This window comes from Pseudomonas sp. FH4 (genome assembly GCF_000510915.2).
GTDB lineage: Bacteria > Pseudomonadota > Gammaproteobacteria > Pseudomonadales > Pseudomonadaceae > Aquipseudomonas > Aquipseudomonas brenneri.
Genome location: NZ_AOHN01000007.1, coordinates 282,626 through 340,296, shown reverse-complemented (window position 1 = coordinate 340,296; position 57,671 = coordinate 282,626). Strand labels below are relative to the sequence as shown.

Sequence of the window (57,671 nt, the reverse complement as noted above, 5' to 3'; positions counted from 1 at the left end):
AAGATGCCAAGTTCAAGACCTACGGCTGCGGTTCGGCCATCGCCTCCAGTTCCCTGGCGACCGAGTGGATGAAAGGCAAGACTCTGGATGAAGCAGAGACCATCAAGAACACTCAACTGGCCGAAGAACTGGCCCTGCCGCCAGTGAAAATTCACTGCTCGGTACTCGCAGAAGACGCCATCAAGGCGGCTGTTCGCGACTACAAGCAGAAGAAAGGCTTGATCTAAGCATTTGGCGACGAGTAAGGAGTCAACGATGGCTATCAGCATGACAGAAGCGGCTGCGCAGCACATTCGCCGTTCCCTGAATGGGCGCGGTAAAGGTGAGGGGATTCGTCTGGGTGTTCGCACCACGGGCTGTTCCGGCCTTGCCTACGTGCTGGAGTTCGTCGACGAGGTGGTTGCGGAAGACCAGGTGTTCGAAAGTCACGGCGAAAAAGTGATCATCGACCCGAAAAGCCTGACCTACCTGGACGGCACCGAGCTCGATTTCGTCAAGGAAGGGTTGAACGAAGGCTTCAAGTTCAACAACCCCAACGTACGCGGTGAATGTGGCTGCGGCGAAAGCTTCAACATCTGAGGCTATCTGTGGGTACTCCTTGTCATTTCGCTTTATTCGAGCTGCAGCCGAGCTTTCGGCTGGACCTTGAGCAGCTTGCCATGCGCTACCGAGAGTTGGCGCGTGGGGTGCATCCGGACCGCTTCGCTGACGCTTCCGAGCGTGAGCAACGCCTGGCGCTGGAGCAGTCGGCCAGCCTCAACGAAGCCTATCAGACGCTGAAAAATCCGCCGAAACGCGCGCGCTATTTGCTCGCGATGAACGGTGGCGAGTTGCCGCTGGAAGTTACGGTCCATGACCCTGATTTCCTGATGCAGCAGATGCAATGGCGTGAAGAACTTGAAGACTTGCAGGACGAGGCCGATCTGGCTGGCGTCGCGGTCTTCAAGCGTCGTCTGAAAGTGGCCCAGGATGAGCTCAACGAAAGCTTCGCAGCTTGTTGGGATGATGCAGCGCAGCGTGAGCAGGCCGAACGCCTGATGCGGCGCATGCAGTTCCTCGACAAGCTCACTTACGAAGTGCGCCAGTTAGAAGAGCGCCTCGACGATTAACCCAGTGCTGCACAGATTGCACGCCTGATAGACAGATAAGACCTGATTACCATGGCTCTACTGCAGATCGCCGAACCCGGCCAAAGTCCTCAACCGCACCAGCGTCGCCTGGCGGTTGGCATCGACTTGGGTACTACCAATTCACTGGTCGCCGCACTGCGCAGCGGTCTTTCCGAGCCGTTGCCCGATGCTGATGGCCAGGTGATCCTGCCGTCCGCCGTGCGCTATCACGCTGATCGCACCGAAGTGGGTGAGTCAGCCAGGCTCGCGGCCTCTACCGATCCGCTGAACACGGTGCTGTCGGTCAAGCGCTTGATGGGTCGTGGGTTGTCCGACGTCAAGCAATTGGGCGATCAACTGCCGTACCGCTTTGTCGGTGGTGAATCCCATATGCCGTTTATCGACACCATCCAGGGCCCGAAAAGCCCGGTGGAAGTGTCGGCCGATATCCTCAAAGTCTTGCGCCAGCGTGCCGAGACGACCTTGGGTGGCGAGCTGGTAGGGGCGGTGATCACGGTTCCGGCGTATTTCGACGACGCCCAGCGCCAAGCCACCAAGGATGCGGCGAAACTCGCCGGCCTTAATGTCTTGCGCCTGCTCAACGAGCCGACCGCTGCTGCCGTGGCTTATGGCCTGGACCAGCATGCCGAAGGCCTGGTCGCGATTTACGATCTGGGTGGCGGTACTTTTGATATTTCGATCCTGCGCCTGACCGGTGGTGTCTTCGAAGTCCTGGCCACCGGTGGCGACAGCGCGCTGGGCGGCGATGACTTCGATCACGCCATCGCCGGCTGGATCATCACCAGCGCCGGATTGTCCGCCGACCTCGATCCGGGCACCCAGCGCAACCTGCTGCAAACGGCCTGCGCGGCCAAGGAAGCCCTGACCGACGCTGCATCTGTTGAAGTTTCCTACGGCTCATGGTCGGCGCAACTGACCCGTGAAGCCTTCGATGCGCTGATCGAGCCGATGGTTGCTCGTAGCCTGAAAGCCTGCCGTCGCGCCGTGCGTGACTCCGGCATCGAGCTGGAAGAAGTCGGCGCGGTGGTCATGGTCGGCGGTTCGACCCGTGTGCCGCGGGTTCGCGAAGCCGTGGCCGAAGCCTTTGGTCGCCAGCCGCTGACTGAAATCGATCCGGATCAAGTGGTAGCCATTGGGGCTGCGATCCAGGCCGATACCCTGGCTGGCAACAAGCGGGATGGTGGCGAACTGCTGCTGCTCGACGTGATTCCGTTGTCCCTGGGGTTGGAAACCATGGGCGGCCTGATGGAGAAGGTGATTCCACGCAACACCACCATTCCCGTCGCCCGTGCCCAGGACTTCACCACGTATAAAGATGGCCAGACGGCCATGATGATTCATGTGCTGCAAGGCGAGCGCGAGCTGATCAGCGACTGCCGCTCCCTGGCGCGCTTTGAATTGCGCGGTATCCCGGCGATGGTCGCGGGTGCGGCGAAGATTCGCGTGACCTTCCAGGTCGACGCCGACGGCCTGCTCAGTGTGGCCGCGCGTGAGTTGGGTTCGGGCGTTGAAGCCAGTATCCAGGTCAAACCGTCCTACGGCCTGACCGACGGCGAAATCGCCAAGATGCTCAAGGATTCGTTCCAGTATGCCGGTGACGACAAGGTCGCTCGTGTCCTGCGTGAGCAGCAAGTCGATGCCCAGCGCCTGCTTGAAGCGGTGCAGGGCGCCCTTGAGGCCGATGGCGAGCGCCTTCTGGATGCTGAAGAGCGCCTGGTCATCGACCTGCAGATGCAGGAACTGGCCGAATTGATGAAAGGCACCGATGGTTATGCCATCGAACAACAGACCAAGCGCCTTTCACAAGTAACCGATGCCTTTGCCGCCCGTCGTATGAACCAGACGGTGAAAGCCGCCCTGGCGGGACGCAACCTGAATGAAATTGAGGAATAACTGATGCCGCAGGTCATTTTTCTGCCACACACCGAGCATTGCCCGGACGGTATGGTCGTGGAGGCTGAGACCGGCAAGTCCCTTCTCGAAGTTGCCCACGACAACCACATCGAGATCGAGAGTGCTTGTGGTGGCGTTAATGCCTGTACCACCTGTCACTGCATTATCCGCGAAGGTTTCAATAGCCTCGAAGAGGCCGATGAGCTGGAAGAGGACTATCTTGATAGGGCGTGGGGCCTGGAGCCGACGTCGCGCCTGAGTTGTCAGGCAAAGGTGGGGACTGAAGACCTCACCGTTGAAATTCCGAAGTATTCGCTCAACCATGCGGCCGAAGCGCCGCATTGATTCAAGGAAGTGTCATGAGTCTTAAATGGGTTGATGTGCAAGAGATCGCTATTCTGCTGGCCGACGGCTATCCGGATATGGATCCCTATTCGGTGAACTTTGTAGCTTTGCGTGACATGGTCATGGCCTTGCCAGGGTTCGAAGACGAGCGGGATCGCGGCGGTGAAAAGGTTCTTGAAGCGATCCAGACTGCCTGGAAAGAAGAACAGGACTGAAGCCTCCCTCACGCAGTTAGGCAATACCCAAGAACCCGCGTATAATTCGCGGGTTTAATTTTTCGCAAATTACCGTTTCTGGAGTTACACCATGGCTGTTCAACGTACTTTCTCCATCATCAAGCCTGACGCTGTTGCAAAAAACGTCATCGGCGAGATCACCACTCGTTTCGAAAAAGCCGGCCTGAAGGTTGTAGCTTCGAAACTCAAGCAACTGTCCAAGGCTGAAGCTGAAGGCTTCTACGCTGAGCACAGCGCTCGTGGTTTCTTCGGCGACCTGGTTGCCTTCATGATCTCCGGTCCTGTTGTTGTACAGGTTCTGGAAGGCGAAAACGCTATCGCTCTGAACCGTGAGCTGATGGGCGCTACCAACCCTAAAGAAGCGGCTGCCGGCACCATCCGTGCTGATTTCGCTGACTCCATCGACGCCAACGCTGTACACGGTTCGGACTCCGAAGCCGCTGCTGCTCGCGAAATTTCGTACTTCTTCGCAGCTACCGAAGTAACCACTCGCTAAGCATTGGCTTAAGAGTGAAGGTGAATCCATGACTACATCGACTGTAAAAACCAACCTGCTGGGTCTGACTCAACAGGAAATGGAAAAATTCTTCGACTCAATCGGGGAGAAGCGTTTCCGTGCCGGTCAGGTAATGAAGTGGATTCACCACTTTGGCGTCGACGATTTCGACGCCATGACGAACGTCAGCAAGGCCCTGCGCGACAAGCTCAAGGCGATTGCCGAGGTCCGTGGTCCCGAAGTGGTCAGCGAGGACATCTCCAGCGACGGCACCCGTAAGTGGGTGGTACGCGTGGCGTCCGGCAGTTGCGTCGAGACCGTCTACATTCCCCAGGGCAAGCGCGGCACTTTGTGCGTTTCGTCCCAGGCAGGCTGTGCCCTGGACTGCAGTTTCTGCTCCACCGGCAAGCAAGGCTTCAATAGCAACCTCACCGCCGCCGAAGTGATCGGCCAGGTGTGGATTGCCAACAAATCCTTTGGCAGCGTCCCGGCGACCGTCGACCGTGCCATCACCAACGTGGTGATGATGGGCATGGGTGAGCCGCTGCTGAACTTCGACAACGTGATTGCGGCCATGCATTTGATGATGGACGACCTGGGCTACGGCATCTCCAAGCGCCGTGTGACCCTGTCGACCTCCGGCGTGGTACCGATGATCGATGAGCTGGCCAAGCACATCGACGTCTCCCTGGCGTTGTCGCTGCACGCACCCAATGACGCATTGCGTAACCAATTGGTGCCGATCAACAAGAAGTATCCGCTTAAGATGCTGCTCGAATCTTGCCAGCGTTATATGGCGACCTTGGGTGAGAAGCGCGTACTGACCATTGAGTACACCATGCTCAAGGACATCAACGACAAGGTCGAACACGCCGTCGAGATGATCGAGTTGCTCAAGAACACGCCGTGCAAGATCAACCTGATCCCGTTCAACCCGTTTCCCCATTCTGGCTACGAGCGGCCGAGCAACAACGCCATCCGCCGTTTCCAGGATCAACTGCACCAGGCCGGCTACAACGTCACCGTACGCACCACCCGTGGTGAAGACATCGACGCCGCCTGTGGCCAATTGGTCGGACAGGTGCTGGACCGCACCCGTCGCAGCGAGCGTTATATCGCCGTGCGTGAACTGAACGCCGCCGACGATTTGCCGCAGATTGCTGTGAATCGAATCTGAGAGAGGATCTCTATGCCCTTGCGCCTTGCGCTGCTTTTGCTTGTTGCCAGCCTCTCGGTTGGCTGTGTTTCATCGGGCTCTGACAGCCCGCTGCAAACCGGCAAGGGCCGTGACGAAGCGCGTGCTGCCTATGTGCAGTTGGGGTTGGGTTACCTGCGCCAGGGGTTGAGCGAACAGGCCAAGGTGCCGCTGCAAAAGGCCCTGGCCCTCGACAACCAGGATGCCGACGCCAATGCGGCGCTGGCCCTGGTGTTCCAGGCCCAGGCCGAGCCTGAGCTGGCCGATCAGTATTTCCAGAAAGCCCTGGCCGTTCGCCCCCATGATCCGCGTCTGCTCAATAACTACGGCAGTTTCCTGTACCAGCAGGAACGTTATGAGCAAGCGGCCGGTTATTTCCAGCAGGCAGCCACTGATACCCTATATCCTGAACGTTCGCGGGTTTTCGAGAACCTGGGGGTGACGTCCGTGCGCCTTGGCCAGCGTGAAAGCGCCCGCCGGCAACTGGAAAAGGCCCTGCACCTGAACCAGCGCCAGCCACGGGCCTTGCTCGAAATGGCCCAGTTGTCGTTTGAAGACAGGCATTATGTGCCGGCACGTGACTATTACGAGCGTTTTAGCCTGCTCAGCGGGCAAAATGCACGTAGTCTATTGCTTGGTGTGCGCCTGGCCACGGTTCATGAAGAACGCGACAAGGCCACACGTTTTAGCCAGCAATTAGAACGACTCTATCCCGGTACGCCGGAATATCAGCAATACCTGTCGGAGCAATGATGAAAGCCGCGCACCCGGAAGTTGTAGCCGCTAATCGCGTAAACCCAGGCGAGACCTTGCGTCAGGCCCGCGAAAGCAATGGTTGGTCGCTGGAAGAAGTGGCCCTCAAGCTCAATTTGACCACCTCTTCCCTGGGCAACCTGGAAAACGGCGCGTTCGACAAACTGCCCGGGCATACCTTCGCCCGCGGTTATATCCGTGCCTACGCCAAGCTGCTGGGCACCGACCAGGCCATTCTGGTCCAGCAATTCGACCAGTTCACCGGTACCGACTCCCAGGGTAGCAATGTCCACGGTCTCGGTCGCATCGAAGAGCCGGTGCGGGTTTCCCACACTATTCTGCGAATTGTCAGCCTGTTGCTGCTGATTGCCGTGATCGGTGGTGGTTTTATCTGGTGGCAGGACCAGACGACCCTGCGCAGCAAGGACCTGATCAGCAACGCCTTGGAGCACGTCGAAGTCGAGAGCGCCGACGGCACCACTCAGATTCATCCTCTGGACGAGCCTGAAGACCAGGCAGTAGTCCAGGGCCAGACCGCGCCCGAAACCAGTCTTGACCTGCAAGCAGGCCAGCCGCCTGCCGAAGGCGTCAGTGAAGCGGCCCCAGCTGCCGTTGTACCGACTCCTGCCTTACCTGCAACCCCGGCCACCGTGGCCCAGGTGCCTGTAGTACCGGCGCCGATCGCACCTGTTGCGCCAACGGCTGCCGCACCTGCTTCCCTGGCGCCAGTCAGCGTGGCGGGCGATGGCCGTCTCCAGATTACCTACGTCGCTGACTGCTGGACACAAGTCACCGATGGCAATGGCAAAGTCCTGTTCAGTGCTTTGAAGCGTAAGGGAGATACGCTTGATCAGGTCGGCAAGCCTCCTTTGACGCTGCGTCTGGGCTTTGCCCGTGGCGCGCAAGTGGCCTACAACGGCCAGCCTGTGGACGTGGCGCCGTTCACCAGTGGCGAGACCGCTCGCCTGAAGTTGGGACAATAGTCATGCACGGCGAATCTCCAATCAAACGTCGCGTATCGCGCAAGATCTGGGTCGGCTCGGTGCCGGTGGGTGGCGATGCCCCCATCGCCGTACAGAGCATGACCAACAGCGACACCAATGATGTGGCTGCCACCGTGGCCCAGATCAACCGCCTGGAAGCTGCGGGCGTCGATATCGTGCGGGTTTCCGTGCCGGATATGGACGCCGCCGAAGCCTTCGGCCGCATCAAGCAACTGGTCAAGGTGCCGTTGGTCGCCGACATTCACTTCGACTACAAGATCGCTCTGCGCGTGGCCGAACTGGGCGTCGACTGCCTGCGGATCAACCCGGGCAACATCGGTCGCGAAGACCGGGTGCGTGCCGTGGTCGATGCTGCCCGTGATCGCGGGATCCCGATTCGTATCGGCGTCAACGCCGGCTCCCTGGAAAAAGACCTGCAAAAGAAATATGGCGAGCCTACTCCGGCGGCCCTGGTTGAGTCGGCACTGCGCCACGTCGAGCACCTCGAACGCCTGAATTTCCAGGACTTCAAGGTCAGCGTAAAGGCTTCCGATGTGTTCATGGCGGTAGAAGCCTACCGCCTGCTGGCCAAGGAAATCGTGCAGCCGTTGCACCTGGGCATCACCGAAGCCGGTGGTTTGCGTTCAGGCACAGTGAAATCTGCGGTAGGTCTCGGTATGCTGCTGGCCGACGGGATTGGCGATACCATTCGCATCTCCCTGGCGGCGGACCCGGTAGAGGAAGTGAAAGTCGGCTACGACATTCTCAAATCCCTGCATCTACGCTCCCGTGGCATCAATTTTATTGCCTGCCCGAGCTGCTCGCGGCAGAACTTCGACGTGGTGAAAACCATGAACGAGTTGGAAGTACGCCTGGAAGACCTGCTGGTGCCGCTGGATGTCGCAGTCATCGGTTGCGTGGTCAACGGGCCAGGTGAGGCCAAAGAGGCACATGTGGGCCTGACCGGCGGTACCCCGAACCTGATTTACATCGACGGCAAGCCGTCGCAGAAGCTGACAAATGACAATCTGGTGGATCAGCTGGAAAAGCTGATCCGCGACAAAGCGGCCGAGAAGGTCGCCGCAGACGCAGCGCTGATCGCTCGCGGCTGATTGAACGAATTTAAGGATTTGATGTGAGCAAGTCTCTGCAAGCCATCCGTGGCATGAACGACATCCTGCCCGAACAGACGCCCCTGTGGCGCTATTTCGAGAGCACGGTCGCGCGCCTGCTGGATAACTACGGTTACAAGCAGATCCGCATGCCGATTGTCGAATTCACCGAGCTGTTCAAGCGTTCCATCGGTGAAGTGACCGACATCGTCGAAAAAGAGATGTACACCTTCGAAGACCGCAACGGCGACTCCCTGACCCTGCGTCCGGAAGGTACCGCCGCGTGCGTGCGCGCCGTGCTTGAGCATGGCATCACCGGTGGTGGCCAGACTCAGAAGCTGTGGTACATCGGCCCGATGTTCCGCCACGAACGCCCGCAGAAAGGCCGTTATCGCCAGTTTCACCAGATCGGTTGCGAAGTGTTCAACCTCGATGGTCCGGACATCGACGCCGAACTGATCGTGCTGACCTGGCGCCTGTGGGGCCAGTTGGGTATCCGCGACGCGGTCAAGCTTGAACTCAACAGCCTGGGCACCAGCGAATCCCGTGGCCGCTACCGCGAAGCCCTGGTCGAGTTCCTGTCCGCGCACCTGGACAAGCTCGACGAAGACAGCCAGCGCCGCCTGAAGACCAACCCGTTGCGCGTCCTGGATACCAAGAACGCCGACACCCAGGCCATCCTGGTCGACGCGCCGAAAATGGCCGACTACCTGGACGATGAATCCCGCACGCATTTCGAGGGCCTCAAGGCTCGCCTGGATGCGGCCGGTATTCCCTACGTCATCAACCCCAAGTTGGTGCGTGGCCTCGATTACTACAGCAAGACCGTATTCGAATGGGTCACCGACAAGCTCGGCGCCCAGGGCACCGTGTGTGCCGGTGGTCGCTATGACGGCCTGGTCGAGCAGATGGGCGGCAAGCCGACCACGGGCGTGGGCTTTGCCATGGGCATCGAGCGCCTGATCCTGCTGCTGGAAACCCTGGAGCAGATCCCCGAAGAAATTTCCCGTCAGGTGGACGTGTACCTGTGCGCCTTTGGCGAGGCGGCCGAACTGGCTGGCCTGGCCTTGAGCGAGCAATTACGCGACCAACTGCCGAGCCTGCGCCTGCAGGTCAATGCCGGCGCCGGCAGCTTCAAGAGCCAATTCAAGAAAGCCGACAAGAGCGGTGCGTTGTACGCGCTGATCCTGGGTGATGATGAACTGGCCCAGCAAGTGGTAAGTGTCAAACCCCTGCGTGGCCAGGGCGAACAACAAAGCATTGCCTTTGATGCGCTAGCAGCGCACTTGGCCACCTGCATCGTGCAGGGTTGAAGCTGTCAAACAGCCGAATTTAGCGATTAAGGAGTATTGGGGTGTCGAGTACTGAAGATGAGCATCTGGCCGAGTTCAAAGACTGGTGGCAGCGTAACGGCAAACCCCTGGTCACTGGCGGCCTGCTGGCGCTGGTAGTGGTGTTTGGCTGGCAGGCGTTCCAGAAATATCAGGGCAATCAGTCGCAAGGCGCCTCGATGCTCTATCAGCAACTGCTGGAAACCACGCTGACGCCCACTGGCAAGCCTGACCCTGCCCAAGTGGCGGACCTGGCCGGCAAGCTGAAAAAAGAATTTGGCGGTAGCACCTACGCCCAATACGGCAGCCTGTTCGTCGCGAAAGTTGCGGTCGATACCGGCAAGCTGGATGACGCAGCTTCCGAGCTCAAAGCCGTCGCCGACAAGCCGAACAACCCGACCCTGGGTGAAATCGCACGTCAGCGCCTGGCCCAGGTCCTGGCTGCACAGAACAAGGCCGACGAAGCACTGAAACTGCTCGACGGCGATGCTGACAAGGCATTTGTAGCCACTCGCGAAGAGCTCAAGGGCGACCTGCTGGTCCAATTGGGTCGTACCGACGAAGCCAATGCTGCGTACCAAAAAGCCAAGGCTGCGCTGTCTGATGAAGCAGCGGTCGGTGGCTTACAAATCAAGCTGGACGACCTGGCCAAAGGGGATGCGTGACGTGATCCGTTGGAAACATGCAGCATTGCTGGCTCTGGCCGTTTTGGCCGCGGGTTGCAGCAGCAACAGCAAAAAAGAACTGCCTCCGGCCGAGCTGACCAGCTTCAAGGAAGAAGTGGTCCTGCAAAAGCAGTGGAGCCGCTCCATCGGTGACGGTCAGGGCGACACCTACAACATGTTGGTACCGGCAATTGACGGTGACAACATTGTGGCCGCTGACGTGACGGGTGTTGTGATCTCCATGGATCGCATGAACGGCGACGTCAAGTGGAAGAAGGATCTCGAACTGCCTGTTTCCGGCGCCGTCGGCGTGGGTTACGGCATGGTGATGATCGGCACGCTCAAGGGCGAAGTCGTGGCCCTGGATTCGAGCAACGGTGAAGAGAAATGGCGCGCTCGCGTGACCAGTGAAGTCCTCGCACCGCCTGCCACCAACGGCGATATCGTCGTGGTGCAGACCCAGGATGACCGTGTTATCGGCCTTGATGCCAACACCGGTGAGCAGCGCTGGCTGTACGACAGCACCCCTGCGGTGTTGACGTTGCGCGGTACCAGTGGTCCGGTTGTGACCAATAACCTGGCGCTGGCTGGCCTTTCGACCGGTAAAGTGGTCGCCCTGGATACCCAGAACGGCGTGCCGGCCTGGGAATCGCGGGTCGCCATTCCGCAAGGTCGTTCCGAGTTGGACCGTGTCGTGGACATCGACGGCGGCTTGCTGCTGTCGGGTGAAACCCTGTACGTCGCCACTTACCAGGGCCGTGTTGCGGCGCTGGACCTGCAAAGCGGCCGCGTCCTCTGGCAGCGTGATGCTTCCAGCTACGCCGGTGTCGCCCAAGGGTTTGGCAGCGTCTACGTGAGCCTGGCATCCGGTACCGTTGAAAGCGTCGATGAGCGTTCCACCACAGCCCTGTGGAGCAACGACTCGCTGGCTCGTCGTCAACTGTCGGCTCCGGAAGTGTTCTCCAGCTATGTAGCGGTAGGCGACCTGGAAGGTTACCTGCACTTGCTGAGCCAGGTGGATGGTCGCTTTGTCGGCCGTGAACGTATCGACAGCGACGGCCTGCGTGCGCGTCCGCTGGTAGTAGGCAACATGCTTTATGTGTTTGGTAACAGCGGCAAGCTGGAAGCCCTGACCATCAAGTAAGAACTATGCTTGGGGTAACCCCCAGGCGGCCCTGCTACAACGCTTTTTGCTTTTTGTAGGAGCGAGCTTGCTCGCGAAGGACCTGAGGAGCACGCGTTTAATCAGGTTAAACGCGTTATCGTTAACGTTCTTCGCGAGCAAGCTCGCTCCTACAGTGATCAGTGTTGTGCAGGGCATGTGGCATTTCAAATGCCGCCCCGAGCACCAGCCGCTGCCTTGCAGCGGCTTTTGTATTTTCTGAAATAACGCAGTGGAGAGCCGCATGGTTCCCGTAATCGCCCTGGTGGGCCGACCTAACGTCGGCAAGTCCACCTTGTTCAACCGCCTGACCAGGACTCGCGACGCCATCGTCGGCGACTTGTCCGGTCTGACCCGTGATCGCCAATACGGTGAGGCAAAGTGGCAAGGGCGCTCCTACATTATTGTCGACACCGGTGGTATCTCCGGTGACGAGCATGGCATGGACGAAAAAATGGCCGAGCAGTCGCTGCTGGCCATCGAAGAAGCCGATGTCGTGTTGTTCCTGGTGGATGCCCGCGCGGGCTACACCGCTGCCGACCAGATGATTGGCGAGCACCTGCGCAAGCGCAACAAGCGTTCCTATCTGATCGCCAACAAGATCGACAACATCGATCCTGAGGCGGCCCGAGCCGAATTCAGCCCGATGGGCCTGGGCGACGCGATCCCGGTCGCCGGTGCCCACGGTCGCGGCATCACCCAGATGCTGGAAATCGCCCTGCGCGACTTCCCCAAGGATGACGACGAAGAAGTTGAAGGCGAAGAAGAAGTCGTTGCCGAAGGTGAGGAAGCCAAGCGCATTCCTGGCCCAAGCGAAAAAGACGGCATCAAGATCGCTATCATTGGCCGTCCGAACGTCGGCAAGTCGACCCTGGTCAACCGCATGCTCGGTGAAGACCGGGTCATCGTCTATGACCAGCCAGGCACGACCCGTGACAGCATCTACATCCCGTTCGAGCGTAACGACGAGAAGTACACGCTGATCGACACCGCCGGTGTGCGCAAGCGCGGCAAGATCCACGAGGAAGTCGAAAAGTTCTCGGTGGTCAAAACCCTGCAGGCGATCAAAGACGCCAACGTGGTGATCTTCGTCATGGACGCCCGCGAAGGCGTGGTCGACCACGACCTCAACCTGCTGGGCTTTGCCCTGGAGGCCGGTCGGGCATTGGTGATCGCGATCAACAAATGGGACGGCATGACCCCGAGCGAGCGTGACTTCGTCAAAGTCGAGTTGCAGCGCCGGTTGTTCTTCGTCGACTTCGCCGATATCCACTTCATCTCGGCGCTGCACGGCACCGGTGTGGGCAACCTCTACGCGTCGGTACAGAACTCGTTCAAGTCCGCGGTTACCCGCTGGCCAACCAACCGCCTGACCCAGATCCTTGAGGATGCAGTTGGCGAGCACGCGCCGCCGATGGTCAACAACCGCCGGATCAAACTGCGTTATGCCCACTTGGGTGGTGCCAACCCGCCGATTATCGTGATCCACGGTAACCAGATCGAGAAGGTGCCAAAGTCCTACGTGCGTTACCTGGAAAACACCTACCGCCGTGTCTTGAAGCTGGTCGGTACGCCGATCCGCATCGAGTTCAAAGGTGGCGATAACCCGTACGAAGGCAACAAGAACAGCCTGACTGATCGCCAAGTGAACAAGAAACGTCGCTTGATGAGCCACAACAAGAAGGCTGACAAAAAGCGTAAAGACCGCCGCTGATCCCTGTAGGAGTCGGCTTGCCAGCTTCTACATAAGATAGGCGTTACCCAAGAAGGGGCTCTGAATGAGCCCTTTTTTGTGCCTCACGATTGACCCCTCGGCGCTTGCAGCTTACAACTTGTAACTCACCGTCAGGGGCCCACCGAATGATCACCAGCAAGCTGCCGAACGTCGGCACCACCATCTTCACCACCATGTCGCAACTCGCTGCGCAAACCGGTGCGCTGAATCTGTCCCAGGGCTTCCCCGATTTCAACGGCCCCCAGGCCTTGCTCGATGCGGTGGGCAAGCACGTTGCCAGTGGCCACAACCAATACGCGCCGATGACCGGCTTGCCGGCCCTGCGCCAGCAAGTGGCGGCCAAGATCGCCCGCAGCTATGGCGTGCAGGTCGATCCCGACAGCGAAGTGACCATCACCCCCGGCGCCACCCAGGCGATCTTCTGTGCGATCCAGGCGGTGATCCGCAGTGGTGATGAAGTCATCGTCTTCGATCCGTGCTACGACAGCTACGAGCCAGCGGTGGAGTTGGCCGGTGGGCGTTGCGTACATGTGCAATTGGGGCAGGAGGACTTCAGCCTGGACTTCGAGCAGATCAAGGCTGTGCTGTCACCGCGCACACGCATGATCATCCTCAATACCCCGCACAACCCCAGCGGCGCCCTGATCAGCCGTGCGGAGCTGGACCAACTGGCCGAGCTGATTCGCGACCGCGATATCTATCTGGTCAGCGATGAGGTCTACGAACACCTGGTATTTGATGGCGTGCCCCACGTCAGCGTTCTGGCCCACGAAGAGTTGTATCAGCGAGCGTTCGTGGTCAGCTCCTTCGGCAAGACCTATCACGTCACTGGCTGGAAGACCGGCTATGTCGTCGCACCAGCAGCTTTGAGCGCGGAGTTGCGCAAGGTGCATCAATACGTCAGCTTCTGCGGGGTGACGCCGTTGCAGTACGCCCTGGCCGATTTTATGGCCGAGCACCCGGAGCACGTCGAAGAACTACCGGCCTTTTACCAGGCCAAGCGCGACCTGTTCTGTGATTTGTTGGCGCCCTCGCGTTTCAGTTTCACGCGGGTGACCGGTACTTACTTTCAACTGGTGGATTACTCACAGATTCGCCCGGACCTGGACGACGTGGCCATGTCGCTATGGATGACCCGCGAGCATGGCGTGGCGACGATTCCGGTCTCGGTGTTCTACCAGAACCCACCCCAGGGCCAGCGCCTGGTGCGCCTGTGCTTTGCCAAACGCGAGGAGACGCTGCGCCAAGCAGCCGAGAAACTATGCGTGATCTGAGTGCGTTACCCGACCTGAACATCGCCCTGGTACAGACCACCCTTGCCTGGCATGACCGCCAGGCCAACCTGGAGCATTTCGAGTTGCTGCTGGAGCAGGCCAGGGGCGCCGACTTGATCGTGCTGCCGGAAATGTTCACCACTGGTTTTTCCATGGAGTCCCAATTGCTGGCCGAAGCCGAAAACGGCCCGACCCATGAGTGGCTCAAGGCCCAGGCGCAGAAGTACAACGCGGTGATCACCGGCAGTGTGATTATCCAGGCCGCTGATGGCAGCCACCGTAATCGCTTGTTGTGGGCGCGGCCCGATGGTGAGGTGCTGCACTACGACAAGCGCCACCTGTTTCGCATGGCGGGCGAGCACAATCACTACACCCCTGGCGAGCGTCAGGTGCAGTTCGAACTCAAGGGCTGGCGAGTTCGCCCGCTGATCTGCTACGACCTGCGCTTCCCGGTGTGGAGCCGTGATGCCCAGGACACCGACCTGCTGCTGTACACCGCGAACTGGCCGGGCGCCCGGCGCCAGCACTGGAACCGCCTGTTACCGGCCCGGGCTATCGAGAATCTGTGCTATGTGGCGGCGGTGAACCGGGTAGGCACCGACGGCAAGGGTTTTGCCTACACGGGCGACAGCCAGGTCCTGGACTTTCAGGGTGAAAGCCTGTTGAGCGCAGGGGAGGCGGACGGGGTGTTTCAGGTGTGCCTGGAGGCGGCGCAGTTAGCGGAGTATCGCCAGAAGTTTCCGGCGAATCTGGATGCCGATGCCTTTCAGTTTGTCTGATAAATCTTTGGTGTATGGGAGATAGCTATCGCGGGCAAGCCCGCTCCCACATTTGGAATGCATTCCCCTGTAGGAGCGGGCTTGCCCGCGATGAGGCCATCAGCATCACCACCACTCCAAAGTAAAAGGCCCCTGGGTTCTCACCCAGGGGCCTTTTGCATTGCGGCAGGCTGTTACGCCGCTTTCGCTTCCAACTGGCTCAACGAGCGGTTCAGCGCGCTGAACACCGCCTTGAAGCTGGCCGTGGTGATGTTTTCATCGATCCCCACGCCATGCACCGGACGCTCGCCATTCACGCGCAGCTCGATGTAGGCCGCGGCCTTGGCGTTAGTCCCCGCGCCGATTGCATGTTCGTTATAGTCCATGATCTCGACACCAATCGGCAGGCCGGCTACCAGCGCTTCCAGCGCGCCGTTGCCCTTGCCGTGCCAGCGCAGGTTGGTTTCGCCCTGGCCCTTGCCGGAGACTTCAACTTCTACCGAGCTGTTGCCGTTTTCTTCCTGCAAGCGGTGGCTGACCAGCGCGTACGGGGTATTGGCTTGCAGGTATTCACGCTGCAACAGCGCGTGGATCTGCGAGGCAGTCATCTCCAGGCCTACGCGGTCGGTTTCGGCCTGTACCACCTGGCTGAACTCGATCTGCATGCGGCGTGGCAAGCTGATGCCATATTCCTGTTCCAGCAGGTAAGCGATACCGCCCTTGCCCGACTGGCTATTGACGCGGATCACCGCCTCGTAGCTGCGGCCAATGTCGGCCGGGTCGATTGGCAGGTACGGCACTTCCCACAAGGTATCCGGTTTCTGCTGGGCGAAGCCCTTGCGGATCGCGTCCTGGTGGGAGCCGGAGAATGCGGTGTGGACCAGGTCGCCAACATACGGGTGACGTGGGTGTACCGGGATCTGGTTGCACTCCTCGACCACTTTGCGCACGCCGTCGATGTCGGAGAAGTCCAGCTCAGGGTTTACGCCCTGGGTGTAGAGGTTCAGCGCCACGGTGACGAGATCGACGTTACCCGTACGCTCGCCGTTGCCGAACAGGCAGCCTTCGACACGATCGGCACCCGCCATCAGGCCCAGCTCGGTGGCGGCGACGCCAGTGCCACGGTCGTTGTGGGTGTGCAGGCTGATGATCACGCTGTCACGACGGTTGATATGGCGACCGAACCATTCGATCTGGTCGGCATAGATGTTCGGCGTGGCGCATTCCACGGTGGCCGGCAGGTTGAGGATCATCTTGTGCTCGGGCGTCGGGTTCCACACCTCGATCACCGCGTCACACACTTCCTTGGCGAACTCAAGCTCAGTGGCGCTGAAGGTCTCTGGCGAGTACTCGAAGGTCCACTGGGTTTCCGGCTGCTGGGCGGCGTACTTGACGAACAGCTTGGCGGCGTCAACCGCGATGGCCTTGATCCCGTCCTTGTCCTGGTTGAACACGATACGACGGAAGGACGGCGAGGTGGCGTTGTACAAATGCACGATGGCCTTTTTGGCACCGCGCAGGGATTCGAACGTACGCGCGATCAAGTCTTCACGGCCCTGGGTCAGCACCTGGATGGTGGTGTCCTCGGGGATGTGGTTGTCTTCGATCAGGGTGCGCACGAAGTCGAAGTCGGTTTGCGATGCGGCTGGGAACGAGGCTTCGATTTCCTTCACACCGACGGCGACCAGGGTTTTCCAGAAGCGCAGTTTCTTCACCGCATCCATGGGCTCGATCAGCGACTGGTTGCCATCACGCAAGTCGGAGCTGCACCAGATTGGCGCGCTGGTGATGGTCTTCGACGGCCAGGTGCGGTCCGGGATATCAATGGTCGGGAATGCGCGGTATTTCGAAGACGGGTCTTTGAGCATGCTCATCAGAAGAATCCTTGTTGTAGGGCCGAAAAGAGGCGGCCTGCCAGAAAGCGTTTATTAGGGATGCAAATCGGGGACGAGGCAGATCGATTCAGCCTGGCAGTCGTGCGCTGACAAGGCACAGGCTGCGGTGCTGACGAAGCTGAATGAGGGTATGAGAGGTTTTCATGGGTTTAACCCTAACCGCGGGAAGGGAGGATGGCAAGCAGCTGGGAAAAATTGAGATAAACTCCATCGTTTATGAAATAAGCGAGATTTTATTGTGTGAATATTTTGCTTTGTTTGTTTTTATTGCTTTGTATTTCTAAGGTGCGCAATCGGTTTGGCGGCAGACCATGAGATTTTCAAACCCCATGGTCGTTGCCAATACGACGGTCTTCGGCTAGAGCGTCAGTTTGTCGATGTTGTAGTCGATATGAATATCTCCCACAGGCTCCGGCATGCTGGTGCCTCGTATGATCTTCAGTGGCGGCGGCGGGGTATGGGGCGGGTGGCTGACTGTGCTCGTCGTACCTTTGATGGACGGGGAGAGAGAAATTCCCACGCCTCCCGTCAACTCAGAGACACCCGGAATATTGTCATAAGTGTTGATATGCGCTTTACCGAGCAGTGCCACGAACTTTTCTCCAGTCGGGGTCTGCTTGATGATTTGCGTGGCGGCATAGTTGAACTCTGCCAGACGGTCATCGGTGAAACGTACATTGTTTATCCTGGATTTGAGGTTGTCTGTATGCATGGTCAACTCACGATGTTCAAGGCCGATGACCTTGATATCGTGGGCCTCGGCGGCCTTGATGACATCTGCGAACGTTGGGCTGTTCGGTGTATAGGCCTGCTCATAAGATCGCGGCCAGGCGTACACGGCATCAGCGGGGGTATAGGCTCCGGAGCCAAAACCGGGAGCGCCTTGCAGAAATGGCGCATTTTCCAGATAAATGACAGTGACGCCGTTATTTTTGAAGTGCTGCATCTGATCGATCAGGAACTGAAAACCGACCGGTTCGTCATGGACTTCGCCGAACACCAGCCCCCTGACGCCAGGTTGTGACAGCGTGCTCTGGATGACGCTCTTGGGTGTGTCACTGGCGCCCAGTGGTTGAAGCAGAGGGCGTACAGGCATCTGGCCCGAGGCCTGGCTGGCGTAAAACTCATCCATGTCTCGCCTGAACCAGCGCCGCAGTTGTCCGGTAACAGCGGGGTTTCCATTAAAGTCACCGGCTGCAACGCCCTTGATCACGCGGTCCATATACTCATCAAGTGGTGGTGCATGTTTTCGCCTGTTTCCTCCCGGCAATTGACTCAACCGCCATTCCCCGCTCTCTGTCGATTGCATGAACGCCACATTTCTGATGGTTTTCGGCGCATCCAGCGGTGCATTGGGGTCAACAATATTCACCTGGCCATATCTGGCCTTGAACGCTGAATCAATTTGATAAGGCTTGTTGATTCCAGTGCTGTCGGTGAAGCGGATGTACCAGTTTTCGCCGGCCTGATAAATGCCGTCGGCTCTGGGTTGGATGTCCTTGAGGACTTCTTCGGGGACGCTGTAGGCGCTGAGGTCTCGCATGGGGATAGCGGTGGGAGCGTCGGGCAGAACCTGGGAAAACCGGATGCCCACGCTCGTTGAAGGGACGACGGGAGGGATAGGTGGCTTGGGCGCAAACTCTCCTGGTATCGATAGCGATCTGGTCGACGGTGCCCGTACAGTTGGCGCTGAGACCGTGCTGAAGACTGGGCGCAAGGGGGCGCTCGGTGCGTGGGGAAGGCCTGAGGCGTGGGTGGTAAAGTCCGCGTAAAGTTGGGCCCGGACACCTTTGTTCAATAGTCCGCCGGGCAATTGCCAGGCATGGGTCCGTATGGTTTTCAGCGCGGCCTTGACTAACCGATTGCCGAACTTGACCACGGTAGAAACGCCGCGGCCGATAACCGGGAGCAAGTCCAGGAAAATCGTAGCTACTTCGATGCCAAACATAATTTTGTTACGTGTCGATTGGGTGGCCACTTCTGCGCTGCTGGTTGATTGAAAGTCGGCTTTGTCGATCAGCAAGCGTGACAGTTGGCTGTACATCTCATCGTGGATATTCGTAGGTATCGGCGTAAGGGTGGCGAGGCCAGCGTGACGCTTGCCAATATTGCCGGTCGCATGGGCTAGTTCGACGAAATCGGAACCAAGACTCTGGGAGAACTTTTTTATCGACTCCGTGGTTTTTTCGAAGTCGTTTTTTTCTATCGGTGATTTCCTGCTGGCGGTGTAGGCCTTCCATTCTTTCTTATCCAACAGCGTCGTCAAAGCCTCCAGGTTGGGCAACTCACGGAACGACAACCCATCAGGAGCCCCCGGTGTGTAGAGCACCAGGGATGAATCGGTGTTGTTGCCGATGACCATCGTGCCACGCACAGGCTGGCCAAGTTGGGCCAGGGTATTGGCGACAATGTTTTGCCCGTCCACCTGAGGGCGATTGGTCGGGGCTGGATAATCAAGGATCGTTTGAATCCACTGCATACCCCGCTTCGAGGTGGTATCCGTGGTGGCTTTAGCCTGGAACCCATCAGGGTTGAGTTGCGCCAGGAAGGCTTCTTTCTCCATCAACTCCGAGTGGTTGGCTTTCCAGGCATTGCGCAAGTCTGCGGCGGGGCCGGACTCTGCATCGGTCGCCATGCGCCCCTCAAGTAGCTTGGTGTATTCGCCGCCTACATCTGCGTCGTTGAGCAGGGTCTTGAGTTGTTGCATATCGAGAATGACCGGTAGCCCCTGACTATCCAGGATGGGGGAGCCCTGGGTGTCCAGCAGCGGAAGAGTCATGGTGGTTTTGGTGTGCTTGTTGCTCTCGCCTGTTTCCCAGTGGGTTGGGTTCTTCAGGGCCAGGTCGCTCAATGACAGGTAGGTCGTCGTGGTTGAGGGTTGCTGTGGAATACCTGAACGACCGAGGTGGAAACGTGTTTGGGTGACCACCTTTACCTTCAATTGGTCGGCATCCATATTTGTCAGAGGGTAGGCGTCTTTGATGGCGCCATTCATTTTTGTTCTGGAGAAGCTCGACAGGCTTGGAATCTTTTCCATGAGAGAGGCAAGTTTGGCGGTACTCTTTTCTTCTTTGCTTTCCAAGTGATTAAAGATTGTTTCTTGCGCGGGGCTGAGGTTCCTCAACCAGTCCGGCTGTTTTTTTTCGGCGAGCTTTTCGTTCCGCACGAGCATCGCGTTGGTGCCGTCGACTTGGGCTGACCAGTCTGCGGCTTCATCCAAGGCATCCATCAACTTCGGATCCTGTAACGGGTTGGTGGCCGGTGGGTTGTCAGACGTAAAGGTCTTGGTCAGGACAGTGTCGACTTCAGCCGCCTGGCGCTTGAGCAGCAAAGGTATCCCTTCGGCCAGCACATCCCCCGCCAGGGGGGTGGCCCCGAGCATCAGATCATCTCCCGTCGGCGGTGAGGCGCGGTTTTGCACCGGCAGCGGCAGGCTTTGCCTCAGCAGTTCGGCGCCGGGGCCGCCACTGTCAAGTCGTTGCACCAAGGCTTGGCGTAGCAGTGCTGGCGTTGCGAACTCCTCGAAACCTTCGCTGGGCGTATAGAGCACCACGGGACCGTTCTGCTCGTTGAGCGTGATTGCCCGGTTGCTCCCCGGTGATGTCAGAGTGTCAGCCGATGACCCATCGTTGCTGGTGATCATGAATGCACCGGCGAAGGCCGCTCCGTGTTCGCTGCCATCATCAATGGTGATGGGGTACACGCCGGGTCTTGTTCCGGTGGGCAGGTTGCTTTCCCGTTCTTCGAGTGTGGGGTAGCGCAATGCGCTGTCGACCAACTGTTTACTCGCCGGGCTCAGTGTACCGTCCATCACACGCAGGGCTGCCAGGGTCGACAGTTGTTGCTTGTGCATCCACAGCAGTTGTTCCAGGGGCGAGTGTGGGCTTTTGGGCGGGCCGGGTGTTGTCCAGTATTCCAGGAGTGCCCGTGGAAAGTCATTGGCAATAGCTCGGGCGAGGGTGTGCAGTGAGTCTGAGGCCTGGAGGGTATCGGTGGCGGTGGGCTGGGTCGTGAATTGGACCCTGACGTCCGGCTCTTCGATAAACCGTTCGGCCGGATTGGCATGAATCTCCCTGATTGCCCTGCCGAGGGCCTTCATGAGGGGCTCTGAAGATAGCAACGTATTGCCACGGTATCGGTTGAAGGAAATTTTGTCCGGGTCGACAGGGGCCAGTTTGGGAAACGCTTGCGCTATCCGTGCCTGCAGGAAATGTGCGAAGCCGGGTTGTTGATCTTGCAGTGCGGCCATGTTGTTCGCGAGTGTGGCGTACTGTTCGCTCAGTAACTGTTGGTCGCCGACCTTGAAGTGGTCCGAGAGTGGGCTACGCAGGGCGGTAGCGGGTCTTATGCCCGATGACTTGACTGACAGATTGTCCAGACCCCTAACGGAGGAGCGGCTCTTGGTAACTGCGGATGGGATGCCCGGATCGCTGGCCTGGTGAGCCGGCGGTGATTCTTCAGAGGGGGTCGGGGCAAGAAACGGTTGGGGCGCGATGGATTGAGGTGCAGAGATAGTCATCAAAGGAACTCCAAAAGGCTTGCTTTAGGTGTCCTTGCGCGCAGGTTGTCTTCCCTGGAATTCGAGGAGTGGGTGATGAGTCAACCCCTGGGGGTTCCTTAAAAAATGTAAGAGCATGGCCGAGCACTGCACCGAATTCGGAGCAGTCATCGTTGAGAGGGGGGCAGGTTGCTGCGTAGAGGTCTGCCGCTTAATGCAAGCGGCATGTTTTGCAGTATGTGAGGTCAGGTGTTTAAGGCTGGAAGGCCCCGATAAAAATCGCTGGGTCGACCCGAGCGTCATTGAGGCTGACATTCCAATGCATATGCGGCCCGGTTGCTCGGCCCGTCGAACCGACTTTGCCGACCACGGCCCCACGTACCAATGGCTGGCCCACCTTCACATCAATCGTCGACATATGGCAGAACATGCTGATAAAGCCCTGGCCATGGTCGACAAACACGGTATTGCCGTTAAAGAAGTAGTTGCCGATCAGGATCACCTTGCCGTTGGCCGGGGTCTTGATCGGCGTGCCTGCGGGCACCGCAAAGTCCAGGCCGGAATGCGGGTTGCGCTCCTCGCCATTGAAGAACCGGCGTACCCCGAACTTGCTCGACAGCGGCCCGTTCACCGGCTTGTCCAGCACCAGGTTGCTCGGGATATTCGGGCTGAAGGTGCGGTAGGCCTTGATCTGCACAGCCAATTCGCTTTCGATGCGCTTGAGTTGTGCGGGCGCTGGGTTTACCTGGCTTTTGTTCTTCAGGGTGATGCGTTGCTCCGGGTATTTCTTGAAGCCGACGATGAACGGCAGGTTGCGCCCGCCGCTGCTGATCTGGTGGTTGCCCGGCTTGATGGTCAGCGGGATGCCGACGATGGCCAGCCAATTGTCCTGTTCCTTGACCACCAGCACCGGTTTGCCCTGATAGGTCGCTTTCGGTGGTGTGGCCGCAGCGCCCAGTTCGACCACTGCCACGCCACCCGGCACCGGTTTGTTCAGCACGCGGGTGATGTAGCTGTCGGCATGGGCGGTGAAGGTCAGGCACAGCAGCATCAGCAAACTTGAAATACGCAGCATGAATCAATCCAGTAAAGAGAGGGTGACAGGGGTGAGGTGGTTGTCTTCCACCCGCACCTGCAACTGGCCTTCGCCGAGGCGCGCAGTAAGGCGCTGACCGGTATGGGTTTGCGCAGCATCGCGAATGGCTTGGCCGCGCTCATCCAGCAAAATGCTGTAGCCGCGCCCCAGGGTCGCCAGCGGGCTGACGACGTGCAGGGTTTGCACCTGGCTTTGCAGTTGCAGGCGCCGGGCCTTGAGGCCTTCGCGCATGGCCCGCGGCAGGCGTTCGGCGAGACTGTCCAGGCGCTGGCGCAGCAGCGCCAGTTGCCGCCCCGGATGCTGGCCGGCCAGGCGGGTTTCCAGGCGGATCAGGCGTTCGCGCCGGGTGTTGAGATTGCGCTCGAAAGCCCGACGCAGGCGCATATCCAGGTCGTCCAGGCGCTGTGCCTGCTGGCGCAAACGCTCGCCGGGATGGCGCAGGCGCCGGGCCATGCCTTCCAGGCGCAGGCGGTCATGGACCAGGCGATTGCGCATCAGCATCACCAGGCGCCGGTGCAGGCTATCGACCTGGCGCACCAGGTTGCTGGAGTCCGGCGCCAGCAATTCGGCGGCGGCGGAGGGCGTTGGTGCGCGCACGTCGGCCACGAAGTCACTGATGGACACATCGGTCTCATGGCCGACCGCACTGACGATGGGCGTTACGCAAGCATCAATGGCACGTGCCACGGCTTCTTCGTTGAAACACCAGAGGTCTTCCAGTGAGCCGCCACCACGGGCCAGGATCAGCGCATCAAAACCACGGGCATCCGCCAGTTTGAGGGCGCGGACAATCTGCGCGACGGCTTCACGGCCTTGCACGGCGGTGGGGATCAGGGTCAGTTGTACGTTCGGTGCACGGCGCTGGAACACGCTGATGATGTCGCGAATAACCGCGCCGGTCGGTGAGCTGATAATGCCGATCCGTCGCGGATGGGCCGGCAGCGGCACCTTGCGCTCGGCACTGAACAGGCCTTCGGCGCTGAGCTTTTCCTTCAGCGCATCGAAGGCCAGGCGCAGCGCACCGTCGCCGGCCGGCTCCACGGTGTCGAGGATCAATTGGTAGTCGCCACGGCCCTCGAACAGCGAGACCTTGCCGCGCACCTTGACCGCCAGGCCATCCTTGAGCGCCTGGCGTACCCGCGCGGCGTTATTGCGAAACAGCGCGCAACGCACCTGCGCGCCGCTGTCCTTGAGGGTGAAGTACACATGACCGGAGGCCGGGCGGGCGAGGTTGGAGATCTCGCCTTCGACCCAGATATTGGTGAACACGTCTTCGAGCAACACCCGCGCACGGCCGTTGAGCTGGCTGACAGTCAGGACTTCGCGGTCCAGGCCCAGGCGGGCAAACGGGTCTTTAATCATGGGAGGAGATCTTTAGTCATGGGCGGCAGTTTATAGGCATTCGCCCAGTGTTTGACAGAACTGCGCAACCAACGCGCTCGGCGCCTGCGCGCAGGCCAGGGCCACGGTGCTGTGGCAATCGGGGTCGGCCAGGGGTAGGAAGTGAATGCTGGCTGGAGCTATGTCGCGCATCGACTCGGGCAGCAGGGCAATGCCAAACCCGGCCTGAATCAATTGCAACTGGGTGGTTTTGCGCGACATCACCCGCGCGGCCTTGGGGAAAAATCCGGCACGCATGCACAACTCTGCTGACAGATAGCTCAGGCCACCGCGTTGCGGATGCGGGATCGAGATAAAGGCCTCGTCCTTCAATTGCGCCAGTTCAATGGCCGATGAGTGTCGGGTCAAAGGATGAGCGGGCGGGACTGCCAGCAACAGCGGCTCCTTATATAAAGGCATGATGTGTACCCCTTCGCGCTGGCGCAGCACCGGCAAGCGCAGCAGGCCAACCTCCAGCCGCCCATCGGCAATGTCTTCCAGCTGCGCCTCAGAGGACAGCTTGACGATATCCATCGACACACCGGGGCACTGTTCCAGCCAGGCGCTGATCCCACGCAGCACGCGCCCGCTCATCGGCACGGTGCTGGAGTGGCTCAGGCGCAGGGTGCCAAGCTGGCCGTGGCCCACTTGGGTCGCCAGCTCGCTGGCCTTGTGCAACTCGCCCAGCAGGTTGCGTGCTCGTGGATAAAACGCTTCGCCTGCGGCTGTCAGCCTCGGTTGGCGGGCGGTGCGCTCGAACAGCGGGGTTTGCAGGAGGTTTTCCAGCTCCTTGATCTGTCGGCTGAGGGCCGATTGCGCGACAAACAGGCGCTCGGCGGCGGCGCTGAAGCTGCCGCTTTCAGCGATTTCAACGAAATAACGCAGTTGCCGGGTGGAAATCACGAGTCATGCCTTTTCGAGATAGGTGGAGGGCTTTGAAGATATTAGTCGCAACCCAGCGCTTTGGCTAAAGTGATGGCCATCTCGAACAAGGAATACGTCATGAGCCTGGTTGAACTGATGAGTCAGTGGTCTTTTAGCAGTGTTGACTGGCTGGTGATCGGCCTGGGGATTGCCCTGGCCTATATCGTGTTTGGCATCGCCGGCTTCGGCACGGCGCTGGTGGCCGGGCCGATCCTGATTGTGTTCATGCCGCTGTCGAAGATCATCCCGTTGCTGGTGTTGCTGGATTTTGTCGCGGCCTTCGGCAACCTTCTGCAATCGCGGCGGGAGGTGGTCAAGCCGGAGCTGTTGCGGTTGCTACCGTGCATGGCGATTGGCTGCACCCTCGGCGTGATCTTTTTGCTCAACCTGCATTCGGACCTGTTGTTGCTGTTGATGGGCGTGTTTATCAGCACCTACGCCATCTACAGCCTGGCGATAAAGGCCAAGCCCACCGCCCTGGCTGCCGGCTGGGCGGTGCCGATGGGGGTGGTGGGTGGATTGTTTGGGGCCTTGTTTGGTAGCGGTGGCTTTTTATATGCGATCTACCTCAACAGCCGTTTGCCCAAGGACCCGGCCCGGGCGACCCAAAGTGCATTGATCAGCGCCAGCACCGTGGTGCGCCTGAGTTTGTTTTTGATCGCCGGGGTGTATGCCGAATTGCCGTTGCTGATGTTGGCGGTGTGTTTGCTGCCAGCGATGGCCTTGGGGCTGTGGCTTGGGCGCCGGTTGACCCTGCGCATGTCCCGCGAGGCGTTTGTGCGGCTGGTGACGTGGTTGGTGCTGGCCAGTGGCATAGCTTTGATTGGGCGGTACTTGAGTACTTGACCTGTGTGGGGCAGGGATTAAGCTGCCAGCCTTCAGGGCCTCTTCGCGAGCAAGCCCGCTCCCACATTCCTGTAGGAATGCAGTCGAATGTGGGAGCGGGCTTGCTCGCGAAGGCGCCAGACGCCACACCGCAGGACTCCCATGAATTCCCAAAGCATCCTTGTCCCGAAAATCTCCACCTTGCCCGTCCACGAACCCCGCGCCCGGGCCATCGTGCGCTGGCTGGTGCGCAAGAACATCATCAAGGAAGAGTTGAGCACCTGTGGCCGTACCGGTAACCGCATGGGTTATGCCTTGGCCGACGGTGCGCGTGCCGTGGTGCTGCACCCCGAGGCGCTGCCGTTCAACGAGCCGGTCAACGGGCTGGAAATCATCTACAAACGCTGCATCTATACCCCGGCCAAGGGTTTTCTCGAAGAAGCCGGCTGCCCGGAGTGCCGCAAGGAAGTTGGCGAGGCACTGTTCGAAAGCCTGGAAGACTGGATGCCCGGCCATACCGATAACTTCACCTGCCCGTTGTGTGGGCATGAGGACGACATCAACGGTTTCCTGTTCCTGCAGGAGTGTGGTTTCTCCAACCTGGGCTTCATCTTCAACAACTGGGCGGAGGCGGGGTTCAAGCAGAGCTTTATCGACGAGTTTGCCGACTGGCTCGACCAGAAAATCAGCTGGGTCAAAGTCGAACTGTAGGAGCGAGCTTGCTCGCGAAAATCGTCAACGATAATGCGGGCGGTCTGTTTGTAACGCGGCGCCCTGGCGTTCTTCGCGAGCAAGCTCGCTCCTACAGAAAAGCCGCGTGGTTTATCCATCTATCAGTATTACCAAGTTTGTCAGAGTTTTACATTGAGCCTGGCAGGGTGCATGTATATAATGGCGCGCTTCCATTTTCCCGCTCGGGAGCCCCCGCGATGCTGCGTATCAGCCAAGAAGCTCTGACATTCGACGACATTCTCCTAGTGCCCGGTTATTCCGAGGTGCTTCCTAACGAAGTCAGTCTCAAGACCCGCCTAACCCGTGGCATCGAGCTGAATATTCCCCTGGTTTCCGCTGCCATGGACACCGTCACCGAAGCCCGTTTGGCAATCGCCATGGCTCAGGAAGGCGGCATCGGCATCATCCACAAGAACATGACCATCGAGCAGCAAGCTGCCGAAGTGCGCAAGGTCAAGCGTTACGAAGCCGGTGTGGTGAAAGATCCGATCACCATCGAAGCCGACGCCACCGTGCGTGACTTGTTCGACCTGACCCGCCTGCACAACATCTCCGGTGTTCCTGTGCTGCACGATGGCGACCTGGTTGGCATCGTCACTTCCCGTGACGTGCGTTTCGAAAACCGTCTTGAAGTCACCGTCCGCGAAGTGATGACGCCCAAAGAGCGCCTGGTCACGGTCAAGGAAGGCGCCGACAAGAACGATGTGCGTGAACTGCTGCACAAGCACCGCATCGAGCGCGTGCTGATCGTCGACGACAAATTCGCCCTCAAGGGCATGATGACCGTCAACGACATCGAAAAAGCCAAGGCCTACCCGCTGGCCAGCAAGGACGATCAAGGTCGTCTGCGCGTGGGCGCTGCCGTTGGTACCGGTAAAGACACCGGCGACCGCGTTGCGGCCCTGGTCGCTGCCGGTGTTGACGTGGTGGTGGTCGACACTGCCCACGGTCACTCCAAAGGCGTGATCGACCGCGTACGCTGGGTCAAGCAGAACTTCCCTGACGTGCAGGTGATCGGCGGCAACATCGCCACCGGCGCTGCCGCCAAGGCCCTGGCCGAAGCCGGCGCTGACGCAGTCAAGGTCGGTATCGGCCCTGGCTCGATCTGCACCACGCGTATCGTCGCAGGTGTAGGCGTGCCGCAAATCAGCGCCATCGCCAATGTCGCCGCTGCCCTTGAAGGCACTGGCGTACCGTTGATCGCCGACGGCGGCATCCGTTTCTCCGGTGACCTGTCCAAGGCCATCGTTGCCGGTGCTTCCTGCGTGATGATGGGTTCGATGTTCGCCGGTACCGAAGAAGCGCCGGGCGAGATCGAACTGTTCCAGGGCCGTTCGTACAAGGCTTACCGCGGCATGGGTTCGCTGGGCGCCATGTCCCAGGCCCAAGGCTCGTCCGACCGTTACTTCCAGGATTCCTCGGCAGGCGCCGAGAAGCTCGTACCGGAAGGCATCGAAGGCCGTGTGCCGTACAAGGGCACCCTGAGCGCCATCATCCATCAACTGATGGGCGGCTTGCGTTCCTCGATGGGCTACACCGGCAGCGCCGACATCGAAGAAATGCGCACCAAGCCCGAGTTCGTACGGATCACCGGCGCCGGCATGGCTGAATCCCATGTCCACGACGTGCAGATCACCAAGGAAGCGCCGAACTACCGCGTAGGTTGAGGCTTCCAGCAAAACGTTAAGTAACCGGGGCTGTTCTTTCAGCCCCGAGTTGTTTCTGATTCATTAGACGAGACTGACTTCATGGCCCTCGACATTCACGCCCACCGCATCCTGATCCTCGACTTCGGCTCCCAGTACACCCAACTGATCGCGCGCCGCGTGCGTGAAATCGGCGTGTACTGCGAACTGCATCCGTTCGACATGGACGACGAAGCGATTCGCGAATTCGCCCCAAAAGGCGTCATCCTCGCCGGTGGCCCCGAGTCCGTGCACGAAGCCAACAGCCCACGCTGCCCACAAGCCGTATTTGACCTGGGCGTACCGGTCTTCGGCATCTGCTACGGCATGCAGACCATGGCCGAGCAACTGGGCGGCAAGGTCGAAGGCTCCGAACTGCGTGAATTCGGCTATGCCCGTGTGGACGTGGTCGGCAAGAGCCGCCTGCTGGACGGTATCGAAGACCACGTTGACACTGACGGCCTGTTCGGCCTCGACGTGTGGATGAGCCACGGTGACAAAGTCACCAAGATGCCGGAAGACTTCCACATCCTGGCCAGCACCCCGAGCTGCCCGATTGCCGGCATGTTCAACGACGAGCGCGGCTACTACGGCGTGCAGTTCCACCCGGAAGTGACCCACACCAAGCAAGGCGGGCGCATCCTGTCGCGCTTTATCCTCGACATCTGCGGTTGTGAAGCCCTGTGGACCCCGTCGAAAATCGCTGAAGACGCCATCGCCAACGTGCGCGCCCAGGTTGGTACCGATAACGTGCTGCTCGGCCTGTCCGGCGGCGTTGACTCCTCGGTGGTTGCTGCGCTGCTGCACAAAGCCATCGGCGACCAACTGACCTGCGTATTCGTCGACAACGGCCTGCTGCGCCTGCACGAAGGCGAGCAAGTGATGGCCATGTTTGCTGAGAACATGGGCGTCAAAGTGATCCGCGCCAACGCCGAGGACCAGTTCCTCAACAACCTGGCCGGCGAATCCGACCCAGAGAAGAAGCGCAAGATCATTGGCCGTACCTTCATCGACGTTTTCGATGCCCAGGCCACCAGCCTGGACAACATCAAGTACCTCGCCCAGGGCACCATCTACCCAGACGTGATCGAGTCGGCTGGCGCCAAGAGCGGCAAGGCCCACGTGATCAAGTCCCACCACAACGTGGGTGGCCTGCCTGAGGAAATGAACCTCAAGCTGGTAGAACCGCTGCGCGAACTGTTCAAGGACGAAGTCCGCCGTCTGGGCCTGGAACTGGGCCTGCCGTATGACATGGTCTACCGCCACCCATTCCCGGGCCCGGGCCTGGGCGTGCGCATCCTCGGTGAAGTGAAGAAGGAATACGCCGACCTGCTGCGTCGTGCCGACCACATCTTCATCGAAGAACTGCGCAAGGCCGACTGGTACCACAAGGTCAGCCAGGCCTTCGTGGTATTCCAACCGGTGAAATCGGTTGGCGTGGTCGGTGATGGCCGTCGTTACGCCTGGGTCGTGGCACTGCGTGCGGTAGAAACCATCGACTTCATGACCGCCCGTTGGGCACACCTGCCGTACGAACTGCTGGAGACTGTCAGCGGCCGTATCATCAATGAGATCGAAGGTATTTCGCGCGTTACTTATGACGTGTCGAGCAAGCCGCCGGCGACCATTGAGTGGGAATGACCCCCTTAACCTCAGCGTCTATTGCCACTGTGTAGAACAGGTTGGCGATGACGCTGGCACCGATCGGGAGGGCTAATCGTGGCCTTCCTGTTCTCTGTCAAATCTTGATCCTGCAACATTCCCCCTCCCTCCTGCGTTTCCCCATTCTGATCCCTCGGTGATTGTGCTGTAGGGCATATCGTCATGGCCTTTGCGCCAAAAACACCGCCTGCCTGACCTGGAGCGTATTTCGATCGACGCCACGGGTATGTCTTTGATCGCAATAAATGTATTGATCACTAAAAAATAATTGACGAATGCATCGTAATGGATATTACATAGTGATCACTATATTAATGGTGTGAACGTTCTCCAGGAGTTGCTTCATCATGTCTAAAAAGCTCTACAGCCCATTGCCGGTTGGCCCGGTTTTATTGCCCAATCGCCTGGTCATGGCACCGATGACTCGTTCTCGTGCGGCACAACCTGGTGACATACCAGTGGAAATCAACGCGACTTACTACGCACAACGTGCCAGTGCCGGTTTGATTATCAGTGAGGGGACTCAGGTCTCACGGCAGGGCCAGGGCTATGCCTATACCCCTGGGATTTTCAGCCCTGAACAGTTGGCGGGCTGGAGAACGGTTACCGATGCGGTCCACGCGGCGGGAGGTCGAATTGCTGCCCAGCTTTGGCATGTGGGGCGGATGTCCCATGGGTCGATGCAGTTGGAAGGTGAAAAGCCATTGGCGCCTTCGGCGATAACTGCCAAGGCCCAGGTTTTCGTGAGTGATATGAAGGGGGGCGGCACCATGGCGCCTGCCGCCGAACCGCGTGAAATGACCGTGCAAGACTTCAAGCAAGTCCGCCAGGAGTTTGTCCAGGCTGCTCGCGCGGCGCTGAGTGCCGGGTTTGACCTGGTGGAAATGCATGGCGCCAATGGCTATCTGTTCGACCAGTTTCTGGCCACGGGCAGCAACCGACGAACAGACGACTATGGCGGGAGCGTGGAAAACCGTGCGCGATTTCTGCTCGAAACCCTCGATGCCATGATTGCGGTCGTGGGCGCCGAACGTATCGGGTTGCGGTTGTCGCCGTGGGGGTCGATCAATGATATTCAAGATGATGAGCCTGAGGCGATGACCTTGTATCTGGCCGGTCAACTGCAACAGCGCGGCCTGGCGTATTTGCATATTGCCGAGTGGGAGTGGGCGGGCGGTGCCCCTTATCCGCAAGGTTTTCGCGAGCGCCTGCGTGCCGCTTTCAATGGGCCACTGATTGTTTGCGGTAACTATGACGGCGCGCGTGCCGAGGCGATCCTCCAGGCAGGCCTGGCCGATGCGGTGGCTATTGGGCGGCCATTTATTGCAAACCCTGATCTGGTGCAGCGGATCCACGAGGGGGCATCACTGAGCGTTGCAGATCAATCCACGTTCTACGGTGGCGGTGCGGCTGGCTACATCGACTATCCGACGCTCTCCTAGCAGCCTGACACTCTCCTTCTAGCTGAATTCCCCCATTCGACGGCCGCCAGCAGGGCGCTATTGATGGTGTTCGCCGATCTTTTGACCTGGACCTACAAAATCATGAAAAAAGTCTTATCAGCAGTCCTTTTATCTTCCTTGCTGGCCGGCCCATCCTTGTCGTGGGCGGGATACGATCCGGCGATGAAGTCAATCGACACACCACCCAGTGTGTCTCGCCAGCAGTTTGATACGGTCAAGAATAATCATCTGGGCCAGTATCAATATGGTGCCGGGCTGTCGAGCAAGTTTATCGATGTCGACGGCACGCGTATTCACTATGTCGAAGGCGGCAGCGGTGGGACCCCGGTGGTCTTTCTCCACGGCTTTGGTTCCACCTGGAAGATGTGGGAGCCGGTGATGCAGGCCTTTGCCAGGAACCGTACGGTGATTGCCGTTGATCTGCCCGGCCTTGGGCAGTCGGGTCCGATCAAGGGCGACGACTATTCGGCTGAGAATGTCTCCAGGATCCTGTTGGGCGCGGTGAAAAAGATCACCCCGGCGCAGTCCATCGACTTCGTCAGCCATGATCTGGGCAACTCCGCCTCATACCCGTTCGTGGCCCGCAACCAGGGTAGCTTCATCAAGAAGGTGGTGTTCATGGATTCGCCGATTCCCGATCGGGATATGTTCACCTACCCAGGCTATACCCCGTCAGGCCCGGGGCTCGGTTGGCACTTTGGCTACTTCAGCTTCGGTGATATTGCCGAGAAGCAAATTGCTGCCGATCCAAGCCTGTTTTTCTCGTACTTCATCAAAACCTACGCGGGCAAAAAAGAGGTGTTCACCCCTGAGTTGCTCAGTGAGCTGATCGAGCCTTATTCGACCCGCGAGCGGCTGCACGCTGCGTTTGGTTACTACAAGTCTCATGCAGACTCGATTGCACAGAACGAGAAGTTGCTGGCTGACGGCAAGTTGCTGAAGATCCCGTCGATGGCGCTCACCGGTCAGCAAGGGGTCAACGATGTGCTGACCAAGGAAATGGCCGCTCGTTTTGTCAGTGATCCTTCGCAACACACGGGCAAAATCCTGCCGGGCTGCGGTCATTGGATGGTCGAGGAGTGTGCGCCGCAAGTCACTGCCGAGTTGAGCCGCTTTCTTGGTAAACCTTGATCACTGAGTGATGCCGCGATGTGCAGGTCGCCCATGGCCACCTGTGCATCGCTTGTACTTGACGGGATCCGGCTCTATCGCCGCGCAATATCTGAAAAGTAAAACTTATCCAACGTATGCCGCGACTCGGTGTACTCGAACTGCCGCCCATCCTGCAAAAACGTCTGGTTACTCACCACGATCACATGGCTTTGCCCGTCGAGGTCCAGGTGCGCCTGGTCGTCCTTGCTGCGGGGCAGGGCCTCGATGGTGCGTTGGGCGTAGCTGATCTGCAACTGCAACGTCTGCTCGATAAACGCATAGATCGACTGCTCGGCAATCGTCTGGTCCAGGCCCGGGATCAGATCGGCGACGAAGTGGTTGATGTCGAGGATCACCCGTTTGCCGCCGATGCGCCGTACCCGCTTGATGCGGGTGATCAGGGTGCCGGGCTCGGCCTCGATATGTTGCAGCAGCGAGCCTTCCAGAGGCAATTGAGTGAATTCGACTACTTCGGTGCGTACGTCATCGCCCAGGTCGGCGTGGGTTTCGTGGAAGCTGACGATGCCGCCCAGTTGAAACTCAATCGGGTTTGGCGACAGCACGAACGTCCCCTTGCCGTGAATCTTTTGCGCGAATCCACGTTCCTGCAACTGCTCGATGGCCCGGCGCACGGTGCCGCGGCTGGCCTGGTAGGTATCCATCAACTCCGTTTCGGAGGGCAGGCGGGTGCCGCGTTGCAGGCGTTCGGTGGTGATGCTGGCAAGCAGATCAGTGTAGATCTGGTTGTATTTACTCATGGGAATGGCTCTGTGCCGCGATTGCATTCAAGGCAGGAACCTTAGAGGCAGAGGTGGGGTTTGTCCATCAGCCCCTCGGATATCGCAAATCCCTGTAGGCGCGAGCTTGCTCGCGAAAATCGTTAACGATAACGCGAAAAAACTGACACCCCGTGTTGCCCTCAGGTTCTTCGCGAGCAAGCTCGCTCCTACAGAAAAGCGCTCATTCGATATTTTTGTAACTCGTCTGTACGAGTTATTGCTTTAACTCGTACAGACGAGTACTTTTGCCCTCGGCATGCTGCCAATAACAAGAATCTAAAGTGGAAGAACAAGCATGAGCCACGATTACCCCAACATCGCCCGCGAGATTCTGCAGAACCTCGGTGGCAGCGACAACCTTGAGCAAGCGGCCCACTGCGTGACGCGCCTGCGCCTGGCCCTCAAGGACCCGAGCCTGGTCAACGCCAGTGCGCTGAACCAGGTCGATCTGGTCAAGGGCTCGTTCTTTACCGGCGGCCTGTTCCAGATTGTCATCGGCCCTGGCGAGGTGGAAAAGGTCTACGCCGCCCTGCGCGAACAGACCGGCCTCGGCGTCTCGACCATCGCCGACGTGAAGAAAGCCGGTGGCGACAAGACCAACCCCATGCAACGCCTGGTGCGGGTGTTCTCCGATGTGTTCATGCCGATCCTGCCGGCGCTGATCATTGCCGGCCTGTTGATGGGTGTGAACAACCTGATGGGCGCCAAGGGCATGTTCATCGAGGGCCAGACGCTGCTGGAGGCCTATCCGAACCTGGATGGTCTGTGGAGCCTGATCAACCTGATGGCCAACACGTCGTTTGTGTTCTTGCCGGCGTTGGTGGGCTGGTCGGCGGCCAAGCGCTTTGGTGGCAGTGAAATCCTCGGCATCGTGCTCGGCCTGATGCTGGTGCACCCAGACTTGCTCAACGCCTGGAACTACGGCAAGGCCGTGGCCGGGCTCGACGGCCAGAGCCTGCCGTATTTCGATATTCTGGGCTGGTTCCAGATCGAGAAGGTTGGCTACCAGGGCCAGATCCTGCCGATCCTGATGGCCGCCTACGTCATGAGCGTGATTGAAAAATGGCTGCGGGCGCGGGTGCCGAACGCCATCCAATTGCTGGTCGTGCCGATCACCACCATCGTCGTCACCGGGGTGCTGGCGCTGGCGATCATCGGCCCGGTGACCCGTCACCTCGGCATCCTGATCACCGAAGGCGTGGTCACGCTGTTTGACCTGGCGCCGATGGTTGGCGGGGCGATTTTCGGCCTGTTGTATGCACCGCTGGTGATCACCGGCATGCACCACATGTTCCTCGCCGTGGACCTGCAACTGATCTCCACCCAGGGCGGTACGTTTATCTGGCCGATGATCGTCATGTCCAACCTGGCGCAGGGCAGCGCGGCCCTCGGTGTGTTCTACATGAGCCGCAATGCGCGGGATAAAAGCATGGCCTCGACCTCGGCGGTTTCCGCCTATTTCGGCATCACTGAGCCGGCCATGTTTGGGGTGAACCTGCGCTTCAAGTTTCCGTTCTATGCCGCGTTGCTGGGCTCGGCCCTGGGCAGCATTTTCCTCTCGCTGAACAAGGTCCAGGCCTCGGCCATCGGTGTGGGTGGCTTGCCTGGGTTTATCTCGATCATCCCGCAGTACATCCCGATGTTTGTGATCGGCATGGCGGTGGCGATTGTGGTGCCGTTTGTCTTGACCTGTGGGTTGAGCATGAAGATTGTCCGGCCGGGTTATCGCGTCGCCTGATCGATCGCTTTCGCGAGCAAGTCCGCTCCCACATTTGATCGCATTCCAAGTTGAAGGAGTCCCCATGCAAGACTGGCAACACTCGGTGATCTACCAGATCTACCCCAAAAGCTTCCACAGCCACGTGGGTAACGCCACCGGTGACCTGCTGGGTATCGTGGACAAACTCGACTACCTCCAGTGGCTGGGCGTCGACTGCCTGTGGATCACCCCGTTCCTGCGCTCGCCCCAGCGTGACAACGGCTACGACATCAGTGACTACTACGCCATCGATCCCAGCTACGGGACCATGGCCGACTGCGACCTGCTGATCCGCGAAGCGGCCAAGCGCGGCATCAAGCTGATGCTGGACATTGTGGTCAACCACACCTCCATCGAGCACGAATGGTTCCAGCAGGCGCGCAGCAGCCTCGATAACCCGTACCGCGACTTCTACATCTGGCGCGACCAGCCGAACAACTGGGAATCCAAGTTCGGCGGTTCGGCCTGGGAATACGAGGCACAGACCGGCCAGTACTTCCTGCACCTGTTCGACCACACCCAGGCCGATCTCAATTGGGACAACCCCAAGGTGCGTGCCGAGGTCTACAAACTCATGCGCTTTTGGCGTGACAAAGGCGTCGGCGGTTTCCGCCTGGACGTGATCAACCTGATCTCCAAGCCGGCGGATTTCCCCGAAGACCGCAGTGACGGTCGCCGTTTCTACACCGACGGCCCCAACGTGCATGAGTACTTGCAGGAAATGCACCGCGAGGTGTTCGAAGGCCACGACCTGATTAACGTCGGCGAGATGTCGTCCACCAGCCTGGAACACTGCATTCGCTACTCTCGCCCGGAGTCGAAAGAGCTGTCGATGACCTTCAACTTTCATCACCTGAAGGTCGATTACCCGAACCTGCAAAAGTGGGTGCGCGCCGACTTTGACTTTCAGCAACTCAAGCAAATTCTCTCTGACTGGCAGTTGGGCATGCAGGCCGGCGGCGGCTGGAATGCGCTGTTCTGGTGTAACCACGATCAGCCACGGGTGGTCTCGCGGTTTGGCGATGACGGCGAGCACCGCGTGGTCTCGGCCAAGATGCTCGCCACCGCGTTGCACTTTCTCCAGGGCACGCCGTTTGTGTACCAGGGCGAAGAGCTGGGGATGACCAATCCAGGCTTCGACACCATCGAGCAGTACCGCGATGTGGAGACCTTGAACATCTATCGCCTCAAGCGCGATGCCGGTGAGTCCGAGGCGTCGAGCATGGCCGCGATCATGCAGAAATCCCGCGACAACGGCCGCACGCCGATGCAGTGGAACAGCCAGGCCAATGCCGGTTTCAGCAGCGCTGAGCCGTGGATCGGCATCCCTGCCAATGCGGCGCAGATCAATGTCCAGAGCCAGCTGGATGACCCGGATTCGGTGTTGCATCACTACCGTGCGCTGATCGCCTTGCGGCGCCTTGAACCGCTGATCCAAGAGGGCGTTTACCGCCAGTTGCTGCAGGATCACCACAAGGTCTGGGTGTATCTGCGCGAAGGCCATGGCGAGCGCCTGCTGGTGCTGAACAACTTCTATGGCCAGCCCTGCGAAATCCTGCTGCCTAGAAACGTGATCAGTGCGGCGAGCGCGCAACGCCAGTTGATCAGCAACTATCCCGACTGCCCGGTGCGCACAGACACGCTCACGCTGCGCCCTTACGAATCGGTTGTGCTGCACCTGACCGACTGACATTCCCCTTTTTGTAGGAGCGAGCTTGCTCGCGAAAAATTTCAAAGCGCCGCGTGCATCCGGAATGCCCACGTCATCGTTGACGATTTTCGCGAGCAAGCTCGCTCCTACAGAATCGCGTTACAAACAATAAGAAAAAAGGAGCGCTTCATGAAAACAACAATAAAGCTGGGTCTCGTTGCATCTTGTCTAAGCGTACCGTTTGCCGCACACGCCCTGGAGTTCGCGGGCTATCTGCGCAGCGGCGCCGGCACCTCGACCGGCAGTGGCCCGCAGCAATGTTTCCAATTGCCGGGAGCCCAATCCAAATACCGCCTGGGCAACGAGTGCGAACAATACGCCGAGCTGGAGTTGCGCCAGGACCTGTTCACCCTCGACGACGGTTCGGTGCTCAGCGTCGATGCCATGGCTTCGTTGTACAACAAGTACGACCGCGAGCTGAAGTTCCAGGGCGAGAACAACGGTTCGGCGCGCATGCCGCAGATGTATGCCCAGTGGTCGAACATGCCCAGCCTCAATGGCGGCTCGTTGTGGGCCGGGCGGCGCTACTACAAACGTAATGACATTCATATTTCCGACTTCTACTACTGGAACCAGAGCGCCACCGGCGGCGGTATCGAGGACGTGTTGATTGGCGACCTGAAATACAGCTACGCCTTGTCGCGCAAGGACAACCTGTACCAGAAGGAATACGCCACTCGGCATGACTTCAATGTGGCGGGCTTCAAGACCAACCCCGGCGGCGAGCTGGAACTGGGCCTGAGTTACATCGAACAGGCCGGTGGCCGCGACACCCACAGCGGCTGGGCGCTGACCGCCCAGCATGTACAAAAACCGTTCCTTGGCGGCAAGAACAAGTTCGCCCTGCAGTACGGTGAAGGGCCGGGTACCGGCCTGGGTTACACCGGCAATACGGCGCTGGAACGCAGCAGCAAAAGCTACCGCGCAGTGGAGTTTTTCGACTGGCAAGTGACGCCGCGTTTTGGTGGCCAGGTCGAGGCGGTGTACCAAAAAGACGTGCGTCCCGGCAGCCAGGATCAGACCTGGATGTCCATCGGTGTGCGCCCGGCGTATGCCCTCAGCGAACAGTTCAAGCTGGTCACCGAACTGGGCCACGATCAGGTGGATGCCAGCGGCGGCACGCGCAAACTCAGCAAGTTCACCTTCGCTCCGACCTGGTCGCCCAAAGGCCCGGATTTCTGGGCGCGGCCGGAAGTGCGGTTGTACTACACCTATGCCACCTGGAACGAAGCGGCCAAGCGTGCGGCCAATGAATTGGCGGCGGGCTCGGCGCTGTCCGACAGCGGCTCCTATGGCACTGCGCGGCATGGCTCCAACTTCGGTGTGCAGGTCGAATACTGGTGGAAGTAATCCCTCGGTCGTACGCGGATTGAATGTGGGAGGCGTGCTCCCACATTTGGATATTCGTCACCCCGGAATTTGCATTCGCCCCATGATTTTTACAGAACCAAACAGCAGGTGATGTCATGACCACAACTCAACCCCTGGAACTGCTGGCGCCCCTGGCCGGCGTTCTGTTGCCCCTGGACCAGGTGCCGGATCCGGTGTTCTCCAGCCGCCTGATTGGCGACGGCGTGTGTATCGATCCCACTTCGCAGACCCTCTGCGCGCCGCTGGCCGGGGTGATCAGCAATGTCCAGGACAGTGGTCATGCGGTCAGTATCACGGACGACAACGGTGTGCAGGTGCTGATGCATATCGGCCTGGATACCGTGAACCTGGCGGGCAAGGGCTTCACCCGTCTGGTCGAGGAAGGCCAGCGGGTTGAGGCAGGCCAGCCATTGATTGAATTCGATGCCGATTTCATCGCGCTCAATGCCCGCAGTTTGTTGACCTTGATGCTGGTGGTCAGCGGCGAGCCCTTTGTGCTGCTGGCGGAGGACCGCGGACTGGTTGAGGCCGGGCAACCATTGCTGCGTGTGACGCCGGTCACACGCGCTGCTGATGACGATGATGAAGAGGGCGACGCCCTGTTCTCCAAGCCCTTGACGCTGCCCAATGCCAACGGCTTGCATGCCCGCCCGGCGGCGGTACTGGCGCAGGCGGCCAAGGGGTTCAAGGCGAGCATCTGCCTGCACAAGCAAACCCAGAGCGCCAACGCCAAGTCCCTGGTGGCGATCATGGCGTTGCAGACGGTGCAGGGCGATACCCTGCAAGTCAGCGCGGCGGGGCAGGATGCGGCGGCGGCGATCCAGGCATTGGTTGCGCTGTTGCTGGAGGGGTGTGGTGAAACCGTTATGGTGGTGACCGAGGTGGCCGCGCCGCTCGCGCCGTCATCGTCGGCGACCGTGTTGCGCGGCGTGTGTGCGTCGCCCGGTTCGGCGTTTGGCCTGGTGGTGCAAGTGGCTGAGCCGCAGCTGAGTATCCCCGAATTCGGTGGCGCAGAGCAGGTCGAGCGCGCCCTGCTGGAGCGTGGCCTGCGCGCTGCAACCGAGGCGCTGCAAACCCTGCAAGCCAAGGCCGATGGCAGTGCCCAGGCCGAGATTTTCCGGGCCCATCAGGAGTTGCTCGAAGACCCGACACTGCTCGAACAAGCCCACGACCTGCTCGCCACAGGCAAGAGCGCCGCCTTTGCCTGGAACAGCGCCACGGTGGCCACTGCCGAACTGTTCCAGGGCCTGGGCAATGCTTTGCTCGCCGAGCGCGCGGCGGACCTGGCCGATGTCGGCCAGCGCGTATTGAAACTGATCCTGGGCGTCCAGGACACTACATGGGACCTGCCTGAACGCGCGATCCTGATTGCCGAACAACTGACACCTTCGCAAACCGCCAGCCTGGATACGCGCAAGGTCCTGGGGTTTGTCACCGTCGGTGGCGGTGCCACCAGCCACGTGGCGATCCTTGCCCGTGCCCTGGGCCTGCCGGCCGTCTGTGGGGCGCCGGCACAGGTATTGACGCTGGCCAACGGCAAGCAGGTACTGCTCGATGCCGACAAAGGCGAGCTGCACCTGGCGCCGAACTTGGCCGAGATCGAACAACTGGAAGCCGCGCGCAAACAGCACGTGCTGCGCCGTCAGCGTGACGTGGCGCAGGCTGCCTTGCCGGCGACCACCCGCGACGGTCATCACGTCGAAGTCACCGCTAACGTTGCCTCGTTGCAGGAAGTGGAGCAGTCCCTGACCCTCGGCGGTGAAGGCGTCGGCCTGCTGCGTTCAGAGTTTCTCTACCTGGAGCGCAACCGCGCGCCCAGTCCCGAGGAGCAGGCTGGCACCTACAGCGCCATTGCCCGCGCCCTGGGCCCTGAACGTAATCTGGTGGTGCGCACCCTCGATGTGGGGGGCGACAAGCCGCTGGCTTATGTACCGATGGACGCCGAGACCAATCCGTTTCTCGGCCTGCGCGGGATTCGCCTGTGCCTGGAGCGCCCGCAATTGCTGCGTGAACAGTTGCGGGCGATCCTCGCCAGTGCCGGTTTGGCGCGGCTGCATATCATGTTGCCGATGGTCAGCCTGCTGTCGGAACTGCGCCAGGCCCGCAGGATCCTGGAAGAGGAGGCGGCGACCCTGGGGCTTGCCGAGCTGCCGAAGCTGGGCATCATGATCGAGGTGCCGTCAGCGGCGTTGATGGCGGATGTGTTCGCGCCCCATGTGGATTTTTTCTCCATCGGCACCAATGACCTGACCCAATACACCCTGGCCATGGACCGCGACCACCCGCGCCTGGCCAGCCAGGCCGACAGCTTTCACCCGGCGGTGCTGCGCCTGATCGCCACCACGGTCAAGGCCGCCCATGCCCATGGCAAGTGGGTGGGCGTATGCGGCGCGCTGGCGTCTGAAACCCTGGCGGTGCCGATGTTGATCGGGCTCGGAGTCGACGAGTTGTCTGTCAGCGTGCCGCTGATCCCGAGTATCAAGGCCACGGTGCGTGACCTGGACCTGGCCGACTGCCAACTGATCGCCCATCAGGTGTTGAACCTGGAAGAGGCCGCCCAAGTACGCGAGGCCCTGAGCCAGTACCACGCAGCGACCGTCGAAACCTCATTGGTTGTGGAGAACTGAACATGTTCGAGAAATTGCAGCGGGCGTTCTGGAAAGCCCTGACCCCGGATCTGGTCGCCGAAACGGTGCTTGCCGAGCCGGCGGCTGATGCGTTGTTGGCGCCGGCGGTGCTGAGTGCACTGGGTGGGGCGAATAATCTCAAGTCACAACAGCGGGTGGCATTGACGCGGATCCGCGTGCAGTTACAGGACCCGGCACGGGTGGATGAGGCGGCGCTGAAGGCGGCAGGGGTTGCGGCGGTGATGATATTGACGGGCGGTGTGGTGCATCTGATCACTGGCCAATAAGACACCGCTGATCAAAAGTGTGGGAGCGGGCTTGCTCGCGATAGCGGTGGGTCAGTTGATGAATGTTTTACTGGCACACCGCTATCGCGAGCAAGCCCGCTCCCACATTGGGTTTTGTGGTGTTTGGAGGGTTGAGGTTACAACTGCGGGCTATCTTCGGCAGGCTTGGTCTTGTCCACACCCGGCACATGCAGGTTGCCTTCCACCACCTGGTTGCCCTCCAGCTGCGGCTGGGTCACCCAGGTCAGGATGTCGTAGTAGCGCCGGATGTTGGCCACGAAGTGCACCGGCTCGCCGCCCCGGGCGTAGCCGTAGCGGGTCTTGCTGTACCACTGCTTCTGCGACAGGCGCGGCAGCATTTTCTTCACGTCCAGCCATTTGTTCGGGTTCAGGCCTTCCTTTTGCGCCAGCTTGCGCGCGTCATCCAGGTGCCCTCCGCCGACGTTGTAGGCCGCCAGGGCAAACCAGGTGCGATCAGGTTCAAGGATCTTGTCGTCCAGTTCGCTTTTGATCATCGCCAGGTACTTGGCGCCGCCCTTGATGCTCTGCCGGGCGTCCAGGCGGTTGGACACGCCCATCGCCTGGGCGGTGTTCTGGGTCAGCATCATCAGGCCGCGCACGCCGGTCTTGGAAGTGACCGTCGGTTGCCACAACGACTCCTGATAACCAATGGCTGCCAATAGCCGCCAATCGACTTTCTCTTCCTTGGCCGAGGTCTTGAAGAACTTCTCGTACTTGGGCAGGCGCTGCTGCAAGTGCTGGGCAAAGGTGTAGGCGCCGACGTAGCCCAGTACATCGACATGCCCGTAGTAACGATCCTTGAGGCGTTGCAGGGTGCCGTTCTTCTCGACCTTGTCGAGGTAGCTGTTGACCTCGTTGAGCAGGCTGTTGTCCTCACCCGCAGCCACGGCCCAGCTCTGGTTGCTGGCGTCGCCCAGGTCGAAGGCGACCCGTACGTTGGGGAAGTACACCTGGTTCATCGCCACTTCATTGGAGTCGACCAGGGTCAGGTCGATTTGCCCCTCGTCGACCATGCGCAGCAGGTCGACTACTTCAACGGCGTCGGACTCTTCGTATTCAATCGCAGGATTCTGCTTTTTCAGCTCGGCCAGTTGCTCGGCGTGGGTACTGCCCTTGAGCACCATGATCTTCTTGCCCACCAGGTCGGCGGCGTTGGTGGGGCGGGACTGGCCGTTGCGGTAGATGATCTGCGGGGTGACTTCCAGATACGCATGGGAGAAGCGCACCTGTTGTTTGCGCTGTTCGCTGCTGACCAGGCCGGCGGCGGCCAGGACCGGGCCGTTGGGTTTGCCCAACTGGCCGAACAGGTCGTCGAGGTTGTCGGCGGTCTCGATTTCAAGCTTCACCCCCAGGTCGTCGGCAAAGCGCTTGACCAGTTCGTATTCGAAACCGGTTTCGCCGTTGCGGTCCTGGAAATAGGTGGCCGGACTGTTTCGGGTAACCACCCGCAATACGCCATCCTCCTTGATTCGCTCAAGCGTGCTGGGCTTATCAACACAGGCGCTGAGCATCAGGAAGAGTCCGGTGGCGATGAGCCATTTGGCGCATCGCGGGCGCAAAGCAGTTGGGGAGAACATCTGCGCAGTATACGCAAACGGCCCACGGCGCCATATATCGACAGCATGGGAGTTGTCTGCTAGCGCTGGCGAAACTGTGCTGCAGCCCGCAGAAACGTGGCCTGGGGCGCAATTATGACGGTTAAAATAACTGCGTCGGTAGCGCTGGAAAACGTCGCGATACCGTGCAATCTGTGCCAACTGACGTTCGGCAGCGGCCAGTCGTACCGTTTCGGGTGCCGTTGGCAGCGGTTTACGCTAGAATGCACGGCCTCAAAGCACACCCCCTTCCCGAGGCTGTCCCGAAGATGTTGATCCTGCGCGGCGCTCCTGCCCTTTCTGCCTTTCGCCACAGCAAACTCCTTGAGCAACTGAGCCAGAAGGTTCCAGCTGTTACAGGCCTGTACGCTGAATTTGCTCACTTCGCCGACGTCAACGGCGTTTTGACCGCCGACGAACAGCAAGTGCTGGCACGCCTTCTGAAGTACGGTCCCAGCGTTCCTGTTCAAGAGCCGACTGGCCGCTTGTTCCTGGTTCTGCCACGGTTCGGCACCATCTCGCCCTGGTCGAGCAAGGCCAGCGATATCGCCCGCAACTGCGGCCTGTCGAGCATCCAGCGCCTGGAACGCGGCATTGCCTTCTACGTGGCTGGCCAGTTCAGCGATGCCGAAGCCGAGCTGATCGCCAGCAGCCTGCATGACCGCATGACCCAGATCATCGTCAGCCAGCTGGAACAGGCTGCCGGCCTGTTCAGCCACGCCGAGCCCAAGCCGCTCACCGCGATTGACGTGCTTGGCGGTGGCCGCGCCGCCCTTGAGAAGGCCAACACCGAACTGGGCCTGGCCCTGGCCGAAGACGAGATCGACTACCTGGTCAACGCCTTCACTGGCCTTGCGCGCAACCCGCATGACATCGAACTGATGATGTTTGCCCAGGCCAACTCCGAGCACTGCCGTCACAAGATCTTCAACGCCAGTTGGGATATCGACGGCCAGAGCCAGGAAAAAAGCCTGTTCGGCATGATCAAGAACACCTACGTGATGCACAGCGAAGGCGTTCTGTCGGCGTACAAGGACAACGCCTCGGTGATTGTCGGCAGCGTCGCCGGCCGTTTCTTCCCGGACCCTGAGACCCGCCAGTACGGCGCGGTGCAGGAGCCGGTGCATATCTTGATGAAGGTCGAGACTCACAACCACCCGACCGCGATTGCCCCGTTTCCGGGTGCAGCCACCGGCTCGGGCGGCGAAATCCGCGACGAAGGTGCTACCGGCCGTGGCGCCAAGCCCAAGGCGGGCCTGACCGGCTTCACCGTGTCCAACCTGCAGATCCCGGGCTTCGAACAGCCATGGGAAGTGCCGTACGGCAAGCCTGAGCGCATTGTTACCGCACTCGACATCATGATCGAAGGCCCGCTGGGCGGCGCCGCGTTCAACAACGAATTCGGGCGTCCGGCGCTGACCGGTTATTTCCGTACCTTCGAACAGTCCATCACCACCCCCCATGGCGACGAAGTGCGCGGCTACCACAAGCCGATCATGCTGGCCGGCGGCATGGGCAACATCCGTGAAGAACACGTCAAGAAAGGCGAGATCCTGGTCGGCTCCAAGCTGATCGTGCTCGGCGGCCCGGCGATGTTGATTGGCCTGGGCGGCGGCGCGGCTTCCTCCATGGCCACCGGCACCAGCTCGGCCGACCTCGACTTCGCTTCGGTACAGCGCGAAAACCCAGAGATGGAGCGTCGCTGCCAGGAAGTCATCGACCGTTGCTGGCAGTTGGGTGACAAGAACCCGATCAGCTTCATCCACGACGTCGGTGCCGGTGGTTTGTCCAACGCCTTCCCGGAACTGGTTAACGATGGCGACCGTGGTGGCCGTTTCGAGCTGCGCAACATTCCAAACGACGAGCCGGGCATGGCCCCGCACGAAATCTGGAGCAACGAATCCCAGGAACGCTACGTACTGGCCGTTGGCCCGGCGGACTTCGAACGCTTCCAGGCCATCTGCGAGCGCGAGCGCTGCCCGTTCGCGGTGGTCGGCGAAGCCACTGCCGAGCCGCAACTGACGGTCACCGACAGCCACTTCGGCAACAGCCCGGTGGACATGCCTCTGGAAGTGCTGCTGGGCAAAGCCCCGCGCATGCACCGTTCGGCGGTACGTGAAGCCGAGCTGGGCGATGATTTCGACCCAAGCACTCTGGACCTGGCCGATAGCATCGAACGTGTGCTGCATCACCCGGCCGTGGCGAGCAAGAGCTTCCTGATCACCATCGGCGACCGCACCATCACCGGCCTGGTTGCCCGTGACCAGATGGTTGGCCCATGGCAGGTGCCGGTAGCTGACGTTGCCGTGACCGCCACCAGCTTCGACGTGTACACCGGTGAAGCCATGGCCATGGGCGAGCGTACCCCGCTGGCCCTGCTGGACGCCCCGGCGTCGGGCCGCATGGCCATTGGTGAAACCATCACCAACATCGTCGCTTCGCGCATTGGCAAGCTGTCCGACATCAAGCTGTCGGCCAACTGGATGTCTGCCGCCGGTCACCCGGGTGAAGATGCGCGTCTGTATGACACCGTCAAGGCGGTGGGCATGGAGCTGTGCCCTGAGTTGGGTATCACCATCCCGGTGGGCAAGGACTCCATGTCCATGGCCACGCGCTGGAACGAAGACGGCACCGACAAGAGCGTCACTTCGCCGCTGTCGCTGATCGTCACCGGTTTTGCACCGGTCACCGATATCCGCCAGACCCTGACCCCGCAACTGCGCATGGACAAGGGCACCACCGACCTGATCCTGGTCGACCTGGGCCGTGGCCAGAACCGCATGGGCGCCTCGATCCTCGCCCAGACCCATGGCAAGCTCGGCAAACAGGCACCGGACGTCGACGACGCCGAAGACCTGAAAGCCTTCTTCGCGGTGATCCAGGGCCTGAATGCCGACGGTCACTTGCTGGCTTACCATGACCGTTCCGACGGTGGCTTGCTGACCAGCGTCGTCGAAATGGCCTTCGCCGGTCACTGCGGCCTGAGCCTGAACCTCGACGGCCTGGCGGAAACGTCTGCCGATATCGCCGCCATCCTGTTCAACGAAGAGTTGGGCGCAGTGATCCAGGTTCGCCAGGACGCCACCCCGGACGTGTTGGCACAGTTCAGCGCCGCTGGCCTGGGCGACTGCGTGGCCGTGGTCGGCCAGCCGATCAACAACGGCGTGATCAACATTGTCTTCAACGGCGATACCGTGTTCGAAGGCCAGCGCCGCCTGTTGCAACGCCAGTGGGCCGAGACCAGCTATCAGATCCAGCGCCTGCGTGACAACGCGGACTGCGCCGAGCAGGAATTCGACGTGATCCTGGAGGAAGACAACCCGGGCCTGAGCACCAAGCTCAGCTTCGACGTCAACCAGGACATCGCCGCGCCTTACATCAAGAAAGGCATTCGCCCACAGGTTGCCGTACTGCGTGAGCAGGGCGTCAACGGCCAGGTGGAAATGGCGGCTGCATTCGACCGCGCCGGCTTCAATGCGATCGACGTGCACATGAGCGATATCCTCGCCGGTCGCGTTGACCTCAACGCGTTCAAAGGCCTGGTGGCCTGCGGTGGCTTCTCCTACGGCGACGTGCTGGGTGCCGGTGAAGGCTGGGCCAAGTCGGCCTTGTTCAACAGCCGTGCCCGCGATGCGTTCCAGGGTTTCTTCGAGCGTAACGACAGCTTCACCCTGGGTGTGTGCAACGGTTGCCAGATGATGTCCAACCTCAGCGAACTGATCCCGGGCAGCGAGTTCTGGCCGCACTTTGTGCGCAACCGTTCCGAGCAGTTCGAAGCCCGTGTAGCCATGGTGCAGGTGCAGGAGTCCAACTCGATCTTCCTGCAGGGCATGGCCGGTTCGCGCATGCCAATCGCCATTGCCCACGGTGAAGGCCATGCCGAGTTCGAAAGCGAAGAAGCACTGCTCGAAGCCGATCTGTCCGGCACCGTGGCCCTGCGTTTCGTCGACAACCATGGCAAGGTCACCGAAAGCTACCCGGCCAACCCGAACGGCTCGCCGCGCGGGATCACCGGCCTGACCAGCCGCGACGGACGCGTGACCATCATGATGCCGCACCCGGAGCGTGTATTCCGCGCCGTGCAGAACTCGTGGCGCCCGGAAGAGTGGAACGAAGACGGCGCGTGGATGCGCATGTTCCGCAACGCTCGTGTGTGGGTGAACTAAGACGGTGTACAAGCTCGCCTTCTTCGTACCCGACAGCCATGTGGAGGCGGTGAAAACCGCCGTCTTCGCAGCCGGCGGCGGGCGCATCGGCGACTACGACAGCTGCGCCTGGCAAGTGCTGGGCCAGGGCCAGTTTCGCGCGTTGGACGGCAGCCAGCCGTTTCTCGGGCAGATTGGCCAGGTTGAAGTGGTTGAGGAGTGGAAGGTCGAGCTGGTGGTGGCCGATGAGTTGATCAAGGCGGTTGTCGCGGCCTTGAAGCTCAGCCACCCCTACGAGACACCGGCGTATGAAGTGTGGCAGTTGGCGGATTTCTGATCGGCTGGCTGTTGAAACAAGAAACCCGCTGGGCCAGGTTGGTCAGCGGGTTTTTTGTTTGCTGTCATGTAGCCAGGATCAAGGTATCAATGGTTCACGGCGCGGGTCTCAACCCCACTTCAGCCTGCAGCGCCTCAATCAGTATGTTTTCGTAGCTGAAACGCTTGCCTTGCATGGGCTCCCAACGGTCGACATAAAACAGGCCGTTGTCGTCGACCTTGATTGGTGTCGACACTATTTCCCCGGTGCGGGAGCGGTGCAACACATTATTCTGTGCCGGTGATGGGCGTTCTATCAGGAACAGGCCTGGGCGATTCAAGCGTGACCGGTCCACCGGGACGAAGGGGGTAAGGGCTTTGATACCGTCAACGCCGGCGTCCAAGATGAAGTCACTGCGCAAGGCTCGCTTATAAGGGCTTATGCCCTCGGCAAATGTTTCCCAGTCACCAGGGCGGATATTCTGGGCCAGCGCAGGCGCCGTGTCCCGGACATGCAGGCTGACAGCACCTTGCAGCTGCACCAGGCCGGGTACTTCCAGATTGGTATTGGTGTGTACGCTGCCGACGAAAGCGACCCACTTGTGAGGCCCATGCGCAGCCTGGTCAGCCTTGATCACCTCAGAGGCGAAGTAGCTGAACATCCGGTTGCGCAACACGTCCGCATCTCCCGCCCCCTTGATGTTGTAGCTGGCGGTGCAGTCCAGCGCCCGGATACGCAGGCCATGCTTGGCTGCGGTTTGGATGACCTCGGTGTAGGTGTTGCTGCCGGTGTAGTTCGGCATATGGCCTCGGTCCAACTGCCTGAGATAGTGCTTGAGATTGTCGGGCAGCCGTTGGGTACGCAGGAACACATCCAGGTCCGCCTGATGCATATCGGTCAGCAGGTGCTCAACGTACAGGGTCTTGAACTCCAGCTTCTTGAGTTTATTCATGTAGTCGCGCAGCAGTCGCTTGCTGGATTGAGCCCCGTGCCCTTCACCCAACACCAGCCCCGAGAACTCGCTGTGAGCAACGCTCTCCAGCAATGTGTCCGGTGCTTGCGGCGAGCCCAGCACGGAAGGATCGGGCCTTGTCGGTGGCACGTGGCTGTCCAGGTAGGTGTCTGCGTCTTTACTCAGGCGTGTTCTGGCCTCCTGAAAAGCCTGGAACGCTTCATGATGCTCTGGATTCTGTGGGAAGTAGCGGGTGTCCAGGCCATGGCGAGTATCGCTCTGTCGGCTGATGCTGTCCCGGAGCGCGGGGGGAATATCGTACTCACTGAAATGCGTCACGACGTCGGCCGGTGCTGCGCTGGCTGACGCGGCCTGTTCGGGAGCTTTGTACGCAGTGTGCAGGCTCAACCGGTAGTCGCCCCTGGCCGACGGGTCACCCGCGATAGCGCCCGGCGTGTCGATCCAGAGGCCCACGGGTTGGTTCGCGCCCACATCCTCCACGCGCAGTGCGACTGCATCCTGCAAGTCCGCCAGGCCAGGGGTTTGCTCGAATGTCCGCAGGCGCGAGTGATCCACGAGGGCAACCCAGCGTTCATCCTGTTCATTGAGGGCATCGGCCTCGATGGCTTTGTGGGTGTAGAAGTTCCTGATGCTATTGCCCCGTACCGTGGTCGGCGGGGTATCACCCATTTGCAGCGCATCGTCCAGCAGATAGGAGGTAGAGGCGTCCAGAGCCTTGATCTTCACTCCCTTCTCCTGGGCCTTTCGGACCAGCGAGACATAGGAATACTGGGCGTCCTCGGCAAAACCGAGCGCTTTATCGACGGCTCTCAGATGTCGTTCGATGTGCTTCCAGGATTTGCCGCTGTTGAGCTTCTCCAGTTTCAGGCGGAAGACATCGGTGGGCAGGTACTCGATGTAGAGATGCTTGAAGCCTTTGCTGACCAAGGCGTCCATCTGGGTGATTAGCAGTTGTTTACTGGCGATGGAACCCGGTATCGCGCCGATGACCAGGTTCTTGTTCCCGCTGAAGACGTTGCTGGTGATCAGCTGCGAAAGAGATGTGCTGGCGTCGAGGGCCGGGGGTTCGGCGCGGGCAGCCAGCGGGGCGAGGCTTTTGAAAAAGTCTTGGGCGTCTGCTGTCAGGCGCTCGGCTTGTTGCAGATAAATCGTGCGCAGGGATAGAAGCTCAATGGCGCCAGTTCCCCGTGCGACCTCCTTGGAGCCGAACTCCCATTCAGACCGCAATAGTATTCCTGCCCGCACCTGCGGGTTGAGCGCCAGCTCCATTTTGCCCGCGTACTTTGCCGGTATTTCATAGGGCTTGAGCTGTTCCGGAGTGTCGGGCAGTTTTTCATACTTGGGCGCGCCCCCGGTGATGCCGGTACGACTCCAGACGCCCTGTGCATCGGGGGCGGCCACGCGGGTTGTGGAAACCAGTTTGCCGGTGACCGGATCCAGTCGGTACAGCAAGTAGCGGCCGATTGCATCCGGGGTCTTTTTCGCCCACAGGGCCTCGCCACCGAACAGTACCGCCTGCATGTCCGCTAGCGCCAACAGTTTGGGTTGCAATGGCTGGATCAACTTCAAGGCTTCGCTTGGAACGGCAGCTATCTTGGCCGCTTGACGCAGGGGCGTTTTTGCAAGCTGTTTGAGCGAAACCAAGGCCGGTCGTAGATCGGTGAATACCGCACCGGCGCTGTTGAGCACGTAACCGATCAAGTGCTCGACGGCTGCTCTGGTATCGCCCTGTTGATAGGCGTGCAAGGCCAGCATGCCATCCTTGAACGCCAGCAACATGCCCAGGCTCAGGCTGAGGATGGGGAACGGCGCGGTGGCAATGGCGGTAACCCATTCCACGCAGGTCCACAGGATAGCGGAGACCATTTGGTGGCGATTGACCGTAGTGCCTTCAACATCGTCGATCTTGCGCTGCAGCTTCATGTTGTACAGCGCCTGACGCAGGTCCATGAGTGGCGGCTGGCCGTGAGTCGAGTCATAGCGTGCGGGGCTGGCAGACGTCTTATCCAAGTCCTCGGGCAATTGCGCCTTGGCGTTTTCCAGGAAGGTGCGTACCCGGGTCTGTGACTGGGCACCGACTCGTAGCGTGAAGTAGCCGACCATCCCGGGCGTTTTTTTCAGCAGGTAATTGAATTGCCGTGCCTCACGAAAGCTAATGCCGTCCGGTGCGTTGGGGGTGTAGAGCAGCGTAGGGAAACCGGCGTGACTGAAGAGAAAGCTGTCGATCACCCACTCACCGTCGACCAGTAGTCGATGGATGGCATAGGTGCCGCGCGTGTCGGCGGCGCTATCGCCCATACTGGCGATGCTACGATCCAGCCATTCCCAATCCACCCCGGCGATATACCCTTGCAGGCGGCACTCCAGGGCCGCGCTTTGCATCTGGTACTGGGTAATGCTCAGGGTTGCATTACGCCGTAGCTCATAGCCCGCGCTGCTGGCATTCAGCAGCTGGGTCTTGACTTCGTTGATATAGCGCTGGCCAATCCAGACTCCGGTGACTGAGCGTGCGACCTTTTCAGCGGTCAGTGGTCTCAGGTCAATATCTTTAGGGCCTTTGAAACGTGCAGCCCTGGAGAACTTCTCATCGAGAAAACCCACGCCGTCGGCATAGCCGTCACGGTACAGTTGGGTGTAGGTCAGGGGGGCAGGGGTCCATGAAGCGAGCAGCGCTGGTGGTGAAAAGGCCCAGACGGTATCGGGATCAACATCGTTCTGGCGGCGCCCCAGTAGTTCGTTCAGGCGCTTTTTCGCTTGCTCATGCAGGTAGCTGGAGAAGCTTTGGAAGCGTGCATCGGACAGCGGGAAGTCGTTGTAGGCTTGCAGCGCACCTTCGGCGTTTTCAGATAGTTTCAGCAGTTTCTGGCGGTTGGCGGTACTGGTGGCGCGATACCAGTCCGGCGTGCTGAACGCATAGTCGTCGACCCGTGTCGCCAGCACATGCTGCGACATGGCCTGCAGGCAGTGGGCGTGGCTGCCGATGTTGCCAAACCGGACCTTTTGGTATTCCTGGGCGTGAGGCTTGCCGCTCAGGCCGGTCAATACCTGCTTCATTGCGCCGCGAAAACGCAGGGCGACTCGCTTGATCAGGTAGTCGGTCAGAGTACCCGGGGGGTGTTTCGCGCCATTGTCCAGGCTCCAGCCGAGGATGTGGCTCTGGCAGGCGATCTCACTGTCGAATGCCTGGAACTGCTGTTCCCGAGGTGCTTGTGGCGTACACAGCAGCAAGCGTGTGACTGTGCCACGGGCGTCGCTCTGGCGCAGCACCCACATATCCTGCAGCTGGGCTTCATGCAGTGACAGGGTCGCGGCGCTCAGGCGGGTGTCGGTGCCCTGGCGCAGGTTCTGCACCAACTGGAAGTCACCCTCACTGAGGTGCCCCTGGAGCAGAGCGGTATAGGCCAGCGCGTTGATCCGTTGGTCGAGCATCTGTTCGATCGCTTGGCTGGTTTCGGGCTTTGCATGCATCTGTTGCTGCACCGCCGCGAAGTCGAGGCGCGGTTGCAAGGTGTTGAGCGTTTGCGCCAGCCAGGCCACCGTCAAGTCCTTGTAGGCCTCGGGCAGAGGCGCCTCTTTATAGGTGAGCGTGGTTTTTTTCAGGAAGTCCGAGCCCGTCTGTTCGTCACCTTCGTGCAGCCCGCGCAAGGCCAGGTCGATCAGCGTACGGCGGTGTTCGTACTCGCCGATGGGGGCGACGTAACGGCGAGTGTTGATCACCAGGTGTTCTGGCGCCAGGTCGTGGATATCCAGCTCGTCGCTCAGTCGTTCGAGGACTTGATAGCGGGCCAGGGTTTGTGGCGTGGTGACCGGGCCCAGCAGATCAAGCAGGTTCTCGCGGGCTGCGTTGTACTCCGCCAGGTGGCCGGCGAGCGTGATTCGGTGAGCATCGCTGGCGCTGCGGTACCAGTCTGGGGCGCTATGGCGCAGGTAACGTTCCAGCAGGCGTTGGGCGCGCCACGCCAGGCGTGAAGTCAGGTCGGGCAGCGAGGCCACGATGGCTTGATCCAGTGCGTTGATCAACTTATCCATGGCCTGTTCGGGGTTGCCCACGAGGTTCAGCGCGTGGTCGATGTCTTCGGTGCGCTTGTTGATCAGGGCGTTATAGGTGTGTTCGAACAAAGGCCTGTCGTTGATGGGCGTCAGCTCCAGCGGCCAGATCGCACCGGGTGTGATGTCGTGGTAGCGCACCGGTAACAGTTGCATGAAGGCGTGCCGCTGCGCTGCGTCGTCCATGCCCTGCTGTAAATGCGTATTCAATTGAGGCAGGGAGCCAAAGGCTTCAATCCCACGGGCAGGGGTGAACAGCATGACTTCGCCAACGGCCGGCATGGACGACAGGTCGGTGATCTGCGGGCTGGATTTTTCGGTCAGGACAAAGGCCCCGGCCAGTTCGATGGGCCGCTCCTGATAGCGCAAGGTCAAGGCGTAGAAGCCAGGGCGCAGGGTGCTGCCCAGCGGCACGCGCTCCAGCATGGCTTGCTGGTGTGGGTGCAACAGCCGGTCCTGGGTGCTGAGGGTCGTCTCATTGGCCAGGGCGGTGAAGCCTGCCTCAAAGGTCATGAAGGATTTGCAGGGTTTTCCATCGATTTGCTCGTAGAGGTCGAGCTGTTGCAGGTGTGCGTTGAGCGTGGTCTTGAGCGAAGCCAGCTGTTGGGGCAGGTCACTTTGTTTGAGTGATTGATAAAGAGCCCGGCCCTTGCGCAGGAACTGCTGCCGGTAGTTCGTCAGGATGGCGTTGGTTTTTTCCAGATAAGCCAGTTCGACTGATGGTTTATGTGCGGGCAACAGTGATGCTTTGACGTCGAGCAGGTGATGACCGATCTGATTGAGGTTGCCTTTGATGCCTTCAAAGGCTTGGGTTGATGTGCTCACAAGTACGTTCTCCATGCTGGGGATAAGAACCCGCAGCATGGGGAGTCGCGCCTTTGGCAGGGCAGTAGATAAGTAGCGGCGTCAGGCGCCGGTGCGCACCGTGTTGCGGCTGGCCAGGGCCTTGAGTGCAGTGCTCAAACCCTGTGCCGATTCGCCCACCAGCAGGTGCCAGATACCGTCGTCGAGCTGGCTGATACCCTGGCACCCCAGGGCCTTGAGTTGCTGCTCTGACAGCATCTGGTCATCGGCCAGTTGCAGGCGAATGCGGGTCATGGCTACACAATCCAACAGCAACACATTGTCTGCGCCGCCCAGTGCATTTAGCCATTGCTCGGCGTGTGACGGTGTAACGGTGCTGGCTTGAGGGAGAGGAGCGACGGATGGCGACGCGAGCTGGCTGGATGCAGGCATGGCCAGACGAATTTCATCGGCAATGCTGTCAGCCATTGGCCCCACCACCACTTGCAAGCTGCCGCCGTTGCCGGGACGCACCACTGCCATCGCGCCCAGGGCCTTGAGTTCTGCATCCACCGCCTTGCTGCGATCGACCATATCCAGGCGCAGGCGTGTGGTGCAGGCGCCGACGCTGAGCAGGTTGTCGGCACCGCCCAGGGCACGGATGTAGGCGGTAGCGCGCTGGTTGTCGGTCATGGCTTCGGCCTGCGCCACCTGGATATCTTCACGGCCAGGGGTTTTCAGGTTGAAGCGACGGATGCAATAGTTGAACACGCTGTAGTAGATCACCGCGTAAGCCAGGCCCACCGGGAAGACCAGCCAACCATTGGTGGACTTGCCCCAGCCCAGCACCATGTCGATGAACCCACCGGAGAAGGTAAAGCCCAGGTGGATATTCAGCAGGTTGGTGACGGCCATCGACAACCCGGTGAGTAGCGCATGTAGCAGGTACAGGAACGGTGCGAGGAACATGAAGGCGAATTCGATCGGCTCGGTGACCCCGGTGAGGAATGAGGTCAGGGCCATCGACAGGAAGATCCCGCCCATGATCTTGCGCCGCTCTGGCAGGGCGTTGCGGTACATCGCCAGACACGCGGCGGGCAGGCCGAACAGCATCACCGGGAACATGCCGGTCATGAACTGGCCGCCTTTGGGGTCGCCGGCAAAGTAGCGGGTCAGGTCGCCCGTGACCACCGCGCCGGTGACCGGGTCGGTGAAGCTGCCGAATACAAACCAGGCCATGTTGTTGAGGATATGGTGCAGCCCGGTGACGATCAGCAAGCGGTTGAACACGCCGAACACAAAGGCGCCGAGGCTGCCGCTTTCCATCAGCAGCACGCCGAAGCTATTGATGCCGTGCTGCACCGGTGGCCAGATCAGCCCGAAAATCACCCCCAGGCCCACCGCCGAAAACCCGGTGACAATCGGCACAAACCGCCGCCCGCCGAAGAACGCCAGGTACTCCGGCAGCTTGATGTCCTTGAAGCGGTTGTACAGCGCGCCGGCCATCAGACCGCTGACGATCCCGGCCAGCATGCCCATGTTGATGGTGCTGTCCATCACCTTGAGCGTGGAGACCATCACCAGGTAACCGATGGCTCCGGCAAGGCCGGCCGTGCCGTTGTTGTCGCGGGCAAAACCCACGGCGATGCCGATGGCGAAGATCAGCGCCAGGTTGGCGAAGATCGCTTGCCCGGCATCGTGCATCACCGCGATGTTCAGCAGGTCGGTGTCACCCAGGCGCAGCAGCAGGCCGGCAATCGGCAGGATCGCGATGGGTAGCATCAGCGCACGGCCCAGGCGTTGCAGGCCTTCGATAAATAGTTGGTACATGGCGAGTCTCCTTTTTCTTGTTGTTGTCAGCTCAGCGGCCAGTGGTGGTGACAGGCTTGGCGAACGGCTTTGGCGCTGCTCAGATTGAGCAATTCCTGGCTCCGTTGCCGGCATTGCGCGGCGTCCAGATGGCGTACGCGATCCTTGATTTCGGCAATTTGTGGCGGGCTCACGGACAGCTCGCGCACCCCCAGGCCAACCAGCACCGGCGTGGCCAGCGGGTCAGAGGCCAGGGCGCCACACACACCGACCCACCGGCCATGCTTCGCCGCGCCTGCGCAGGTCTGGGCAATCAGGCGCAACAGCGCCGGGTGCAAGGCATCGACCCGGGCGGCCAGGCCGGCGTGGTCACGGTCCATGGCCAGGGTGTATTGCGACAGGTCATTGGTGCCGATGGACAAAAAGTCCGCATGTTCGGCCAGTTGTTCGGCCATCAGCGCGGCGGCCGGTACTTCGATCATCACTCCCAGTTCCGGGCGTTGGGTCAGTTCCAGTTCGGCGCACAGTTCATCCAGGCGCTGGCGGATGTGCAGCAACTCGTCGACTTCGCTGACCATCGGCAGCAGGATCCGGCAGCGGGCCAGCGGGCTGACTTGCAGGAGTGCGCGCAGTTGCTGGTCGAGCAGTTCCGGGCGCACCTGGGCCATGCGGATACCGCGCAGGCCCAGCACCGGATTGGCCTCGGCGGGCAGTGGCAGATAATCGAGTTGCTTGTCGCCGCCGACGTCGATGGTGCGGATGATCACGGACTTGTCGCCCATGGCATCCAGCACGCCCTGATAGGCCAGGCGTTGTTCCTGTTCATCGGGTGCGGTGTGGCGGTCAACGAACAGGAATTCGGTACGCAGCAGGCCAACGCCGTCGGCGCCGTTTGCAAAGGCAAGCTGTGCTTCGCTGCTGGAAGCCACATTGGCGGCGACTTCGACACCCACGCCGTCGAGGGTCTGGGCCGGCGTCCGGGCCAGGGTCTGTTGCTGCTGGCGCTTGAGTTTTTGCGCATCGCGGATCTGATGGACTTCGGCGTGTCGTGCCTCGTCAGGGTGCAGTTCGAGGCGGCCATTGGCAGCGTCCAGCACCACCCGTTGGCCTTGCGGTACATCCAGCACTTCGCCGCCCAATGCCACTACGCACGGCAAACCTTTGCCCCGGGCCAGGATCGCCACGTGGGAGGTGGCGCCGCCTTCGGCCATGCAGATACCGGCCACGTCTTGCGCGCTCAGTTGCAGCAGGTCCGAGGGAGTCAATTCATGGGCGACGACAATGGCGCCTGCTGGCAACTCGAAATGCCAGGCCTCGCCCAGCAATGCGCGCAGTACTCGTTGCTGCAAATCCCGCAGGTCGTTGGCGCGCTCGGCAAACAAGGGTTTGCCCAAGCCCAGCAACACCGCGCATTGGGCCTGGATTGAGTCGCGCCAGGCATGGGTGGCGGCGCTGCCTTGTTCGATGGCGCCAGTGGCGGCGTCCAGTAGCGTCGGGTCTTCCAGCAGGGCCAGATGGGCGGCGAAGATCTCTTCTTCCTCGACGGCCTTGCGCTGGCGGGCGTGCGCCAGGGTGTTGCGGATTTCGCCGCGTACCTGTTCCAGGGCGTTATCCAGACGCTGCAATTGCTCATCGCGCACGTGGTTGCCCGGGTCTTGCGGCAACTCGATGGTGTTGAGCCGCAACAGCGGCCCGCAGACCAGGCCAGGAGCGGCGCAGACACCTTGCAATACGCCGGCTTCGCGGTTGATCGGGCGCGCCGCGACGATCACCGGGGCATGCACTGCTTCGTGGGGGGCGACGGATAACGCTGCGAGCAGTGCCTGCAACGCCGCATCACAATCCTTGCCCAGGCAGGTGACCTGTACCTCGTCCTGCTCACCGATGCCCAGGCCCATCAACCCGATCAGGCTGTCGCACGACGCCGATTTGCCGGCGAAATGCAGCTGCGACTGGCTGCTGAAACCTTGGGCGGTCTTGCGGATCAGGGCGGCGGGGCGCGCATGCAGGCCGCCGCGATGGGTGATGCGCACGCTGGCGCTGGCATGTGCCTGGGAGGTGTCGGCCACCACGGCCTGCACGACGCCCGCCTGACGCGCGACGATGCGCAGCAATGCCTCGCCGACCTTCACCGTATTCAACGCCACCGGGCGCACTTCGAACTGGTCGCCATTGGTGAGGATGATCAAGCTGACCAGGCTTTTGCACTGGCGGGCGATGCGGTCCAGGTCAAAGCGCACCAGGGCTTGCCCGTTGCTCACCCGCGTACCTTCCTTGACCAGCAAGGCAAAGCCTTCGCCTTGCAGTTGGACGGTGTCGATGCCCACGTGCAGCAGCACCTCGGCGCCATTGTCGGCGCGGATGGTCAGGGCGTGGCCGGTACGGGCAACATGGATCACCACGCCAGTGCACGGCGCATGCAGGCAGTCGTTGAGGGGGTCGATGGCAATCCCGTCGCCCATGGCGCCGCTGGCGAACACTTCATCTGGAACGTTGCCCAGGGTCAGCACCGGTCCGCTAAGGGGGGCGCTGAGGGTGAGGTCATTGTTATTGTTGGACATGGGCACGGTACTCATCAGGAAAACGCGGCAATCAACTCAATGGGTGCGAGTGACTTTGCTCAGGTGGCGGGGCTGATCCGGGTCCATGCCCCGGGCCTGGGCCAAACCGGCGGCCATCACATAGAAGCTTTGGATCGCCAGGATCGGGTCCAGGGCCGGGTGTTCGGCGCGGCTCAAGGTCAGGTCGCGTTCGGCGATATCGTCGGGCGCGGCCAGCAGTACCCGGGCCCCGCGTTGGCGCATTTCCGTAGCCAGGGTCAGCAGGCCCGGCTGTTCGGCGCAGCGTGGGGCGAACACCAGCAGCGGGTAGTTGTCATCGATCAACGCCATCGGCCCGTGGCGCACTTCGGCGCTGCTGAAGGCTTCGGCCTGGATCGCCGAGGTTTCCTTGAGCTTGAGCGCGGCTTCCTGGGCGATGGCAAACCCGGCGCCACGGCCGATGACCATCAGGCGTTGGCAGTCGCGCAGGGCGTCGATGGCCAGGCTCCAGTCCTGGGTCGCCGCTTC

General features: G+C 60.3%; 41 protein-coding genes and 1 pseudogene (2 of these 42 running past the window's edge). 31 read left to right on the top strand and 11 right to left on the bottom strand.

What is annotated here, in order from left to right; genetic code table 11:
- The 17 genes from iscU to H097_RS06290 all read left to right on the top strand — a co-directional run.
- On the top strand, window positions 1–227 hold the 3' portion of the coding sequence (iscU, locus tag H097_RS06370) for a Fe-S cluster assembly scaffold IscU (protein WP_007929523.1). It extends 160 nt beyond the left edge of the window; 227 of the gene's 387 nt are visible here — the last part of the coding sequence; its start codon lies off the left edge, out of view; its stop codon occupies window positions 225–227.
- A 28-nt stretch (window positions 228–255) separates the two neighbouring features.
- On the top strand, window positions 256–579 hold the full coding sequence (gene iscA, locus H097_RS06365; protein ID WP_003175963.1) for an iron-sulfur cluster assembly protein IscA: 324 nt from the start codon (window positions 256–258) through the stop codon (window positions 577–579).
- 8 nt (window positions 580–587) lie between these two features.
- A complete protein-coding gene (gene hscB, locus H097_RS06360; protein ID WP_032858306.1) occupies window positions 588–1,109 on the top strand; it encodes a co-chaperone HscB in 522 nt (173 codons plus the stop codon).
- Window positions 1,110–1,160: 51 nt separating this feature from the next.
- Window positions 1,161–3,023 (top strand): Fe-S protein assembly chaperone HscA, encoded by a 1,863-nt coding sequence (gene hscA, locus H097_RS06355; protein ID WP_032858305.1) that lies wholly within the window; start codon window positions 1,161–1,163, stop codon window positions 3,021–3,023.
- Between the two features lie 3 nt (window positions 3,024–3,026).
- A complete protein-coding gene (fdx, locus tag H097_RS06350; RefSeq protein WP_032858304.1) occupies window positions 3,027–3,368 on the top strand; it encodes an ISC system 2Fe-2S type ferredoxin in 342 nt (113 codons plus the stop codon).
- 14 nt (window positions 3,369–3,382) lie between these two features.
- Entirely contained in the window at window positions 3,383–3,583 is a 201-nt protein-coding gene (gene iscX / locus H097_RS06345; protein WP_032858302.1) for a Fe-S cluster assembly protein IscX, read from the top strand.
- A gap of 91 nt (window positions 3,584–3,674) precedes the next feature.
- The gene (gene ndk, locus H097_RS06340; protein ID WP_017846179.1) at window positions 3,675–4,100 is read left to right on the top strand and encodes a nucleoside-diphosphate kinase; all 426 of its coding nucleotides are present in this window, start codon (window positions 3,675–3,677) and stop codon (window positions 4,098–4,100) included.
- A 28-nt stretch (window positions 4,101–4,128) separates the two neighbouring features.
- Window positions 4,129–5,277: a 23S rRNA (adenine(2503)-C(2))-methyltransferase RlmN gene (rlmN, locus tag H097_RS06335; RefSeq protein WP_029298546.1), complete on the top strand. Its 1,149-nt coding sequence runs from the start codon at window positions 4,129–4,131 to the stop codon at window positions 5,275–5,277.
- A gap of 12 nt (window positions 5,278–5,289) precedes the next feature.
- Entirely contained in the window at window positions 5,290–6,048 is a 759-nt protein-coding gene (gene pilW, locus H097_RS06330) for a type IV pilus biogenesis/stability protein PilW (protein ID WP_032858299.1), read from the top strand.
- A complete protein-coding gene (locus H097_RS06325) occupies window positions 6,048–7,031 on the top strand; it encodes a RodZ family helix-turn-helix domain-containing protein (protein ID WP_032858298.1) in 984 nt (327 codons plus the stop codon). Before pilW ends, H097_RS06325 begins: the two co-directional genes overlap by 1 nt.
- 2 nt (window positions 7,032–7,033) lie before the next feature.
- Entirely contained in the window at window positions 7,034–8,143 is a 1,110-nt protein-coding gene (gene ispG, locus H097_RS06320; RefSeq protein WP_029298540.1) for a flavodoxin-dependent (E)-4-hydroxy-3-methylbut-2-enyl-diphosphate synthase, read from the top strand.
- Between the two features lie 23 nt (window positions 8,144–8,166).
- A complete protein-coding gene (hisS, locus tag H097_RS06315) occupies window positions 8,167–9,456 on the top strand; it encodes a histidine--tRNA ligase (protein WP_032858296.1) in 1,290 nt (429 codons plus the stop codon).
- 41 nt (window positions 9,457–9,497) lie between these two features.
- Window positions 9,498–10,139, top strand: a complete 642-nt coding sequence (locus H097_RS06310) for a tetratricopeptide repeat protein (RefSeq protein ID WP_032858295.1) — start codon at window positions 9,498–9,500, stop codon at window positions 10,137–10,139.
- Window positions 10,132–11,283: an outer membrane protein assembly factor BamB gene (gene bamB / locus H097_RS06305; RefSeq protein WP_032858293.1), complete on the top strand. Its 1,152-nt coding sequence runs from the start codon at window positions 10,132–10,134 to the stop codon at window positions 11,281–11,283. Before H097_RS06310 ends, bamB begins: the two co-directional genes overlap by 8 nt.
- A gap of 262 nt (window positions 11,284–11,545) precedes the next feature.
- Entirely contained in the window at window positions 11,546–13,015 is a 1,470-nt protein-coding gene (gene der, locus H097_RS06300; RefSeq protein WP_032858292.1) for a ribosome biogenesis GTPase Der, read from the top strand.
- Between the two features lie 146 nt (window positions 13,016–13,161).
- A complete protein-coding gene (locus H097_RS06295) occupies window positions 13,162–14,310 on the top strand; it encodes a pyridoxal phosphate-dependent aminotransferase (RefSeq protein WP_032858291.1) in 1,149 nt (382 codons plus the stop codon).
- Window positions 14,298–15,089 carry an amidohydrolase gene (locus tag H097_RS06290; protein WP_032858289.1) on the top strand — a complete coding sequence of 264 codons (792 nt, stop codon included), beginning with the start codon at window positions 14,298–14,300 and terminating at the stop codon, window positions 15,087–15,089. The genes H097_RS06295 and H097_RS06290 overlap by 13 nt, the downstream gene beginning before the upstream one ends.
- A 173-nt stretch (window positions 15,090–15,262) precedes the next feature.
- On the opposite strand, the gene leuA is transcribed toward H097_RS06290, so the two are convergent.
- From leuA to H097_RS06265, 5 genes are all read right to left on the bottom strand, one after another.
- Window positions 15,263–16,942, bottom strand: a complete 1,680-nt coding sequence (leuA, locus tag H097_RS06285) for a 2-isopropylmalate synthase (RefSeq protein WP_032858288.1) — start codon at window positions 16,940–16,942, stop codon at window positions 15,263–15,265.
- A gap of 379 nt (window positions 16,943–17,321) precedes the next feature.
- Window positions 17,322–21,482, bottom strand: a complete 4,161-nt coding sequence (locus H097_RS06280; protein ID WP_050593311.1) for a membrane-targeted effector domain-containing toxin — start codon at window positions 21,480–21,482, stop codon at window positions 17,322–17,324.
- 232 nt (window positions 21,483–21,714) lie between these two features.
- The gene (locus H097_RS06275; RefSeq protein WP_032858287.1) at window positions 21,715–22,536 is read right to left on the bottom strand and encodes a peptidoglycan DD-metalloendopeptidase family protein; all 822 of its coding nucleotides are present in this window, start codon (window positions 22,534–22,536) and stop codon (window positions 21,715–21,717) included.
- Between the two features lie 3 nt (window positions 22,537–22,539).
- Complete coding sequence (gene xseA, locus H097_RS06270) at window positions 22,540–23,919, bottom strand: exodeoxyribonuclease VII large subunit (protein ID WP_032858286.1); 1,380 nt, start codon at window positions 23,917–23,919, stop codon at window positions 22,540–22,542.
- 30 nt (window positions 23,920–23,949) lie between these two features.
- A complete protein-coding gene (locus H097_RS06265; protein WP_032858285.1) occupies window positions 23,950–24,840 on the bottom strand; it encodes a LysR family transcriptional regulator in 891 nt (296 codons plus the stop codon).
- Window positions 24,841–24,939: 99 nt separating this feature from the next.
- Here H097_RS06265 and H097_RS06260 point away from each other — a divergent pair, with 99 nt between their 5' ends.
- From H097_RS06260 to H097_RS06235, 6 genes are all read left to right on the top strand, one after another.
- Window positions 24,940–25,707, top strand: coding sequence for a sulfite exporter TauE/SafE family protein (locus H097_RS06260; RefSeq protein WP_032858284.1), 768 nt, complete (start codon window positions 24,940–24,942; stop codon window positions 25,705–25,707).
- A 141-nt stretch (window positions 25,708–25,848) separates the two neighbouring features.
- Window positions 25,849–26,397: a hypothetical protein gene (locus H097_RS06255; protein ID WP_032858283.1), complete on the top strand. Its 549-nt coding sequence runs from the start codon at window positions 25,849–25,851 to the stop codon at window positions 26,395–26,397.
- A gap of 218 nt (window positions 26,398–26,615) precedes the next feature.
- The gene (guaB, locus tag H097_RS06250) at window positions 26,616–28,085 is read left to right on the top strand and encodes an IMP dehydrogenase (protein ID WP_003209646.1); all 1,470 of its coding nucleotides are present in this window, start codon (window positions 26,616–26,618) and stop codon (window positions 28,083–28,085) included.
- Window positions 28,086–28,166: 81 nt separating this feature from the next.
- Window positions 28,167–29,744: a glutamine-hydrolyzing GMP synthase gene (guaA, locus tag H097_RS06245; protein WP_032858282.1), complete on the top strand. Its 1,578-nt coding sequence runs from the start codon at window positions 28,167–28,169 to the stop codon at window positions 29,742–29,744.
- A gap of 368 nt (window positions 29,745–30,112) precedes the next feature.
- Window positions 30,113–31,207, top strand: a complete 1,095-nt coding sequence (locus tag H097_RS06240) for an alkene reductase (RefSeq protein ID WP_032858281.1) — start codon at window positions 30,113–30,115, stop codon at window positions 31,205–31,207.
- 63 nt (window positions 31,208–31,270) lie between these two features.
- Complete coding sequence (locus tag H097_RS06235) at window positions 31,271–32,359, top strand: alpha/beta hydrolase (RefSeq protein ID WP_223232759.1); 1,089 nt, start codon at window positions 31,271–31,273, stop codon at window positions 32,357–32,359.
- Window positions 32,360–32,433: 74 nt separating this feature from the next.
- Here the strand turns inward: H097_RS06235 and treR are convergent, their stop codons facing one another.
- Window positions 32,434–33,138, bottom strand: a complete 705-nt coding sequence (treR, locus tag H097_RS06230; RefSeq protein WP_032858279.1) for a trehalose operon repressor — start codon at window positions 33,136–33,138, stop codon at window positions 32,434–32,436.
- 79 nt (window positions 33,139–33,217) lie between these two features.
- Here treR and H097_RS28625 point away from each other — a divergent pair.
- The 6 genes and pseudogenes from H097_RS28625 to H097_RS06205 all read left to right on the top strand — a co-directional run.
- Window positions 33,218–33,331: pseudogene (locus H097_RS28625) on the top strand (outer membrane lipoprotein carrier protein LolA); the annotation flags it as partial.
- 123 nt (window positions 33,332–33,454) lie between these two features.
- Window positions 33,455–34,897, top strand: coding sequence for a PTS system trehalose-specific EIIBC component (gene treP, locus H097_RS06225; protein WP_032858277.1), 1,443 nt, complete (start codon window positions 33,455–33,457; stop codon window positions 34,895–34,897).
- Window positions 34,898–34,961: 64 nt separating this feature from the next.
- Window positions 34,962–36,608 carry an alpha,alpha-phosphotrehalase gene (gene treC / locus H097_RS06220; protein WP_032858276.1) on the top strand — a complete coding sequence of 549 codons (1,647 nt, stop codon included), beginning with the start codon at window positions 34,962–34,964 and terminating at the stop codon, window positions 36,606–36,608.
- Window positions 36,609–36,758: 150 nt separating this feature from the next.
- Window positions 36,759–37,979 carry a carbohydrate porin gene (locus tag H097_RS06215; RefSeq protein ID WP_032858274.1) on the top strand — a complete coding sequence of 407 codons (1,221 nt, stop codon included), beginning with the start codon at window positions 36,759–36,761 and terminating at the stop codon, window positions 37,977–37,979.
- Window positions 37,980–38,095: 116 nt separating this feature from the next.
- Entirely contained in the window at window positions 38,096–40,627 is a 2,532-nt protein-coding gene (ptsP, locus tag H097_RS06210; RefSeq protein ID WP_032858273.1) for a phosphoenolpyruvate--protein phosphotransferase, read from the top strand.
- Window positions 40,628–40,629: 2 nt separating this feature from the next.
- Window positions 40,630–40,914, top strand: coding sequence for a PTS transporter subunit EIIB (locus H097_RS06205; RefSeq protein WP_032858272.1), 285 nt, complete (start codon window positions 40,630–40,632; stop codon window positions 40,912–40,914).
- Window positions 40,915–41,051: 137 nt separating this feature from the next.
- Here H097_RS06205 and mltF read toward each other — a convergent pair whose 3' ends face one another.
- Complete coding sequence (gene mltF / locus H097_RS06200) at window positions 41,052–42,512, bottom strand: membrane-bound lytic murein transglycosylase MltF (RefSeq protein ID WP_032858270.1); 1,461 nt, start codon at window positions 42,510–42,512, stop codon at window positions 41,052–41,054.
- Window positions 42,513–42,799: 287 nt separating this feature from the next.
- Here mltF and purL point away from each other — a divergent pair, with 287 nt between their 5' ends.
- Window positions 42,800–46,696, top strand: a complete 3,897-nt coding sequence (gene purL, locus H097_RS06195; protein ID WP_032858269.1) for a phosphoribosylformylglycinamidine synthase — start codon at window positions 42,800–42,802, stop codon at window positions 46,694–46,696.
- Between the two features lie 4 nt (window positions 46,697–46,700).
- Entirely contained in the window at window positions 46,701–47,012 is a 312-nt protein-coding gene (locus H097_RS06190; protein ID WP_032858267.1) for an NGG1p interacting factor 3 protein, NIF3, read from the top strand.
- Window positions 47,013–47,106: 94 nt separating this feature from the next.
- Here the strand turns inward: H097_RS06190 and H097_RS06185 are convergent, their stop codons facing one another.
- The 4 genes from H097_RS06185 to H097_RS06170 form a co-directional block, all read right to left on the bottom strand.
- A complete protein-coding gene (locus H097_RS06185; RefSeq protein WP_032858265.1) occupies window positions 47,107–52,836 on the bottom strand; it encodes a membrane-targeted effector domain-containing toxin in 5,730 nt (1,909 codons plus the stop codon).
- Window positions 52,837–52,917: 81 nt separating this feature from the next.
- Window positions 52,918–54,624, bottom strand: a complete 1,707-nt coding sequence (nagE, locus tag H097_RS06180) for an N-acetylglucosamine-specific PTS transporter subunit IIBC (RefSeq protein WP_032858263.1) — start codon at window positions 54,622–54,624, stop codon at window positions 52,918–52,920.
- 26 nt (window positions 54,625–54,650) lie between these two features.
- Window positions 54,651–57,164 carry a phosphoenolpyruvate--protein phosphotransferase gene (gene ptsP / locus H097_RS06175; RefSeq protein WP_032858262.1) on the bottom strand — a complete coding sequence of 838 codons (2,514 nt, stop codon included), beginning with the start codon at window positions 57,162–57,164 and terminating at the stop codon, window positions 54,651–54,653.
- Window positions 57,165–57,200: 36 nt separating this feature from the next.
- Window positions 57,201–57,671 carry the 3' end of an SIS domain-containing protein gene (locus H097_RS06170; RefSeq protein ID WP_156356776.1) on the bottom strand. 552 nt of this gene lie beyond the right edge of the window, so only the last 471 of its 1,023 coding nucleotides appear in the window; its start codon lies beyond the right edge, outside the window; the stop codon is at window positions 57,201–57,203.

What these genes read in the sequence shown, in the direction of transcription:
- iscA (WP_003175963.1), top strand. Translation starts at nt 256, where the DNA reads ATGGCTATCAGCATGACAGAAGCGGCTGCGCAGCACATTCGCCGTTCC.
- hscA (WP_032858305.1), top strand. Translation starts at nt 1,161, where the DNA reads ATGGCTCTACTGCAGATCGCCGAACCCGGCCAAAGTCCTCAACCGCAC.
- fdx (WP_032858304.1), top strand. Translation starts at nt 3,027, where the DNA reads ATGCCGCAGGTCATTTTTCTGCCACACACCGAGCATTGCCCGGACGGT.
- iscX (WP_032858302.1), top strand. Translation starts at nt 3,383, where the DNA reads ATGAGTCTTAAATGGGTTGATGTGCAAGAGATCGCTATTCTGCTGGCC.
- ndk (WP_017846179.1), top strand. Translation starts at nt 3,675, where the DNA reads ATGGCTGTTCAACGTACTTTCTCCATCATCAAGCCTGACGCTGTTGCA.
- rlmN (WP_029298546.1), top strand. Translation starts at nt 4,129, where the DNA reads ATGACTACATCGACTGTAAAAACCAACCTGCTGGGTCTGACTCAACAG.
- pilW (WP_032858299.1), top strand. Translation starts at nt 5,290, where the DNA reads ATGCCCTTGCGCCTTGCGCTGCTTTTGCTTGTTGCCAGCCTCTCGGTT.
- H097_RS06325 (WP_032858298.1), top strand. Translation starts at nt 6,048, where the DNA reads ATGAAAGCCGCGCACCCGGAAGTTGTAGCCGCTAATCGCGTAAACCCA.
- ispG (WP_029298540.1), top strand. Translation starts at nt 7,034, where the DNA reads ATGCACGGCGAATCTCCAATCAAACGTCGCGTATCGCGCAAGATCTGG.
- bamB (WP_032858293.1), top strand. Translation starts at nt 10,132, where the DNA reads ATGCGTGACGTGATCCGTTGGAAACATGCAGCATTGCTGGCTCTGGCC.
- der (WP_032858292.1), top strand. Translation starts at nt 11,546, where the DNA reads ATGGTTCCCGTAATCGCCCTGGTGGGCCGACCTAACGTCGGCAAGTCC.
- H097_RS06295 (WP_032858291.1), top strand. Translation starts at nt 13,162, where the DNA reads ATGATCACCAGCAAGCTGCCGAACGTCGGCACCACCATCTTCACCACC.
- H097_RS06290 (WP_032858289.1), top strand. Translation starts at nt 14,298, where the DNA reads ATGCGTGATCTGAGTGCGTTACCCGACCTGAACATCGCCCTGGTACAG.
- leuA (WP_032858288.1), bottom strand. Translation starts at nt 16,942, where the DNA reads ATGAGCATGCTCAAAGACCCGTCTTCGAAATACCGCGCATTCCCGACC.
- H097_RS06280 (WP_050593311.1), bottom strand. Translation starts at nt 21,482, where the DNA reads ATGACTATCTCTGCACCTCAATCCATCGCGCCCCAACCGTTTCTTGCC.
- H097_RS06275 (WP_032858287.1), bottom strand. Translation starts at nt 22,536, where the DNA reads ATGCTGCGTATTTCAAGTTTGCTGATGCTGCTGTGCCTGACCTTCACC.
- xseA (WP_032858286.1), bottom strand. Translation starts at nt 23,919, where the DNA reads ATGATTAAAGACCCGTTTGCCCGCCTGGGCCTGGACCGCGAAGTCCTG.
- H097_RS06260 (WP_032858284.1), top strand. Translation starts at nt 24,940, where the DNA reads ATGAGCCTGGTTGAACTGATGAGTCAGTGGTCTTTTAGCAGTGTTGAC.
- H097_RS06255 (WP_032858283.1), top strand. Translation starts at nt 25,849, where the DNA reads ATGAATTCCCAAAGCATCCTTGTCCCGAAAATCTCCACCTTGCCCGTC.
- guaB (WP_003209646.1), top strand. Translation starts at nt 26,616, where the DNA reads ATGCTGCGTATCAGCCAAGAAGCTCTGACATTCGACGACATTCTCCTA.
- guaA (WP_032858282.1), top strand. Translation starts at nt 28,167, where the DNA reads ATGGCCCTCGACATTCACGCCCACCGCATCCTGATCCTCGACTTCGGC.
- H097_RS06240 (WP_032858281.1), top strand. Translation starts at nt 30,113, where the DNA reads ATGTCTAAAAAGCTCTACAGCCCATTGCCGGTTGGCCCGGTTTTATTG.
- H097_RS06235 (WP_223232759.1), top strand. Translation starts at nt 31,271, where the DNA reads ATGGTGTTCGCCGATCTTTTGACCTGGACCTACAAAATCATGAAAAAA.
- treR (WP_032858279.1), bottom strand. Translation starts at nt 33,138, where the DNA reads ATGAGTAAATACAACCAGATCTACACTGATCTGCTTGCCAGCATCACC.
- treP (WP_032858277.1), top strand. Translation starts at nt 33,455, where the DNA reads ATGAGCCACGATTACCCCAACATCGCCCGCGAGATTCTGCAGAACCTC.
- treC (WP_032858276.1), top strand. Translation starts at nt 34,962, where the DNA reads ATGCAAGACTGGCAACACTCGGTGATCTACCAGATCTACCCCAAAAGC.
- H097_RS06215 (WP_032858274.1), top strand. Translation starts at nt 36,759, where the DNA reads ATGAAAACAACAATAAAGCTGGGTCTCGTTGCATCTTGTCTAAGCGTA.
- ptsP (WP_032858273.1), top strand. Translation starts at nt 38,096, where the DNA reads ATGACCACAACTCAACCCCTGGAACTGCTGGCGCCCCTGGCCGGCGTT.
- H097_RS06205 (WP_032858272.1), top strand. Translation starts at nt 40,630, where the DNA reads ATGTTCGAGAAATTGCAGCGGGCGTTCTGGAAAGCCCTGACCCCGGAT.
- mltF (WP_032858270.1), bottom strand. Translation starts at nt 42,512, where the DNA reads ATGTTCTCCCCAACTGCTTTGCGCCCGCGATGCGCCAAATGGCTCATC.
- purL (WP_032858269.1), top strand. Translation starts at nt 42,800, where the DNA reads ATGTTGATCCTGCGCGGCGCTCCTGCCCTTTCTGCCTTTCGCCACAGC.
- nagE (WP_032858263.1), bottom strand. Translation starts at nt 54,624, where the DNA reads ATGTACCAACTATTTATCGAAGGCCTGCAACGCCTGGGCCGTGCGCTG.
- ptsP (WP_032858262.1), bottom strand. Translation starts at nt 57,164, where the DNA reads ATGTCCAACAATAACAATGACCTCACCCTCAGCGCCCCCCTTAGCGGA.